This is a genomic window from Halomonas rhizosphaerae, from assembly GCF_030010555.1.
GTDB classification, from domain to species: Bacteria; Pseudomonadota; Gammaproteobacteria; order Pseudomonadales; family Halomonadaceae; genus Halomonas; species Halomonas rhizosphaerae.
On the sequence record NZ_JASCQP010000043.1, the window covers coordinates 1 to 57,671 of the forward strand.

50 protein-coding genes and 2 tRNA genes (1 of these 52 running past the window's edge) are annotated in these 57,671 nt (G+C 66.3%); 25 read left to right on the top strand and 27 right to left on the bottom strand.

The genetic code is table 11. From position 1 onward, the window contains the following. Positions 1–540: 540 nt before the first annotated feature. Positions 541–1,740, bottom strand: a complete 1,200-nt coding sequence (tyrS, locus tag QLQ83_RS17525; protein ID WP_282736803.1) for a tyrosine--tRNA ligase — start codon at positions 1,738–1,740, stop codon at positions 541–543. Between the two features lie 113 nt (positions 1,741–1,853). Here tyrS and QLQ83_RS17530 point away from each other — a divergent pair, with 113 nt between their 5' ends. Further along, positions 1,854–2,984 (top strand): anhydro-N-acetylmuramic acid kinase, encoded by a 1,131-nt coding sequence (locus tag QLQ83_RS17530; RefSeq protein WP_282736804.1) that lies wholly within the window; start codon positions 1,854–1,856, stop codon positions 2,982–2,984. A gap of 13 nt (positions 2,985–2,997) precedes the next feature. Here QLQ83_RS17530 and QLQ83_RS17535 read toward each other — a convergent pair whose 3' ends face one another. Continuing rightward, positions 2,998–4,140, bottom strand: a complete 1,143-nt coding sequence (locus QLQ83_RS17535) for a PilT/PilU family type 4a pilus ATPase (protein ID WP_282736805.1) — start codon at positions 4,138–4,140, stop codon at positions 2,998–3,000. Between the two features lie 31 nt (positions 4,141–4,171). After that, positions 4,172–5,206 (bottom strand): type IV pilus twitching motility protein PilT, encoded by a 1,035-nt coding sequence (locus QLQ83_RS17540; RefSeq protein ID WP_106232253.1) that lies wholly within the window; start codon positions 5,204–5,206, stop codon positions 4,172–4,174. A 63-nt stretch (positions 5,207–5,269) separates the two neighbouring features. Between QLQ83_RS17540 and QLQ83_RS17545 the strand changes: the two genes are divergently transcribed. The 6 genes from QLQ83_RS17545 (at position 5,270) to QLQ83_RS17570 (ending at position 9,812) form a co-directional block, all read left to right on the top strand. Continuing rightward, a complete protein-coding gene (locus tag QLQ83_RS17545) occupies positions 5,270–5,977 on the top strand; it encodes a YggS family pyridoxal phosphate-dependent enzyme (protein WP_282736806.1) in 708 nt (235 codons plus the stop codon). A 62-nt stretch (positions 5,978–6,039) separates the two neighbouring features. Beyond that, the gene (gene proC, locus QLQ83_RS17550; RefSeq protein ID WP_282736807.1) at positions 6,040–6,864 is read left to right on the top strand and encodes a pyrroline-5-carboxylate reductase; all 825 of its coding nucleotides are present in this window, start codon (positions 6,040–6,042) and stop codon (positions 6,862–6,864) included. Positions 6,865–6,927: 63 nt separating this feature from the next. Then, complete coding sequence (locus tag QLQ83_RS17555) at positions 6,928–7,521, top strand: YggT family protein (RefSeq protein WP_133637676.1); 594 nt, start codon at positions 6,928–6,930, stop codon at positions 7,519–7,521. 37 nt (positions 7,522–7,558) lie between these two features. Then, positions 7,559–8,716 (top strand): homoserine O-succinyltransferase MetX, encoded by a 1,158-nt coding sequence (gene metX, locus QLQ83_RS17560; RefSeq protein ID WP_282736808.1) that lies wholly within the window; start codon positions 7,559–7,561, stop codon positions 8,714–8,716. Continuing rightward, the gene (gene metW / locus QLQ83_RS17565; RefSeq protein ID WP_133637685.1) at positions 8,716–9,315 is read left to right on the top strand and encodes a methionine biosynthesis protein MetW; all 600 of its coding nucleotides are present in this window, start codon (positions 8,716–8,718) and stop codon (positions 9,313–9,315) included. Before metX ends, metW begins: the two co-directional genes overlap by 1 nt. A gap of 44 nt (positions 9,316–9,359) precedes the next feature. Then, entirely contained in the window at positions 9,360–9,812 is a 453-nt protein-coding gene (locus QLQ83_RS17570) for a DUF4426 domain-containing protein (RefSeq protein ID WP_282736809.1), read from the top strand. An 18-nt stretch (positions 9,813–9,830) separates the two neighbouring features. Here the strand turns inward: QLQ83_RS17570 and sfsA are convergent, their stop codons facing one another. Further along, positions 9,831–10,589: a DNA/RNA nuclease SfsA gene (gene sfsA / locus QLQ83_RS17575; RefSeq protein WP_282736810.1), complete on the bottom strand. Its 759-nt coding sequence runs from the start codon at positions 10,587–10,589 to the stop codon at positions 9,831–9,833. Further along, entirely contained in the window at positions 10,589–11,749 is a 1,161-nt protein-coding gene (locus QLQ83_RS17580; RefSeq protein ID WP_282736811.1) for an aminotransferase class I/II-fold pyridoxal phosphate-dependent enzyme, read from the bottom strand. Before QLQ83_RS17580 ends, sfsA begins: the two co-directional genes overlap by 1 nt. A gap of 219 nt (positions 11,750–11,968) precedes the next feature. Here QLQ83_RS17580 and dksA point away from each other — a divergent pair, with 219 nt between their 5' ends. The 11 genes from dksA to QLQ83_RS17635 all read left to right on the top strand — a co-directional run bounded on the left by dksA (position 11,969) and on the right by QLQ83_RS17635 (position 24,214). Continuing rightward, a complete protein-coding gene (dksA, locus tag QLQ83_RS17585; protein ID WP_106232261.1) occupies positions 11,969–12,406 on the top strand; it encodes an RNA polymerase-binding protein DksA in 438 nt (145 codons plus the stop codon). Positions 12,407–12,496: 90 nt separating this feature from the next. Next, a complete protein-coding gene (gluQRS, locus tag QLQ83_RS17590; protein WP_282736812.1) occupies positions 12,497–13,390 on the top strand; it encodes a tRNA glutamyl-Q(34) synthetase GluQRS in 894 nt (297 codons plus the stop codon). Between the two features lie 12 nt (positions 13,391–13,402). Beyond that, the gene (locus QLQ83_RS17595) at positions 13,403–13,579 is read left to right on the top strand and encodes a hypothetical protein (protein ID WP_282736813.1); all 177 of its coding nucleotides are present in this window, start codon (positions 13,403–13,405) and stop codon (positions 13,577–13,579) included. Beyond that, positions 13,569–16,529 carry an ATP-binding protein gene (locus tag QLQ83_RS17600; protein WP_282736814.1) on the top strand — a complete coding sequence of 987 codons (2,961 nt, stop codon included), beginning with the start codon at positions 13,569–13,571 and terminating at the stop codon, positions 16,527–16,529. Before QLQ83_RS17595 ends, QLQ83_RS17600 begins: the two co-directional genes overlap by 11 nt. After that, positions 16,507–17,895, top strand: coding sequence for a sigma-54-dependent transcriptional regulator (locus QLQ83_RS17605; protein WP_282736815.1), 1,389 nt, complete (start codon positions 16,507–16,509; stop codon positions 17,893–17,895). The genes QLQ83_RS17600 and QLQ83_RS17605 overlap by 23 nt, the downstream gene beginning before the upstream one ends. A gap of 839 nt (positions 17,896–18,734) precedes the next feature. Next, on the top strand, positions 18,735–20,132 hold the full coding sequence (gene pcnB / locus QLQ83_RS17610; protein WP_282736816.1) for a polynucleotide adenylyltransferase PcnB: 1,398 nt from the start codon (positions 18,735–18,737) through the stop codon (positions 20,130–20,132). Further along, positions 20,129–20,626 carry a 2-amino-4-hydroxy-6-hydroxymethyldihydropteridine diphosphokinase gene (gene folK, locus QLQ83_RS17615; RefSeq protein WP_282736817.1) on the top strand — a complete coding sequence of 166 codons (498 nt, stop codon included), beginning with the start codon at positions 20,129–20,131 and terminating at the stop codon, positions 20,624–20,626. The genes pcnB and folK overlap by 4 nt, the downstream gene beginning before the upstream one ends. Positions 20,627–20,741: 115 nt before the next feature. After that, a complete protein-coding gene (panB, locus tag QLQ83_RS17620; protein WP_282736818.1) occupies positions 20,742–21,533 on the top strand; it encodes a 3-methyl-2-oxobutanoate hydroxymethyltransferase in 792 nt (263 codons plus the stop codon). Between the two features lie 25 nt (positions 21,534–21,558). After that, on the top strand, positions 21,559–22,407 hold the full coding sequence (panC, locus tag QLQ83_RS17625) for a pantoate--beta-alanine ligase (protein WP_282736819.1): 849 nt from the start codon (positions 21,559–21,561) through the stop codon (positions 22,405–22,407). A gap of 36 nt (positions 22,408–22,443) precedes the next feature. After that, the gene (gene panD, locus QLQ83_RS17630; RefSeq protein WP_282736820.1) at positions 22,444–22,824 is read left to right on the top strand and encodes an aspartate 1-decarboxylase; all 381 of its coding nucleotides are present in this window, start codon (positions 22,444–22,446) and stop codon (positions 22,822–22,824) included. Positions 22,825–23,038: 214 nt separating this feature from the next. Further along, positions 23,039–24,214 carry an acetyl-CoA C-acetyltransferase gene (locus tag QLQ83_RS17635; RefSeq protein ID WP_282736821.1) on the top strand — a complete coding sequence of 392 codons (1,176 nt, stop codon included), beginning with the start codon at positions 23,039–23,041 and terminating at the stop codon, positions 24,212–24,214. A gap of 220 nt (positions 24,215–24,434) precedes the next feature. Here QLQ83_RS17635 and pnp read toward each other — a convergent pair whose 3' ends face one another. From pnp to rlmE, 15 genes are all read right to left on the bottom strand, one after another. After that, entirely contained in the window at positions 24,435–26,570 is a 2,136-nt protein-coding gene (gene pnp / locus QLQ83_RS17640) for a polyribonucleotide nucleotidyltransferase (RefSeq protein ID WP_282736822.1), read from the bottom strand. 433 nt (positions 26,571–27,003) lie between these two features. Further along, positions 27,004–27,273, bottom strand: coding sequence for a 30S ribosomal protein S15 (rpsO, locus tag QLQ83_RS17645; protein ID WP_250062010.1), 270 nt, complete (start codon positions 27,271–27,273; stop codon positions 27,004–27,006). 79 nt (positions 27,274–27,352) lie between these two features. Then, entirely contained in the window at positions 27,353–28,270 is a 918-nt protein-coding gene (truB, locus tag QLQ83_RS17650) for a tRNA pseudouridine(55) synthase TruB (protein WP_282736823.1), read from the bottom strand. After that, positions 28,270–28,719: a 30S ribosome-binding factor RbfA gene (gene rbfA, locus QLQ83_RS17655; protein WP_282736824.1), complete on the bottom strand. Its 450-nt coding sequence runs from the start codon at positions 28,717–28,719 to the stop codon at positions 28,270–28,272. Before rbfA ends, truB begins: the two co-directional genes overlap by 1 nt. An 18-nt stretch (positions 28,720–28,737) precedes the next feature. Beyond that, positions 28,738–31,266, bottom strand: a complete 2,529-nt coding sequence (gene infB / locus QLQ83_RS17660; RefSeq protein WP_282736825.1) for a translation initiation factor IF-2 — start codon at positions 31,264–31,266, stop codon at positions 28,738–28,740. A gap of 27 nt (positions 31,267–31,293) precedes the next feature. Next, positions 31,294–32,787 carry a transcription termination factor NusA gene (nusA, locus tag QLQ83_RS17665; protein WP_282736826.1) on the bottom strand — a complete coding sequence of 498 codons (1,494 nt, stop codon included), beginning with the start codon at positions 32,785–32,787 and terminating at the stop codon, positions 31,294–31,296. Positions 32,788–32,830: 43 nt separating this feature from the next. After that, the gene (gene rimP / locus QLQ83_RS17670; RefSeq protein WP_106232276.1) at positions 32,831–33,289 is read right to left on the bottom strand and encodes a ribosome maturation factor RimP; all 459 of its coding nucleotides are present in this window, start codon (positions 33,287–33,289) and stop codon (positions 32,831–32,833) included. Positions 33,290–33,505: 216 nt separating this feature from the next. After that, a tRNA-Met gene (locus QLQ83_RS17675) sits at positions 33,506–33,582 on the bottom strand. 111 nt (positions 33,583–33,693) lie between these two features. Further along, positions 33,694–33,780: transfer RNA gene (locus QLQ83_RS17680), tRNA-Leu, on the bottom strand. Positions 33,781–33,803: 23 nt separating this feature from the next. Then, positions 33,804–34,163 carry a preprotein translocase subunit SecG gene (gene secG / locus QLQ83_RS17685; RefSeq protein ID WP_282736827.1) on the bottom strand — a complete coding sequence of 120 codons (360 nt, stop codon included), beginning with the start codon at positions 34,161–34,163 and terminating at the stop codon, positions 33,804–33,806. Between the two features lie 4 nt (positions 34,164–34,167). After that, positions 34,168–34,917, bottom strand: coding sequence for a triose-phosphate isomerase (gene tpiA / locus QLQ83_RS17690; RefSeq protein WP_282736828.1), 750 nt, complete (start codon positions 34,915–34,917; stop codon positions 34,168–34,170). An 81-nt stretch (positions 34,918–34,998) separates the two neighbouring features. Then, positions 34,999–36,348: a phosphoglucosamine mutase gene (gene glmM / locus QLQ83_RS17695; RefSeq protein WP_282736829.1), complete on the bottom strand. Its 1,350-nt coding sequence runs from the start codon at positions 36,346–36,348 to the stop codon at positions 34,999–35,001. Next, positions 36,341–37,207: a dihydropteroate synthase gene (folP, locus tag QLQ83_RS17700; protein WP_407650047.1), complete on the bottom strand. Its 867-nt coding sequence runs from the start codon at positions 37,205–37,207 to the stop codon at positions 36,341–36,343. The genes glmM and folP overlap by 8 nt, the downstream gene beginning before the upstream one ends. A gap of 62 nt (positions 37,208–37,269) precedes the next feature. Then, positions 37,270–39,234, bottom strand: coding sequence for an ATP-dependent zinc metalloprotease FtsH (gene ftsH, locus QLQ83_RS17705; protein WP_282736831.1), 1,965 nt, complete (start codon positions 39,232–39,234; stop codon positions 37,270–37,272). Positions 39,235–39,434: 200 nt separating this feature from the next. Continuing rightward, a complete protein-coding gene (gene rlmE, locus QLQ83_RS17710) occupies positions 39,435–40,100 on the bottom strand; it encodes a 23S rRNA (uridine(2552)-2'-O)-methyltransferase RlmE (protein ID WP_282736832.1) in 666 nt (221 codons plus the stop codon). A 194-nt stretch (positions 40,101–40,294) separates the two neighbouring features. Between rlmE and yhbY the strand changes: the two genes are divergently transcribed. Further along, entirely contained in the window at positions 40,295–40,621 is a 327-nt protein-coding gene (yhbY, locus tag QLQ83_RS17715) for a ribosome assembly RNA-binding protein YhbY (protein WP_282736833.1), read from the top strand. Positions 40,622–40,758: 137 nt separating this feature from the next. Here yhbY and greA read toward each other — a convergent pair whose 3' ends face one another. From greA to dapB, 4 genes are all read right to left on the bottom strand, one after another. Next, positions 40,759–41,235 carry a transcription elongation factor GreA gene (greA, locus tag QLQ83_RS17720; RefSeq protein ID WP_282736834.1) on the bottom strand — a complete coding sequence of 159 codons (477 nt, stop codon included), beginning with the start codon at positions 41,233–41,235 and terminating at the stop codon, positions 40,759–40,761. Further along, positions 41,232–44,477, bottom strand: a complete 3,246-nt coding sequence (gene carB / locus QLQ83_RS17725; protein ID WP_282736835.1) for a carbamoyl-phosphate synthase large subunit — start codon at positions 44,475–44,477, stop codon at positions 41,232–41,234. The genes greA and carB overlap by 4 nt, the downstream gene beginning before the upstream one ends. A 53-nt stretch (positions 44,478–44,530) precedes the next feature. Then, on the bottom strand, positions 44,531–45,676 hold the full coding sequence (gene carA, locus QLQ83_RS17730; protein WP_282736836.1) for a glutamine-hydrolyzing carbamoyl-phosphate synthase small subunit: 1,146 nt from the start codon (positions 45,674–45,676) through the stop codon (positions 44,531–44,533). A 423-nt stretch (positions 45,677–46,099) separates the two neighbouring features. Then, the gene (gene dapB, locus QLQ83_RS17735; protein WP_282736837.1) at positions 46,100–46,903 is read right to left on the bottom strand and encodes a 4-hydroxy-tetrahydrodipicolinate reductase; all 804 of its coding nucleotides are present in this window, start codon (positions 46,901–46,903) and stop codon (positions 46,100–46,102) included. Between the two features lie 123 nt (positions 46,904–47,026). Here dapB and QLQ83_RS17740 point away from each other — a divergent pair, with 123 nt between their 5' ends. Further along, positions 47,027–48,988, top strand: coding sequence for an MBL fold metallo-hydrolase (locus tag QLQ83_RS17740; RefSeq protein ID WP_282736838.1), 1,962 nt, complete (start codon positions 47,027–47,029; stop codon positions 48,986–48,988). Here QLQ83_RS17740 and QLQ83_RS17745 read toward each other — a convergent pair. After that, positions 48,985–49,890 carry a DMT family transporter gene (locus QLQ83_RS17745; protein WP_282736839.1) on the bottom strand — a complete coding sequence of 302 codons (906 nt, stop codon included), beginning with the start codon at positions 49,888–49,890 and terminating at the stop codon, positions 48,985–48,987. The genes QLQ83_RS17740 and QLQ83_RS17745 overlap by 4 nt on opposite strands. Continuing rightward, on the bottom strand, positions 49,887–50,165 hold the full coding sequence (locus QLQ83_RS17750) for a DUF2218 domain-containing protein (RefSeq protein WP_282736840.1): 279 nt from the start codon (positions 50,163–50,165) through the stop codon (positions 49,887–49,889). The genes QLQ83_RS17745 and QLQ83_RS17750 overlap by 4 nt, the downstream gene beginning before the upstream one ends. Before the next feature lie 180 nt (positions 50,166–50,345). Between QLQ83_RS17750 and corA the strand changes: the two genes are divergently transcribed. The 5 genes from corA (at position 50,346) to QLQ83_RS17775 (ending at position 56,618) form a co-directional block, all read left to right on the top strand. Then, the gene (gene corA, locus QLQ83_RS17755) at positions 50,346–51,311 is read left to right on the top strand and encodes a magnesium/cobalt transporter CorA (protein WP_282736841.1); all 966 of its coding nucleotides are present in this window, start codon (positions 50,346–50,348) and stop codon (positions 51,309–51,311) included. 322 nt (positions 51,312–51,633) lie between these two features. Beyond that, entirely contained in the window at positions 51,634–52,743 is a 1,110-nt protein-coding gene (gene dndB / locus QLQ83_RS17760) for a DNA sulfur modification protein DndB (protein WP_282736842.1), read from the top strand. After that, positions 52,740–54,347, top strand: coding sequence for a DNA phosphorothioation system sulfurtransferase DndC (gene dndC / locus QLQ83_RS17765; RefSeq protein WP_282736843.1), 1,608 nt, complete (start codon positions 52,740–52,742; stop codon positions 54,345–54,347). Before dndB ends, dndC begins: the two co-directional genes overlap by 4 nt. Beyond that, complete coding sequence (gene dndD / locus QLQ83_RS17770; protein WP_282736844.1) at positions 54,344–56,332, top strand: DNA sulfur modification protein DndD; 1,989 nt, start codon at positions 54,344–54,346, stop codon at positions 56,330–56,332. Before dndC ends, dndD begins: the two co-directional genes overlap by 4 nt. Beyond that, on the top strand, positions 56,319–56,618 hold the full coding sequence (locus QLQ83_RS17775) for a DndE family protein (protein WP_282736845.1): 300 nt from the start codon (positions 56,319–56,321) through the stop codon (positions 56,616–56,618). The genes dndD and QLQ83_RS17775 overlap by 14 nt, the downstream gene beginning before the upstream one ends. 73 nt (positions 56,619–56,691) lie before the next feature. Here the strand turns inward: QLQ83_RS17775 and dptH are convergent, their stop codons facing one another. Continuing rightward, on the bottom strand, positions 56,692–57,671 hold the final stretch of the coding sequence (gene dptH, locus QLQ83_RS17780; RefSeq protein WP_326521422.1) for a DNA phosphorothioation-dependent restriction protein DptH. It continues 4,159 nt past the right edge of the window; the window shows 980 of its 5,139 coding nt (coding positions 4,160–5,139); its start codon lies beyond the right edge, outside the window — the gene reads right to left on this strand; it ends in the stop codon at positions 56,692–56,694.

Below are 57,671 nucleotides of genomic sequence, written 5' to 3' on the forward strand. Positions count from 1 at the left end.
TGCCGTCGTGCCCGGCTGCTTCCGATGGAAGCGGCGGTCTCGCCGGCGCCCTGCGAGGAAGGCGTATTCTACGTGATCGGCTGTCGCTGTCAACCCTGCGCGGCGTTCCGAAGAAGGCGTCCGGGGTGATCGACAGGCCATCGAGATGGCGGCCGATAGAGCCCTCAGCGAGCTCTGCAAAGGCCTGGCGGGCCTTCGTCACGAGTGGCGCATATTCTACCGAAGCCGGCGTCTCCGTCAAGCGGGAATTTCGCGAACTAACCCGAAAAACCCAAACAGAAACAACCACTTCTGCCACTCATCACCGCCTGCAACGTGTGCCCGTCGCCGGCAGCGGATGCGTACTTTACGGATTATCCCGAGAGCGTGCAAGGCCCCCGGGAAGAAAAATGTCACGGCAATGAACAGCGCGTGAACAAGCGATGACGGCCAGGCCGTCCACAGCCCCATCGCACCGACCGCCTGTGGATGAAATGATCCACTGGCAGAGACGACAACGCCCGCGCGGGGCGGGCGTCGTGAACAGGCTTGCGAAAGGGGTCAGGCGATGGTCACTCGGGCATAGCGCTTCTTGCCCGCCTGGATGACATAGCTTCGACCGCATTCCAGCATGTGGTCGCGCTGGACCACGTCGCCATCCACCTTGACCCGGCCATTGCCGAGCATGTCCTTGGCCTGGGCGCTGTTGTTGGCCAGCCCCGAGCGGTTCAGCACCGCGGCGATGGGCGCCTGGGCGCTGCCCTCGAAGTCGACCTCGACCTCGGGAAGGTCCTCGGGCAACTCCCCCTCGGCGAGCTGGTTGCCGGCAGAGCGGTGAGCGTTGGCCGCTGCCTCCTCGCCGTGATAGCGAGCGATCAGCTCCCGGGCGAGGATCATCTTGATGTCACGGGGATTGGCACCGGCCTCGGCATCGCGCTTGAGCGCCTCGATCTCCTCGTTGGGCTTGAGCGAGAGCAGCTCGAAGTAGCGCCACATCAGGCTGTCGGGCATGGAGACCAGCTTGTTGAACATCGCCCCCGGCGCCTCATCGACCCCGACATAGTTGCCCAGTGACTTGGACATCTTCTGCACGCCGTCCAGCCCCTCGAGCAGCGGCATGGTGATCACGACCTGGGGCGCCTGGCCGAAATGCTTCTGGACCTCGCGACCCATCAGCAGGTTGAACTTCTGGTCGGTACCGCCAAGCTCCACGTCGGCCTTGAGCGCCACGGAGTCGTAACCCTGCACCAGCGGATAGAGGAACTCGTGGATGGAGATCGGCTGCCCCGCACTGTAGCGCTTGTCGAAGTCGTCGCGCTCGAGCATGCGCGCCACGGTGCTCTGCCCGGCCAGCTCGATCATGTCGGCCGCGCTCATGGCGGAGAACCACTCGGCATTGAAGCGCACCTCGGTCTTCTCGGGGTCGAGGATCTTGAACACCTGCTCCTTGTAGGTCTGGGCGTTGGCCTTGACCTCTTCCTCGGTGAGCGGCTTGCGCGTCACGTTCTTGCCGGTGGGGTCCCCAATGCGGCCGGTAAAGTCGCCGATCAGGAAGATGACCTCGTGGCCCAGGTCCTGGAACTGACGCATCTTGGTCAGCAGGACGCTGTGCCCCAGGTGCAGGTCCGGCGCGGTGGGGTCGAAGCCCGCCTTGATGCGCAACGTGCGCCCGGACTCCAGCTTCTTGACCAGCTCCTCCTCGAGCAGAATCTCGTGGGTGCCGCGCTTCAGCAGCGCCAGGGCGCCAGCAACATCGGTCATTGTCTCCTCTCCACTCAGCAGGCGGCCCGCGACCCCGCGGGCACTCGATAGTCGAATGGTCGGGGATGTTACCATGTACGGCCATCCACGGTTGAGCCCGCCCGGGAGTCCCCATGAGCCTCTTCATCGGCCTGATGTCAGGCACCAGCCTCGACGGCATCGACGCCGCCCTCGTCGAGATCCGGGAGGGTGACGCGCCCCGCCTGGTCGCCACCCATGACACGCCGATGCCCGAGACACTGCGCGACCAGCTGTGGGGGCTCTGCCATGCGGATCGGCTGGCCTTCCGCGAACTGGCGGCCGCCGAGGACGCCTTCTGCCGCCTGCAGGCCGCGGCCGTCGAGGCACTGATCGCCTCGAGTGGAGTGGAGAGAGAAGCCATCTCGGCCATCGGCAGCCATGGCCAGACCATCGAGCACGCCCCAAGGGGCCATGACGGCGGCCCGGCCTATACGCTGCAGCTCGACAACCCGAGCCTGCTGGCCGAGCTCACCGGTCGCTCGGTGGTGGCCGACTTCCGACGTCGCGACCTGGCCGCCGGCGGCCAGGCCGCGCCCCTGGCCCCGGCCTTCCATGAGGCGCTGTTCCGGACACCCGGCGAATGGCGGCTGGTGCTCAACCTCGGCGGCTTCGCCAACCTGACCCTGCTGCCGCCCGCCGAGGACGAACGAGCGCCGCTGGGCTTCGACACCGGCCCGGCCAATGCCCTGCTGGATGCCTGGCATGCCCGGCACCGCGGGGGGCGCTTCGATGCCGGCGGCGCCTGGGCGGCCTCGGGACGGGTCGACGAGGCGCTGCTGGAGCGCCTGCTGGCGGAGCCTTTTTTCCACCTGCCACCGCCACGCAGCACGGGCCGGGAGCTCTTCCACCTGGACTGGCTGCAGGGACACCTGCAGGGCGGAGAGGCACCGCAGGACGTCCAGGCCACCCTGGCCGAGCTGACCGCGGCCAGCGTGGCCCTCGGCGTGGAGATGGGCCGGGAGCGTCTCGACGCCCCGCCGGCCGCGGTGCTGGTGCCCTGCGGCGGCGGCGCCCGCAACCCTGACCTGCTCTCCCGCCTGGCCCGCCGGCTGCCCGAGACGCCGCTGCTTCCCGGGGAGGACTGGGGCTGGCCCGCCGAGTGGCTCGAGGCCGGCGCCTTCGCCTGGCTGGCGTGGCGGCGGCTCGCCGGGCTGCCCGGCAACCTGCCCTCGGTGACCGGCGCCGCCGGTCCCCGGGTACTGGGCGGGGTCTACGCCTCCTGATCCGCCGGGCGCCCTAGAAGTCGTCCTCGCCGCGCAGCGACAGGTGGCTGGCCGCCTCCCTGGCCCCGGCCACGCCCTCACTGCTCTCGTCGCCGTACTTGATCATCATGCGCAGGTCATTGGCCGAATCGGCGTGCACCAGCGCCACCTCCTCGGTGATCTTGCCGGCCTTGAAGAGATCGAAGAGCGCCTGGTCGAAGGTCTGCATGCCGAGGTCCCGCGAGCGGGCCATGACGTTCTTGATCTCGGAGACCTCCCCCTTGCGCACCAGGTCACCGATCAGCGGCGACTTGAGCATGATCTCGATGGCCGGGCAGCGCCCGCCGTCCACCGTGGGCAGCAGCTGCTGGGCGACAATGGCGCGAAGGTTGAGCGAGAGGTCGAGCCACACCTGGGAGTGTCGCTCGATGGGAAAGAAGTTGATGATCCGGTCCAGGGCCTGGTTGGCGTTGTTGGCGTGCAGGGTGGCCAGGCAGAGGTGGCCGGTCTCGGCGAAGGTCAGGGCATGCTCCATGGTCTCCCGGGTACGCACCTCGCCGATCAGGATCACGTCCGGTGCCTGGCGCAGGGTGTTCTTCAGCGCCACCTCGAAGGATTCGGTGTCGATGCCGACCTCGCGCTGGTTGATGATCGCCTTGCGGTGCGGATGCACGTACTCGATGGGATCCTCGACGCTGATGATGTGCCCGCCGAGGGTCTCGTTGCGCTGCTGGATCATCGACGCCAGGGTGGTCGACTTGCCGGTTCCCGTCCCCCCGACCACGAACACCAGGCCGCGCTTGTTGTTGGCCAGCTCGCCGAGCGTGGAGGGTAGCGACAGCTCCTCCAGGTGGGGAATCTCGAAACCGATGCGCCGGATCACCATGGCCATCTGGTTGCGCTGCTGGAAGGCACTGACGCGAAAGCGCCCCTTGTCCTTGAGGCTCAGCGCGAAGTTGGCCTCGTGCTCGACGCGGAAGCGTTCCAGCACCGCATCGGGGATCGAGGCACCGACCAGTTCGGTGACCTGCGACACGCTGAGCCCCTGGTCGCCCAGGGGGGTAAGCTGGCCGGCCATCTTCAGGGTCGGCGGCGCGTTCACCGAGATCAGCAGATCCGACGCCTCCTTCTGCACCATGATGTCCAGCAGCTGGTAGAGCCACTCTTTTGCCGTCATGTCCCTGCTCCTTGTTATCGTTGTCGCGTCCTCAGCTCGCCAGCACGCCCTTGGCCTTCGCCTGGGCCTCCTCGCGCGCCACCATGTTGTCCGCCACCAGGCGCGCCAGCGAGGCGTCCAGGGTCTGCATGCCCAGGTTGCCGCCGGTCTGGATCGCCGAGTAGATCTGCGCCACCTTGTCCTCGCGGATCAGGTTACGCACCGCCGCGGTGGCCACGAGGATCTCGTGGGCCGCCACCCGGCCGCCGCCCTGGCGCTTGAGCAGGGCCTGGGAGATCACCGCCTGCAATGACTCGGAGAGCATCGAGCGCACCATGGACTTCTCCTCGCCGGGAAAGACGTCGATGATCCGGTCGATGGTCTTGGCCGCGGAGGTGGTATGCAGGGTACCGAACACCAGGTGGCCGGTCTCGGCCGCGGTGAGGGCCAGCCGGATCGTCTCTAGGTCACGCAGCTCGCCGACCAGGATGATGTCCGGGTCCTCGCGCAGGGCACTGCGCAGTGCCGGGGCGAAGCCATGGGTATCGCGGTGCACCTCGCGCTGGTTGACCAGGCAGCGCTTGCTGCGGTGCACGAACTCCACCGGGTCCTCGATGGTGAGGATGTGCTCGAAGCGATTGTCGTTGATGTAGTCGATCATCGCCGCCAGCGTGGTGCTCTTGCCCGAGCCGGTGGGGCCGGTGACCAGCACCAGGCCGCGGGGCAGCATGGAGAGCTGACGGAAGACCGGGCCCATGCCCAGGTCCTCCAGGGTCAGCACCTCGGTGGGGATGGTACGGAACACCGCCCCGGCGCCGCGGGCCTGGTTGAAGACGTTGACACGGAAGCGCGAGACGCCCGGCACCTCGAAGGAAAAGTCGGTCTCGAAGAACTCCTCGTAGTCGCGGCGCTGACGGTCCGCCATGATGTCGTAGATCAGCTTGCGGACCTCGCGGTCCTCCATGGCCGGCACGTTGAGCCGGCGGATGTCGCCATCGACGCGGATCATCGGCGGCAGGCCCGCCGAGAGGTGGAGGTCCGAGGCGTTCTGTTTTGCCGAGAATGCCAGCAGTTCGGTAATATCCATGCGTTTCCCCTGCTCCCGGGATAAGGTTCCCTTCAGTATGACCAGTATGACAGACACTCAGACATGACGGACCTGGTACTTTCCGAGTCCCTGGCCGCCGCCCGCACCCGGCTTGCCGACGCGCTGGATGCCGCCGGCCGACCCGCCGATGCCGCCCGGCTGCTGGCCGTCAGCAAGACCAAGCCCGCCGCCATGATCCGCGAGGCCTGGCACCTGGGCCAGCGCGAGTTCGGCGAGAACTATGTCCAGGAAGCCCTGGACAAGCAGGCCGAGCTGGCGGACCTGGACCCCATCGTCTGGCATTTCATCGGTCCGCTGCAATCCAACAAGACCCGCGACGTGGCCGAGCACTTTGCCTGGGTGCATAGCGTAGACCGTGAGAAGATCGCCCGGCGTCTGAATGATCAACGCCCCGAGGCGCTCGGCCCGCTGGACGTCTGCCTGCAGGTCAACATCAGCGACGAGGCGAGCAAGTCCGGCGTCTCGCTCGAGGCACTGCCGGCCCTGGCCGAGGCAGTCCAGGCGATGCCGCACCTGCGCCTGCGCGGGCTGATGGCGATTCCCGCGCCGGCCGAGGGGCTGAATGCCCAGCGAGCGCCCTTCGCCCGCCTGCGTGAGGCCCTCGAGGACCTGCACGAGCGCCTTCCCGAGGCGCCCCTGGACACCCTCTCGATGGGCATGTCCGCCGACCTGGAAGCCGCCGTTCTCGAGGGGGCCACCCTGGTCCGCCTGGGCACCGCGATCTTCGGGGAGCGAACCGCACGAGATTGACAACCACCAGACGCCGGAGAACCACGCCGGCCACATTCGTCGACCGACACAGGACAGATCCCATGGCCAGCAGAGTCACCTTCATCGGCGCCGGCAACATGGCCGGCGCCATCATCGGCGGGATGATCGAGAGCGGCTTCTCGCCCGACGACATCACGGCCACCTCCCCCAGCGACGATATCCTCGCCCCGCTGCGCCAACGGCTGGGCATCCAGACCGCGACCGACAATGCCGCGGCGGTCGCCGAGTCCGACGTGGTGGTGCTGGCGGTAAAGCCGCAGATCATGCGCGAGGTCTGCGAGAAGATGCGCGACGCCGTCCAGACGCGCCGGCCGCTGATCGTCTCGGTGGCGGCGGGCCTGCCCGCCGAGACCCTGGAACACTGGCTGGGCGGCGACCTGCCGGTGGTGCGCTGCATGCCCAACACCCCCGCGCTGGTCGGTGCCGGGGCCGCCGGGCTCTTCGCCAATGCCCACGTCGACGATGCCCAGCGCCGGCTCGCCACCGAGCTGATGGAGGCCGTGGGTCTGGTGGAGTGGGTCGACGACGAGGCCCTGCTCGATGCGGTCACCGCCGTCTCGGGCAGCGCCCCAGCCTATTTCTTCCTGATGTTCGAGGCCATGGAGGAAGCCGGCGTGACGCTGGGCCTGCCCGCCGACACCGCCCGGCGGCTGGCCATGCAGACCGCCCTGGGCGCGGCGAAGATGGCGCTCGCGAGCGACAAGCCCCCCGCCGAACTCAAGCGCAACGTGATGTCGCCCGGCGGCACCACCGAGCGGGCCATCGAGCACCTCGAGGATGCCGGCCTGCGCCGCATCATGGCCGAGGCGATGACCGCCTGTGCCGACCGCGCCCGCGAGATGGCCGACGAGCTCGGCAAGCGCTGACCCGGCAGCCCGGCAGGCACGCGGGCTGACACGACGACGTTTCAAGGACATGGAGGAGCCCCGATGGGCAGTCAACTGGGAAGCGCCGGCCTGCTGCTGGTGAACACCCTGATCAACATCTACATCTTCCTGCTGATGCTGCGCTTCCTGCTGCAGGCATCCCGGGCCGACTACTACAACCCCATCAGCCAGTCGGTGGTGAAGGTCACCCAGCCGGCGGTACGCCCCTTCCAGGGCTTCCTGGGGCCGGTGATGGGGCGTTTCGACCTGGCCACCCTGGCCACGGCCTTCGTCATCAAGGCGGTCGCCATCATCGTGATCCTGCAGATCGCCGGCTTCGGCATGGCACCCATCGCCGGCGTGGCGATCGGCTCCGTGGCCGCCATCGCCAACGCCATTCTCAAGATCTACTTCTTCGCCCTGATCGTGATGATCATCCTCAGCTGGGTGGCCCCCCAGGCCAGTCACCCTGGCGCCCTGCTGGTGATGCAGCTGGTGGAGCCGATCATGGCGCCGGTGCGCAAGGTGATCCCGCCGCTGGGCATGATCGACCTCTCGCCCATCGTGGTGTTCATCGCCATCAGCCTGATCGATGGTATCGTGGTGGGCTCGCTGACCCGTGCCGCCGGCATCGCCGGTGCCCTGGTCGGCCTGTGAGGCCGGCCGACACCCACGACTGGACACGACACGACTGATGCCCGAGTTCCCCCGCGATTCGGTCGGCCTGGTGACGCCCGAGACGGCGCACTTCGACGACCCCCTGGCCCTGGCCTGCGGCAGGACGCTGCCGGCCTATGACCTGGTGTACGAGACCTACGGCACCCTCAATGCCGAGCGCTCCAATGCCATCCTGATCTGCCATGCCCTCTCCGGCCACCACCATGCGGCCGGCTACCACGCGACGGACGAGCGCAAGCCGGGCTGGTGGGATGCGCATATCGGCCCCGGCAAGTCGATCGACACCGAGCGCTTCTTCGTGGTCTCGCTGAACAACCTCGGCGGCTGCCACGGCAGCACCGGCCCCACCAGCGAGAATCCGGCGACAGGGCAACAGTGGGGGCCCGACTTCCCGATCATGACCGTGGAAGACTGGGTAAACAGTCAGACGCGGCTGGCCGACCGGCTGGGCATCGAGCGCTTCGCCGCGGTGATCGGCGGCAGCCTGGGAGGCATGCAGGTACTGCAGTGGACCCTCGCCTACCCCGAGCGCATCGCCAATGCGGTGGTCATCGCGGCGACGCCGAAGCTGTCGGCACAGAACATCGCCTTCAACGAGGTGGCCCGCCAGGCGATCCGCTCCGACCGTGACTTCCACGACGGCCGGTACGCCAACCATGACACGGCGCCGCGACGCGGCCTCAAGCTCGCCCGCATGGTGGGCCACATCACCTACCTCTCCGAAGATGCCATGGGCAGCAAGTTCGGCCGCGACCTGCGAAGCAACGACCTGAACTTCGGCTACGACGTGGAGTTCCAGGTGGAGTCCTACCTGCGCTACCAGGGCGACACCTTCTCCACCTCCTTCGATGCCAACACCTACCTGCTGATGACCAAGGCGCTGGACTACTTCGACCCGGCCGCGGCCCACGGCGGCGACCTGGCCCGGGCCCTGGCACCCGCCGCCTGTCCCTTCCTGGTGGTCAGCTTCACCACCGACTGGCGCTTCCCGCCATCACGCTCCAAGGAGCTGGTCAACGCCCTGATCCGCGCCGACAAGTCCGTCAGCTACGCCAACATCGATTCGCCGCACGGCCACGACGCCTTCCTGATGCCCGAGCCGCGTTACCAGGCGGTGTTCGCCGCGTTCATGAACCGCGTCGCCCGCGACCAGGGCCTGGAGGACCGCCCATGATGCGCGCCGATCTCAAGCTGATTCACGACTGGGTCCCGCGGGGTGCGAGGGTGCTCGACCTGGGCTGCGGCGAGGGCACGCTGCTGGCGGCGCTGGCCCGCGACAAGCAGGTCACGGGCTATGGCCTGGAGATCGACCCCGACGGCATCACCGCCTGCCTGGCCAAGGGCGTCAACGTCATCGAGCAGAACCTCGACGAGGGGCTCGCCAACTTCGAGGATGACGCCTGCGACCTGGTCGTGATGACCCAGGCGCTTCAGGCCCTGCGCCGCCCGGACCTGATGCTCGACGAGATGCTGCGCGTCGCCGGAGAGTGCATCATCACCTTTCCCAACTTCGCCTACTGGCGCCACCGCGCCTACCTGGGCTTCAAGGGCTACATGCCGGTGTCCCGGTCGCTGCCCCATGCCTGGTACGACACCCCCAACATCCACCTCTCGACCTTCAACGACTTTGAACGCCTGTGCCGCGACAAGGGTCTGAGCATTGTTGACCGGGCGGTGGGCATCGGCGACCACGAGGGCCACTGGACCTCGCGGTGGTGGCCCAACCTGTTCGGCGAGATCGCCATCTTCCGGGTCGCCCGCCGCAGGGCGTGACGCCGGGTGGCGCAGGCAAGATACCGGAGGAGGGAGAACCGACGATGATCCGAAACAGCCTGGCGGCCCTGGCCATGGGCCTGGCGCTGCTGCTGGCCCTGCCGGCCCTGGCCCAGCAGTACGAACAGGTGGGGGACTACCAGATCCACTACAGCGCCGTGAACACCAGCTTCCTCCCCGAAGAGGTAGCGCGAGAGCATGGCATCCAGCGCAGCCAGGTGATGGCCCTGCTCAACGTCAGCGTGATGGAAGAGCTCGAGGATGGCTCGACCCGTCCGGTCATGGCCTCGGTCGACGGTCGCATCGGTGGGCTCGAGGGGAGCGACGCCACGCCGCTGGCGTTTCGCAGCCTGCGCATCGGCGACACGCCGTCCCAGGTGGCGGTCTTCCGCATCCACGCGGACGAGCCGATGCGCTTCGACCTGCGCGTGCGCTACGACCGCAATGCCGCGCCCGCCGAGGTCAGCTTCATCCAGCGCTTCTATATCGACCGCTGAACCCGACTGCCTCGCGGCTCAATCGACGACCATGGCCGGGTCGAGCTCGCGAGAGAGTGAGACCGGCAGCCGGCGCCCCAGGCGGATCGCCACCGGCACGCCTGCCTCACGGATCACCTCGCAGCGCCGCGCCATCACCTCCACGCCAAGGCCCGCCACCTCGCGCAGGCTCGCGGCATAGGCCGGGTCCAGGTGGGACGCGGGGGCCACGTCCTCGATGCTCTCGTGGGCCACGCAGAAGAGCAGCACGGCGCGGTGACCCTGTGCCGCGAGGGCGGCCAGCGCCGCGAGGTGCTTTCGGCCCCGCACGCTCACCGCGTCGGGGAAGTAGCCATGGCCATCGGCCTCCCTGAGGGTCACCTGCTTGACCTCGACGAAGGTGCTGCCGCGCTCGGGGTCGTCGAGGCGAAAATCGAGTCTCGACCCCGCCACCGTGGCCTCGCGCTGGATCGCCGCATGGCCGGCCAGCTCCTCTATCCGTCCCGAACGCAACGCCTCCTCGACGACGCGGTTGGCCCGCCCGGTATGCACCGAGGCCGCCGCCGAGGTGCCGTCGGGCTGCGGCAGCTCGATCAGCTCCCAGGTCCAGGCCAGCTTGCGGGCCGGTTTGTCGCTGGGCGATAGCCAGACCCGGCACCCCGGCACGTTCACCGCCCGCATCGAGCCGGTATTGGGGCAGTGGGCCACCACCTCGCGGCCGTCATCGAGTCGCACGTCGGCCAGGAAGCGCTTGTAGCGACGCAGCAGGGTCCCGGGGACCAGGGCCGGATACTCCATCAGCGACGCGCCAGGAAGCGCTCGAGGCGGCACACGGCCTCCTCCAGTCGCGCCTCGCCGGTGGTGAAGGCGATCCGCACATGGTGCTCACCGCCGCGCAGGGCGAAGTCGGTGCCCGGGGTAATGGCGACGTTCTCCTCCTCGAGCAGCGCCCGGCAGAAGGCCTCGCTGTCGCGGCTTACGCGCGAGATGTCGAGCCACAGGTAGAAGGCCCCCTGGGGCGGCAGCGACGGCGCCAGCCCCAGGCGGGCGAGCCCCGCCAGCAGGGCATCGCGGCGACGCCCGAGTTCGCTGCGCCGGGCCTCGAGAATGCCGCGGCACTCGGGCGTGAAAGCGGCCAGGGCCGCATGCTGGGCCGGGGTGGAGGCGGCCAGGAAGACGTTCTGGGCCAGCCGGGCGAGCGGCTCCACCGCCGCCTCGGGCGCCAGCAGCCAGCCCAGGCGCCAGCCGGTCATGCCGAAGTACTTGGAGAAGCTGTTGACCACGAAGGCGTCCGCGGTGATCGCGGCCACCGAGAGCGGTTCGAGATCAAAGCAGAGCCCCTGGTAGATCTCGTCCACCAGCAGGTGGCCGCCACGCGCCGCCACGGTCTCGGCCACGGCCGCGAGCTGTCCGGCAGCGAGCATATGGCCGGTGGGATTCGAGGGCGTGGCAAGCATCGCCAGGCGGGTATCGTCGCGCCAGTGGGTCTCGACGAGCCCGGCATCCAGCTGCCAGCCGCTGGCCGACCCCACCGGCACGGCGTCCACCTCGGCGCCCGCCAGGGCCATGAAGTGGCGATTGCAGGGGTAGTTGGGATCGGCCATCAGCACCCGGTCACCCGGGCCGGCCAGCAGCTGGCTGGCCAGCAGCAGCGCGCCGGAGGCGCCCGGCGTGACCAGGATGCGCCTCGGGTCGACGGCGGCGCCGAAGTGCTCGGCATAGTGGCCGGCGATCGCCTCGCGCAGTGCCGGCAGCCCCGCCGCCGGCGTGTAGCGGGTATGGCCCGCCGACAGCGCGGCACGGCCGGCCTCGACCACCGGCGCGGGGGTCGGGAAATCAGGCTCGCCGACCTCCAGGTGGATGACATCGTGCCCGGCGGCTTCGCGGGCCTGGGCCGTCTCCAGCAGGCTCATCACGCGGAAGGGGGCGATGCGCTCGACGCGCGGATTCCAGGACATGCACGGCTCCTCTCGACACGTCACGGCACGACGGGCATCTTTACCGCGGCCGGGGGTCAAAACCGGCATCTTACGACTTTTGGCGTGCCGGCGCAGTCCCGGCGGCGGAAGAGGTTGCACGGGCGCTCTTTTTACGCTAAACAAGCACCCCTTTGGCGTGAGATACCATGCATCACGGCGGGTATTGATCAGTAGTCACTCAAGTAACGAGGCAGTCCCATGCCAGTAGCAGAAAAGAAGATGGATGCTCCCAAGAAATTCACCCCGTACGAGCCGGCGCCGGGTGAAGAGTACATGAACGACAAGCAGCTGGAGCACTTCCGACAGATCCTGCTGGGCTGGAAACAGGAGCTCATGGAAGAGGTCGACCGCACCGTGCGCCATCTGCAGGAGGAGGCGAACAACTACGCCGACCCCGCCGATCGCGCCACCCAGGAAGAGGGCTTCAACCTGGAGCTGCGCACCCGCGACCGCGAGCGCAAGCTGCTCAAGAAGATCAACGAGACCCTCGAGAAGATCGACGAGGACGACTACGGCTTCTGCGAGGCCTGCGGCGTCGAGATCGGTATCCGCCGGCTCGAGGCGCGGCCCACCGCCACCCTGTGCGTGGACTGCAAGACCCTGGCCGAGCTCAAGGAAAAGCAGCTGGGCGGCTGAGCCAGCCATGCCGGTCTCCGCGATCCCACCCCACGACGGGCACCCCAGGGTGCCCGTTTGCATGTCGGCCCGGCGCAACAGGGGGCACCGGTGAGCGCCTACCGGGGACGCTTCGCGCCGACCCCCTCGGGGCCCCTGCACTTCGGCTCCCTGGTGGCGGCCCTGGCCAGCTTCCTGGATGCCCGCCGGACGGGGGGCGAGTGGCGGCTGCGCATCGAGGACATCGACCCACCGCGCTGCCCCGCGGGGGCCGCCGACACCATCCTGCGCCAGCTCGAGGCCTTCGGCCTGCACTGGGATGGCCCGGTCAGCTGGCAGCATGACCGCAACGACGCCTATGCCGCCGCGCTGGAGCGGCTCAAGGGCATGGGGCTCGCCTACCCCTGCAGTTGCTCGCGCCGGCAGTGGCGCGACCATCCCATCTACCCCGGCTGGTGCCGAGACGGGGTGCGCGAACCCGGCAAGCCGGTGGCCTGGCGACTGCGCAGCGACCTGGGCCTGCGCCCGGTGGTCTGGCAGGACCGGCTGTTCGGCGAGCAGCGCTTCGACCCGGCCGAGCTCGGCGACGTGGTGCTCCAGCGCAAGGACGGCCTCTGGGCCTACCAGCTCGCCGTGGTGGTCGACGACGCCGACCAGGGCATCAGCGACGTGGTGCGCGGCTTCGACCTGCTCGACAATACCCCCTGGCAGCGCCAGCTGCAGCACGCCCTGGGCGTCCCCGAACCGCGCTACCTGCACCTGCCGCTGATCATCGGCGAGGACGGCCAGAAGCTCTCCAAGCAGAACCTGGCGCCGGCCCTCCCGGAGCAGGACGATGCGGTGCGCCCGCTGCTGCATGCGGCCCTGGTCGCACTGGACCAGGCCCCGCCGCGTACGCTTGCCACGGCGCCGGCGGAGGAGCAGCTGCGCTGGGCCGTCGCTCACTGGGAGGTCGCCCGGCTGCGTGCCGAGGCCCTCCGACAGGCCGGCACCGTCACACCTTGAGAGGAGCCCGCCATGTACGTCTATCGCATCATGCTCTTCCTGGTCTTCGGCGGGTATCTGCTCTCGCCGCTGCTGATGAGCGGCTGGGCCAGCCCCGAGGTGGCCTGGTACCGCCCCTTCGTCATCTGGGGGGTGCTGATCGCCCTGACCCTGTGGCTGGAGCAGAAGAGGAAGCTCGATGAATGCTAGCCTCGGCGGCCTGCTGGCCCTCGGCAGCGGCTACCTGCTGCTGCTGTTCCTCGCTGCCCTGGCGGTGGAGCGGCACTGGATTCCCACGCGCATCGCCCGCCACCCGGCGGTCTACACCCTGGCGCTGGGCGTCTACGCCAGCGCCTGGGCGATCTACGGCAGCCTGGAGCTGGCCGGCAATGCCGGCTACGGCTACCTCGCCTACTACCTGGGGGTGGCGGGCGCCTTCCTGCTCGCCCCGGTCCTGCTGGTGCCGATCCAGCGCATGACCCGGACCTACCAGCTGGCCTCGCTGGCCGACCTCTTCGCCTTCCGCTTCCGTTCGCGCTGGGTCGGCACCCTGATCACCCTGGTCAGCCTGCTGGCCGTGCTGCCGCTGCTGGCCCTCCAGGTGCAGACCCTGGGCGACACCATCTACCTGATGACCGGTAGCGCCTCGCCGGCCCTGCTGGCCCTGCTGTTCTGCGCGCTGATCGCGCTGTTCGCCATCCTCTTCGGCGCCCGCCACACCCGGCTGCACGCCCGCCACGACACCCTGCTCGCGGTGATCGCCCTGGAGTCGCTGGTCAAGCTCACCGCCATGCTGGCACTGGGGGCCTTCGCCCTGTTCGTGGTCTTCGATGGTCCCGCGGACCTCCAGGCCTGGCTGGACGGCCCGGGGCGTGCGGCCCAGGCACGCGTCGCCCACCTCGACCCGGCCCAGTGGCGCACCCTGCTGCTGCTGTTCTTCGCCGCGGCCTTCCTCATGCCGCACATGTTCCACATCACCTTCGCCGAGACCCTCTCGCGGCGCACCCTCCTCCAGGCCGCCTGGACGCTGCCGCTGTTCCTGCTGCTGATGGCGCTGCCGGTGCCGCTGATCCTGTGGGCCGCCCAGCGCCTGGGAGTCGACGCAGGCGGGCTCGGCACCGCCTACCTGGCCTACGGGCTCTCCGAGTCGCTGTGGCTTCAGGGGCTGGTGTTCATCGCCGGGCTGGCGGCCACCAGCGGCACCATGATCATCATCTCCCTGGCGCTGTCGGGGATGATCCTCAACCACCTGGTGCTGGTCGCCCACCCCCCGGTGGATCAGCCCGACCTCTATCGCTGGCTGCGCTGGCTGCGTCGTGCCCTGATCGTGGCGGTGATCCTCGGCGGCTGGCTCTTCTACCGCCTGGTGGGGGTGAACCACGACCTCACCACCCTGGGGCTGGCCGCCTTCATCGGCATGGCCCAGTGCCTGCCGGGCATGCTCGCACTGCTCTACTGGCCGGGCGCCAACCGCAAGGGCATGGTCAGCGGGCTGACGTTGGGCGTGCTGGTGTGGCTCGCCGGTACCTGGGTGCCACTGCTGAGCGACGTTCCGGCCCTGGTGCTGCTGCCCCCGGGCCTCGAGGCGCTGGCCGGCGAGCCGGTCTGGTACGTGGTGACGCTGGTCTCGCTGGCGGTCAACATCCTGACCCTCATCCTGGTCTCGCTGATCACGCCGACCTCCGCCGGCGAGCGGGCCGCGGCCGAGGCCTGCTCGGTGGATGCGGTGATCCGTCCCAAGCGCCTGCCGCTGGTGGCCGGCAACGGCGAGGAGTTCAAGCACCACCTGGCCCGCGCCCTGGGCGAGGAGGTCGCCGGTCGCGAGGTCGACCGCGCCCTGACCGACCTGGGCCTGTCGCCGCTGGATGGCCGTCCCTATGCCCTGCGTCGTCTGCGCGACCGCATCCAGGCCAACCTCTCGGGGCTGATGGGTCCCTCGGTGGCCCAGGACATCGTCGACCGCCACCTGCCCTATCGCCGTGGCGGCCTGGAGCCCAATGACGACATCCACTTCGTCGAGAGCCGCCTGGAGGCCTATCGCACCCGGCTGACCGGCCTGGCCCGGGAGCTCGACGGCCTGCGCCGCTACCACCGCCGCATGCTCACCCGGCTGCCGGTGGGCCTGTGTGCCTTCGGCGTCGATGACGAGCTGCTGATGTGGAACGACGCCCTCGCCGAGCTTTCCGGAATCGATGGCAGCAGCGTGGTCGGCTCGCGCCGCGATGGCCTGCCGCCACCCTGGGGGGCCCTGCTGGGACGCGTGCTTCTCGAGCATCATGACCACCTCTACAAGCAACCGGTGACGCTCGACGGCACCACCCGCTACCTGAGCCTGCACAAGGCCGAGCTGGAGGCCGATGAGGAGATGCGTGGCGGCACCGTGGTCCTGGTGGAGGACCACAGCGAGATGAAGTGGCTGGAGGACGAGCTGGTGCATGCCGCCCGGCTGGCCTCCATCGGCCAGCTGGCGGCGGGCGTGGCCCACGAGATCGGCAACCCCGTCACCGGGATCTCCTCGCTGGCCCAGAACCTGCGCTACGACACCGACGACCCGGAGGTGCTGGAGACCGCCACCCAGATCCAGCAGCTCACCGACCGCATCTCGCGCATCGTCGAGTCGCTGGTGGGCTTCGCCCATGGCGGTCGCCACGTGACCGGCCGGCCCTTCGCCCCGGTGTCGCTCGACACGCTGACCGACGAAGCCCTGCACTTGATCCACCTTGCCCGCTCGGGGGAGGATATCCACTATCACAACCGTTGTCCGGCCGGGCTCGAGGTCACCGGAGATGCCCAGCGGCTGCTGCAGGTGATGGTCAACCTGCTCGGCAACGCCCGCGACGCCAGCACCCCGGGCGGCGAGGTGATCATCGATGCCGCCCCAGAGGGCAAGTGGCTTCACGTCACCGTCACCGACCAGGGCCACGGCATCGACGAGCGGGTGCGCGACCACCTGTTCGAGCCCTTCACCACCACCAAGCCCCCCGGCGAGGGCACGGGCCTCGGCCTGCCGCTGGTCTACAGCATCATTGCCGAGCACGGCGGCCAGATCGATATCGACTCCCCGCCCCCCGGGCAGGCCAACGGCACCCGCATCCACCTGTGGCTGCCCCTCAACCCAGAGCATGGTGACAGCACCGATGAGCCGGATCCTGATCGTTGAAGACGAAGCCATCATCCGCAGCGCCCTGAAGCGGCTGCTGGAGCGCCACGACCACCGGGTCAGCGAGGCCGGCTCGGTGGCCGAGGCCCTGGCGCTCGAGCCCCAGGGCTTCGACCTGGTGATCAGCGACCTGCGGCTGCCCGGCGAGCCCGGCACCGAGCTGATCGCCCGCGCCGCCCCCGTGCCGGTGCTGATCATGACCAGCTACGCCAGCATGCGCTCCGCGGTGGAGGCGCTGAAACTCGGGGCCGTGGACTATGTGGCCAAGCCCTTCGACCACGACGAACTGCTCGAGACCGTGGCCCGGGTGCTGCACCGGCAGGCCTCGCAGCAGGGCGAGCCGCCCGACATCACCGAACCCGGCGGCACCCGCCAGCCGATGATCGGCAACTGCCCCGCCATGCAGGTGGTCTACACGCGCATCCGCAAGGCGGCACCGGCCGATGTCACCGTACTGATCCAGGGCGAGTCGGGCACCGGCAAGGAGTTGGTCGCCCGCGCCCTGCACCAGCAGAGCCGCCGCGCCCATGCCCCGCTGGTCTGCGTCAACTGCGCCGCCATCCCGGAGACGCTGATCGAGTCCGAGCTGTTCGGGCACGAGAAGGGCGCCTTCACGGGGGCCAGTGCCGCGCGTACCGGCCTGGTCGAGGCCGCCGATGGCGGCACCCTCTTCCTCGACGAGATCGGCGAACTGCCGCTCGACGCCCAGGCTCGCCTGCTGCGGGTGCTGCAGGAGGGCGAGATCCGCAAGATCGGCTCGGTGGAAACCCGCCATGTCGACGTGCGCCTGATCGCCGCCACCCACCGCGACCTGCAGAGCCTGTCGAAGACCGGCGAGTTCCGCCTCGACCTCTACTACCGTCTCAACGTGATGCAGATCGACCTGCCCGCCCTGCGCGAGCGCGAGGACGACATCCTCGAGATCGCCGATGTCCTGCTGGAGAAGGCCTGCCGGCGCCACGAGCGCGACGGGCTGCGACTCTCGCGGGCCGCCCGGCGCACCATCCGCGACTATCCCTGGCCAGGCAACGTGCGCGAGCTGGAGAATGCGCTGGAGCGCGGCGTGATCCTCGCCGAGGGCCACCTCATCCATCCCGACGACCTGGGGCTCGCGCCGACGCCCCAGCCGCCGGGCAGGTCCCCGGCACCCGCGCCAGCCATCGCCGGCCAGGAGGAGCAGGAGGCCGGCGACGAGGAGGACCTCTCCCTGGAGGACTACTTCCAGCACTTCGTGCTGGAGCACCAGGACCAGATGAGCGAGACCGAACTCGCCCAGAAGCTCGGCATCAGCCGCAAATGCCTGTGGGAGCGCCGCCAGCGCCTGGGCATCCCCCGCAAGAAGAGCCCACGCCGCAACACGGGCTGAGGCGGCTGACCATGCGACCATGGTGCAAGACCCCGCGGCATCGTCCGCAAGCGCGTCTTGCCCCCTTCCCGCCATCCCGCTTGCACCATTTGTTACCTTCCCACACAGCCAGTGCCCCGTAACGGGGCCGAACGGGTAACACTCCACCCGCACGCCGGGACGTGAACTTTTCCACCTCATCACAACCATTTGTTTTTTCGGTTTTTATCCGTCGGTGGCACGCGGCCTGCTATACCTAGGGCAAGAAAAACAAATCCGGACGTCACCCGCTGCCAACAACAACAAGAGGGCAGCCAGGCTGTGACAGGGCCCGACCCGACAACAACAACAAGACACCCGGGCCCCTACGACTTCGGCGCTTGCCGACAACAAGAACAGCATCGGCACGGCGCGAGGCCTTCGGGCCCCAACAAGAACAAACTGCTCGAAGCACCGGAGCCATCAGGACGCGACGCACCCGGGTACGGCCGACCAACAATGATAACGGGCCGTCGAGGTGCACTCTCGGCAACAACATCAACAAGCCGGGAGGAGGCATGCTTCCATGCCGTCGTGGTTGGACTATTGTTTTGAATACGAGACGGTCGCCGTCAGGAGCACCAACAAACACAACAACACCGCTTGCCTGAACACTCCTTGGTGACTGTGGTGCGTATTCAGGGCGATGCGCCATCACGAAGAAGAATCAGCAGCAGGGATGCTGCATCCTGCTTACAGGGGAGGCCAATGGCCTCCCCTTTCTGCTTTCTGGACGACCTCGGCACCGTACCGCGCTTTGCAAGGTGTCAGTGGTCGGCTACACTCAACGCTTTCCGCGTCCCGCGAGTCGATATCGCCGCATGATCAAAGGTTTTACCCGCTTTCTGCAGAGTCCGGGCGAGCGCATCAAATCGCTGTTCGGCCCTCAGGATGCGCCGGCCGGCAGCACCGGGCCGCGCATCATTCCCCGCCAGGAACACCCTGTCTCGCGTCAGCACTTCAGCGACGCCGCCCTCAAGGTGCTCTACCGGCTTCACAACGCCGGCTTCCAGGCCTTCCTGGTGGGCGGGTGCATCCGCGATGCGCTGCTCGGCCACATGCCCAAGGACTTCGATGTCGCCACGGATGCCACCCCGGAGCAGGTCAAGGACCTGTTTCGCAACTCGCGCATCATCGGCCGGCGCTTTCGCATCGTGCATGTCCGCTTCGGGCGCGAGGTGATCGAGGTCACCACCTTCCGCGGCAAGCCCAACGATGATCACGCCGACCATATCTCCCAGCAGTCGGACGATGGGCTGCTGCTGCGCGACAATGTCTGGGGCAACATCGAGGAAGACGCCCTGCGCCGCGACTTCACCGTCAATGCCCTCTACTACAACATCGCCGACTTCTCGATCCACGACTTCGCCGACGGCGTGCACGACATCGAGGCCCGCACCCTGCGGCTGATCGGCGACCCGGCGACCCGCTATCGCGAGGACCCGGTGAGGATGCTCAGGGCGGTGCGCTTCGCCGCCAAGCTCGACTTCCACCTCGACCCGGCCACCGAGGCCCCCATCCACGACGCCGCACCGCTGCTGCTGCAGATCCCCCCGGCGCGGCTGTTCGATGAGATCCTCAAGCTGTTCATGGCCGGCCAGGGCGTCGCTACCTTCCACCTGCTGCGCGACTACGGGCTCTTCGCGATGCTCTTCCCGGAGGCCGACGAGGCCATGGAGGAGCTGCCCTGGGCCGAGCGCCTGGTCGAGCTGGCGCTGGAGAGCACCGACCGGCGCATCGCCGAGGACCGCCCGGTGACCCCGGCCTTCCTGTTTGCCGCCCTGCTCTGGGCCCCCGTCCAGCAGCGCCAGGCGATCCTCGAGGCCGATGGCATGCCGTCCATCCCCGCGCTCCAGACGGCGTCCCAGCAGGTGGTCTCGCGCCAGCTCCAGCACATCTCCATCCCCAAGCGCTTCAGCCTGCCGATGCGCGACATCTGGGACCTGCAGCAGCGGCTGCCGCTGCGCCGCGGCAAGCGCGTCTTCCAGACCCGCGAGCACCCGCGCTTCCGGGCCGCCTACGACTTCCTGCTGCTGCGCGAAGGCGCCGGTGAGATCACACCCGGCCTGGGTGACTGGTGGACCGCCTTCCAGCAGGCCGACGAGCACGAGCAGCGCCGCCTGCTGGGCAAGGTCGGTGCCGACCCGGCCGGCAGCGGCCAGCCGCGCAAGCGCCGCCGTCGCCGCCGCAAGCCGCGGGGCCCCGCGAGCGACACATGAGCCCTTGGTGGCACCATGCCTGGATCGGCCTGGGCAGCAACCTCGACGGCCCGCGAGCACATGTCGAGCGCGCCCTTGGCGAGCTCGACCGCCTTCCCCTGACCCGTCGCATTGCCGCCTCACGACTCTATGCCAGCGCGCCGGTGGGGCCCGCCGACCAGCCCGACTACATCAATGCCGTGGCGCACCTGGAGACGCGGCTCTCGCCGCTCGCCCTGCTCGACCAGTTGCAGGCCCTGGAACAGCGCCACGACCGCGTGCGCGGCCGGCGCTGGGGGCCCCGGACCCTGGACCTGGACCTGCTACTCTTCGATGACCAGCGGGTCACGTTGCCACGGCTGACACTGCCCCACCCGGAGATGGTAAAGCGCGCCTTCGTGCTGGTCCCGCTGGCCGAGCTGGCCCCGACCCTGGTGCTCGGCGGTCGCCCCCTGGCGCAACTGGCCGCCGGGCTCGACACCGGGGAGCTGCGGCCGGTGTTACCGCAAGGCTGAGGAACACCCCACATTGTTACCTATCGACACTTCGGCATGATTCGGGTAACAATCTCAGGTTACACCGAGGCAGGCCCGCCGGAGGCCTCCCACGACCAGACGATGAGAGCACGCCATGAAAACCGTCACCCTGAGCACGCTGCAGGCCTTCAAGCGCGCCGGTGAGCCGTTCAGCTGCCTGACCGCCTACGACGCCTCCTTCGCCCGGGCGGCCGGAGAGGCGGGCATCGAGGTGCTGCTGGTGGGCGATTCGCTGGGCATGGTCCTGCAGGGTCACGCCAGCACCCTGCCGGTGACCCTCGACGAGGTCTGCTACCACACCCACTGCGTGGCCCGCGGCAAGGGCGCCAGCCTGCTGATGGTCGACCTGCCCTTCATGAGCAACTCGAGCACCGAACGCCTGCTCCAGGATGCCGGCGAGCTGATGCGCGCCGGGGCCGAGCTGATCAAGGTCGAGGGCGAGGCCTGGATGGCCGACGGCATTCGCGAACTGACCCGGCGTGGCGTGCCGGTCTGCGCCCACCTGGGCCTGACGCCCCAGTCGGTCTACCAGTTGGGCGGCTACAAGGTACAGGGACGCGAGGCCGAGCAGGCGACCCGGATCCTCGAGGATGCCCGCACGCTGGTCGAGGCCGGCGCCTCGGTGATCCTGCTCGAGTGTGTGCCGGCAAGCCTGGGCCGGGCGGTGAGCGAGGCGCTGGAGGTGCCGGTGATCGGCATCGGCGCCGGCCCCGACACCGATGGCCAGATCCTGGTGATGCACGACGTGCTGGGCGTGACCCACGGCCGCACGCCGCGCTTCGTGAAGAACTTCATGGTTGAGGCCGACGATATCCAGGGCGCCTTCCGCCGCTACCACGAGGACGTCAAGGCCCGCCGCTTCCCCGCCCTAGAGCACTGTTTCTAAGCCGCGTTTCGAGGAGCTCGCCGCGATGCGTACCCTGCGAGAGATTCCGCCCCTGCGCGAGGCCCTGGACGAGTTCCGTCGCCGAGGCCAGCGCGTCGCCCTGGTGCCGACCATGGGCAACCTGCACGACGGCCACCTGGCGCTGGTGGCGGAGGCACGTCGCCGGGGCGACGTGGTCGTGGCGACCATCTTCGTCAACCCGCTGCAGTTCGGTGCCGGCGAGGACCTGGACGCCTACCCGCGGACCCTCGTCGAGGACCAGGCGATGCTCGAGGAGGCCGGCTGCGACCTGCTGTTCGCGCCCGAGACGACGACCCTCTACCCGCGCGGCCTCGCGGCCCAGACCCGGGTCTGCGTGCCCGAAGTCAGCGAGGGGCTCTGCGGTGGCGACCGGCCCGGGCACTTCGATGGCGTCGCCACCATCGTCACCATGCTCTTCCACCTGGTGCAGCCCGATGTGGCCTGCTTCGGCGAGAAGGACTACCAGCAGCTGGCGGTGATCCGCCGCCTGGTGGCCGACCTGCATGTCCCCGTGGAGGTCGTCGGCGTGCCCATCGTGCGCGCTGCGGACGGCCTGGCCCTCTCCTCGCGCAACGGCTACCTGGATGCCGACCAGCGCGCCACCGCCCCGGCGCTCTACCGCACCCTGTGCGCGCTGCGCGATGCCCTGGAGGCCGGCGCCGACAGCGACGAGACCCTGGCCGATGGCCTCGCCCGGCTGAAGGAGGCCGGCTTCACGCCGGACTACCTGGAGCTTCGCGACGCCGACCTGGGGCAGGTGACGACGACCACCCGCGAGGCCGTCCTGCTTGCCGCGGCGCGCCTGGGCCCGACCCGACTGATCGATAACCTGAGCCTGACCCTGCCACGCTGAAGGCGTGGCGACGTCAAACAGAGGAACCTAAGCTCCATGCAAACCATCATGCTCAAGGCCAAGCTGCACATGGCCCGTGTCACCCATGCCGTGCTCAACTACGAGGGCTCCTGCGCCATCGACGGCGAGCTGCTCGACATGGCCGGCATCCGCGAGAACGAGCAGATCCAGATCTACAACGTCGAGAATGGCCAGCGCTTCACTACCTACGCCATCCGCGCGGAAGAGGGCTCGAGGATCATCTCGGTGAATGGCGCCGCGGCTCACCTGGCGAGTGAAGGGCAGCGCGTGATCATCTGCAGCTATTCCCATTACAGCGACGCGGAACTCGAGGCCCACGCACCGGCCCTGGTCTACCTCCAGGAGGGCAATGTGATCAGCCACACCAGCAACGCCATCCCCGTCCAGATGGCCTGACACCGGCCTCCCACGGCACCCTGCGGGGTGCCGCACCTCCCGAGCTGCGCTCTCCCCCCGGTACCTCCCCGTGCATTCGGCCATGGAAGCATTGCCGCGACGCACAAGCGTCCCCTATGCTGGAAGACCCGGCTCTGTCTGAGACGTCTTCGATCTCAGGTTGTCCTCCAGACACGGCCGCAAGCCCGCTAGTCATTCTTCAGGAGTATCTCCCATGCAAGACGTGGTGATTGTTGCCGCTCGCCGCACTGCCGTCGGCACCTTCGGTGGCTCCCTGGCCGGCATTCCCGCCAGCGACCTGGGTGCCCATGTCATCAAGGACATCCTGGCCTCTACCGGTGTGGCCGGTGATCAGGTCGACGAGGTACTGCTCGGCCAGGTGCTCACCGCCGGGGTCGGCCAGAACCCCGCCCGCCAGGCCTCCATCAAGGCCGGCCTGCCGGATGCCGTGCCGGCCATGACCATCAACAAGGTCTGCGGGTCGGGCCTCAAGGCTCTGCATCTGGGCGCTCAGGCCATCATGCTCGGCGACGCCGAGCTGATCCTCGCCGGCGGCCAGGAGAACATGTCCGCCTCGCCCCACGTGCTGCCCAACTCCCGGACCGGCCAGCGCATGGGTGACTGGAAGGCCATCGACACCATGGTCCACGACGGCCTGTGGGATGCCTTCAACAACTACCACATGGGCATCACGGCCGAGAACCTGGCGGAGAAATACGGCATCACCCGCGAGGAGATGGACGAATTCGCCGCCGGCTCCCAGCAGAAGGCCGCGGCCGCCATCAGGGAAGGCAAGTTCAAGAGCCAGATCGTGCCGGTGGAGATCCCCCAGCGCAAGGGCGACCCGGTGGTCTTCGACACCGACGAGGGCCCGCGTGACGTGACCGCCGAGAAGCTTGGCGGCATGCGTCCGGCCTTCAAGAAGGACGGTACCGTCACCGCCGGCAATGCCTCCTCCATCAACGACGGGGCCGCCGTGGTGATGCTCTGCTCCGCCGACAAGGCCAAGGCCCTGGGTCTCGAGCCGCTGGCCCGCATCAAGGCCTACAGCAATGCCGGTGTCGACCCCTCCATCATGGGCATCGGTCCGGCCCCGGCCACCCGTCGCTGCCTCGAGAAGGCCGGCTGGAGCCTGGAGGACCTGGACCTGGTCGAGGCCAACGAGGCCTTCGCCGCCCAGGCCCTCTCCGTCAACAAGGAACTGGGCTGGGATGTCAGCAAGATCAACGTCAACGGTGGCGCCATCGCCATCGGCCACCCCATCGGTGCCTCCGGCTGTCGCATCCTGGTGACCCTGGTCCACGAGATGATCGCCCGTGATGCCAAGAAGGGCCTGGCGACGCTGTGCATCGGCGGTGGGCAGGGCGTGGCGTTGGCCATCGAGCGCTAAAGCGCCAAGCGCCAAGCGCCAAGCGCCAAGCGCCAAGCGCCAAGCGCCAAGCGCCAAGCGCCAAGCGCCAAGCGCCAAGCGCCAAGCAGGCAGCATGCCCCGGGATTCTTCCCGGGGCATGTTCTTTTCGGCCTACACAAGAAACCGCCGCCGGGGGTAGCCCCGGCGGCGGTTTTCCTTGCGTCTTGCTCCTTGGCGCTTGCGGCTCGCCGAAGGCAGCCTACAGCTGGGGCTCGGCGGCCTCCTCGGCCTCGAACGCCGCCTTCTCTTCCGGGGTGATCTCCTTGATGGTGAGCTTCACCCGGTTGCGATTGTCGATATCGAGCACCTTGACGATGGGCTCATCGCCCTCGTTGAGGAAGTCGCGGACGTCGTTGACCCGCTCCGGCACGATCTGGGAGATGTGCACCAGGCCGTCGGTGCCGGGCATGATGTTGACGAAGGCGCCGAAGTCGGCGATGCGCACCACCTTACCGCGGTAGAGCTTGCCGATCTCGGGCTCGGCAGTGATCGCCAGCACGGTGTCGATGGCCGCCTTGGCCGCCGACTTGTCCTCGGCATAGATGCGCACGGTGCCGTCGTCGTCGAGGTCGATGGAAGCGCCGGTGTCCTCGCAGATCTTGCGGATGGTGGCACCACCCTTGCCGATGACGTCGCGGATCTTCTCCGGGTCGATCTTGATGGTGGCCATGGAGGGGGCGTTCTCGGAGACCTCGGCACGGCTCTGGGCGATCACCGTGTTCATCTGCTCGAGGATCTGCTGGCGGGCGTCATAGGCCTGCTGCAGGGCCGCCTCCATGATCTCCTCGTTGATGCCCTCGATCTTGATGTCCATCTGCAGGGCGGTGACGCCCTCGGCGCTGCCGGCCACCTTGAAGTCCATGTCGCCGAGGTGGTCCTCGTCACCCAGGATGTCGGTGAGCACGGCGAAGCCGTCCTCATCCTTGACCAGGCCCATGGCGATGCCGGCCACCGGGGCCTTCATCGGCACGCCGGCATCCATCAGGGCCAGCGACGAGCCGCACACGGAGGCCATGGAGCTCGAGCCGTTGGACTCGGTGATCTCGGAGACCACGCGGATGGTGTAGGGGAACTCCGCCTCGTCGGGCAGCATCGCCTGCACGCCGCGACGCGCCAGGCGGCCATGGCCGATCTCGCGGCGCTTGGGACCGCCCATGAAGCCGGCCTCACCCACGCTGTAGGGGGGGAAGTTGTAGTGCAGCAGGAAGCGGTCCTTGCGCTCGCCCTCCAGCGACTCGATCAGCTGGGAGTCACGCAGGGTGCCCAGCGTCGCCACCACGATGGCCTGGGTCTCGCCGCGGGTGAAGATCGCCGAGCCATGGGTCTTGGGCAGGGTGCCGACCTCAATGGAGAGCGGACGCACGGTCTTGTGGTCGCGGCCGTCGATGCGCGGTTCGCCCTTGACCACGCGCGAACGCACCACGCGCTTCTCCAGGCCGGCGAAGGCGCCCTTGACCTCGTCGGCGTCGTACTTGCCCTCTTCCTCGCCGGCGAACTGCTCCACCGCCTGATCCTTGAGAGCGGAAAGAGCGTCCTGGCGGGCCATCTTGTCGGTGATGCGATAGGCCTCGCCGACCTTCTGCTCGAAGGCATCGGCCATGGCGCCCTTGAGGGCGGTGTTCTCGGCGGGCGGCTGCCAGTCCCACTTCGGCTTGCCCGCCTCGGCGACCAGCTCGTTGATGGCCTGGATGGCCACCTGCATCTCCTGATGGGCATAGAGCACGGCGCCGAGCATCTCGTCCTCGAGCAGCTCGTTGGCCTCGGACTCGACCATCAGCACCGCCTTCTCGGTCCCGGCGACCACCATGTTGAGCTCGGAGCCGGTCAGCTCCTCGACGGTGGGGTTGAGGAAGTAGCCGTTGTCCTCGGTGAAGCCCACCCGCGCGGCGCCGATCGGGCCGTTGAAGGGCACGCCGGAGATGGCCAGGGCGGCGGAGGTACCGAGCATCGCGGCGATGTCCGGGTCATGGTTGCGGTCGGTGGAGAGCACCGAGCAGACCACCTGCACCTCGTTCATGAAGCCCTTGGGGAAGAGCGGACGGATCGGGCGGTCGATCAGCCGCGAGGTGAGAGTCTCCTTCTCGGTGGGACGCCCTTCGCGCTTGAAGAAACCGCCGGGGATCTTGCCGACCGCATAGGTCTTCTCCTGATAGAACACCCCCAGCGGGAAGAAGGGCTGAGCAGGATTTGCCTCCTTCTTGGCCACCACGGTGCACAGCACCACGGTGTCGTCCATGGTGACCATCACGGCACCGGTAGCCTGGCGGGCGATGCGCCCGGTTTCCAGGGTGACGGTGCTGCGACCGTACTGAAACGTTTTCTTGACCGGGTTCACGGCGACTTCCTTCAACTTTTCTGTGTTTGGGTCGTTTTGACTCGGCGACCATTTTAGGGGTTGACGCCCGCGGCGGCCACCGGCTAGTGACATTTCCTGGGTATCGCCTCAGCATGCATCGCTCGGGCCTGATTTGGCGGCAAGCCCCGAAGTGTCGGACCATCGAGGATGGCGCTGTGAATACCTCCCTGTACGCTACCGACGCCATGCTTCGCTCTCGCATCCTGCTCCGCCTGCAGGACCGGTGCTGGCCATCCATGGCCAGCCCGTTCGGAGCAGTACTCCTCACCCCTGGCGTAGGACCTCCTCTTCGGCTTCCCCCCAGCGCCCCTCGCTCTTCCAGAGCCCGATAACTACTTGAAATCAAATAATTACCAATACAAAACGGGCAGCCCGTAGGCTGCCCGTTCCATTACCGCGTGGGATGCGTCGCTTAGCGGCGCAGGCCCAGACGCTGGATCAGCGACTGATAGCGCTCGAAATCCTTGCGCTTCAGGTAGTCCAGCAGCTTGCGGCGCTGGTTGACCATGCGGATCAGGCCACGACGGGAGTGGTGATCCTGCTTGTTGGTCTTGAAGTGGTCCTGCAGGCCATCGATGTTGGCGCTCAGCAGGGCCACCTGCACTTCGGGGGAACCGGTGTCGTTCTCGCCACGACCGTACTCGTTGACGATTGCGGACTTCTGCTCGGCTGTCAGTGCCATCTGTCTCTCCAGTAAGCAATATGCCTGAATGATGAGTGTGTGAGACCACGCATATTTGCAGTCTCGGGCGTCTCTCCCTTCAATCGGCTGCGGTGCTCAGCAGCCGTTTCGGCGCCACCTCCTGTGGCCCCGCCACCACGCCGAGGCCCAGGAAGGCCCCGTCGCAGTAGAGTCTTGCCGTCTCGTCCCCGGCCAGCTCGCCGGTCTCGACCCGGGCCGCCTGGCCATGGGTCAGCCGGCAGGCCGCCACGGCATCGACCTCGAGCCGCGGCAGGTGGTCGACCAGCACGTCGACGGGCCACAGCACCGCCTCGCGCTCGGCCTGGCCGGGCAGGGCCTCCAGCGCGTCGAGGGTCAGCATGCCCTCGCTCGTGAAGGGGCCCGTCTCCAGGCGGCGCAGCGCGCTGATGTGCGCCCCGCAGCCCAGAGCCTGGCCGATGTCCTCGGCCAGGGTACGGATATAGGTACCCTTGCTCACACGCACTTCGAGTTCGAAGGCGGTATCGGCAAGGGCAAGAAGGCGCGCATCATACACCGTCACGCGCCTGGCTGCACGCTCGATCGACTTGCCTTCGCGGGCCAGCTCGTAGAGCTTGCGCCCCTGATGCTTGAGCGCCGAGTACATCGGCGGCACCTGATCGATCTCCCCGCGGAAGCGCGCCAGCACGCCCTCGACGTCGGCCTCGGTCAGCCGAGGCACCGCGCGGCGCTCGACCACCTCGCCCTCGGCATCACCGGTGTCGGTGATCGCGCCGAGCTCCACCCGGGTGCGGTAGACCTTGTCAGCGTCCAGCAGGTGGGCGGAGAACTTGGTCGCCTCGCCGAAGCACACCGGCAGCAGGCCGGTGGCCATGGGGTCCAGCGTTCCCGTATGACCGGCCTTCTGGGCCTGGAACAGGCGCCGGGCCCGCTGCAGCGCATGGTTGCTGGACAGGCCCGGGGGCTTGTCCAGCAGCAGCACGCCGTTCACCGGCAATCCGCGACGCCGCCGTGCCATCAGTCGCGCTCGTCCCTGTCTGCCGAACCATTGCCTGTCGAACCCTCGTCTGCCGGCCCGCGGTCGTCATCCGCCGCCTCGTCCTGCTGGGCCTGGTCGCTGGCGACGGCCTCGTCGATCAGCGAGGAGAGTCGCTGGCCACGCACCACGCTCTCGTCATAGTGGAAGCGCAGTTCCGGCACATGGCGCAGCTTGATGCGACGGGCGATCTGGCTGCGCAGGAAACCGGCGGCCCGCTTGAGCACCGCCAGGTTCTCCTTGATGCGTTCGGGTGTCTGCTCGCCCAGCAGGGTCACGTGGACATCGGCATAGCCGAGATCGCGACTGACCTCGACGCCGCTGACGGTGACCATGCCCAGCCGCGGATCCTTGACCTCGCGCTGGATGAGCACCGCCAGCTCCTTCTGGAGCTGGTCGGCCACCCGGTCGGTACGCTTGAACTCGCGCATGTACGACTCCTCGAGCCCTTAGAGGGTCCGCTCGACCTTGACCTGATCGAAGACCTCGATCTTGTCGCCGACCTGGACATCGTTGTAGTTCTTCACGCCGATGCCGCACTCCATGCCGTTGCGCACTTCCTGGACGTCGTCCTTGAAGCGGCGCAGGGACTCGAGCTCGCCCTCGTAGATCACCACGTTGTCGCGCAGCACGCGGATCTTCTTGTTACGGAAGACGCTGCCCTCGACCACCATGCAGCCGGCCACCGCGCCGATCTTGGGTGCACGGAAGACATCACGAACCTCGGCCACGCCGACGATCTCTTCCTTCCACTCCGGTGCCAGCATGCCGCTCATGGCCTGCTTGACCTCGTCGATCAGCTGGTAGATGACGCTGTAGTAGCGCAGGTCCAGGCCTTCACGCTCGATGATCTCGCGGGCCGCGGCATCGGCACGCACATTGAAGCCGACCACGATGGCGTCACTGGCCAGTGCCAGGTTGGCATCGGTGCCGGTGATGCCACCCACGCCGGAGGAGACCACGGCCACTTCCACCTCGTCGGTGGAGAGCTCTTCCAGGGCGCCCTTGATCGCTTCCAGGGAACCCTGGACGTCGGCCTTGAGCACGATGTTGAGCTTGGCGGCCACGTCCTGGCCCATCTGGCTGAACATGTTCTCCAGCTTGGCCTTCTGCTGGCGCGCCAGGCGCACCTCGCGGTACTTGCCCTGACGGAAGTTGGCGACCTCGCGGGCCTTCTTCTCGTCGGCCAGCACCATGAAGTCGTCACCCGCCTCGGGCGTGCCGTCCAGGCCCTGAATCTCCACCGGGGTGGACGGGCCGGCCTCGTCGACCTGCTTGCCCAGCTCGTTGGTCAGCGCGCGGACACGGCCGTAGTGCAGGCCTGCCAGCACGATGTCGCCCTTCTTCAGGGTACCGTTCTGGACCAGCACCGTGGCCACCGGGCCGCGGCCCTTGTCCAGGCGAGACTCGACCACCACGCCCTTGCCGGGCGCCTCGGGGACGGCCTTGAGCTCGAGCACCTCGGAGACCAGCTGGATGGCTTCCAGCAGTTCCTCGATGCCCTCGCCGGTGTGCGCGGAGACATGAACGAACTGGGTATCACCGCCCCACTCCTCGGAGATCACGCCGTGCTGCGAGAGCTCGTTCTTGATCCGGTCCAGGTCGATGCCCGGCTTGTCGATCTTGTTGACCGCGACCACCATCGGCACCTCGGCGGCACGCGAGTGCTCGATCGCCTCGATGGTCTGGGGCATGACGCCGTCATCGGCGGCCACCACCAGCACGACCACGTCGGTGGCCTTGGCACCGCGGGCACGCATGGCGGTGAACGCCGCGTGGCCCGGGGTATCCAGGAAGGTCACGCCACCGTGGTCGTCCTCCACGTGGTAGGCACCGATGTGCTGGGTGATGCCGCCGGCTTCGCCGGTGGCCACCTTGGCCTTGCGGATGTAGTCGAGCAGCGAGGTCTTGCCGTGGTCGACGTGACCCATCACGGTGACCACCGGCGAGCGGGTGATCTCCTCGCCCTCGTAGGAGATGCCCTCGAGGACCTCGGTCTCCAGCGCATCGTCCTTGACCAGCTTGGGCTTGTGCCCCATCTCCTCGACCACGATGGCCGCGGTGTCCTGGTCGATGGTCTGGTTGATGGTCACCGCCGCCCCCATGGTGAACATGGCCTTGATGACCTCGTTCGCCTTGATCGACATCTTGTCGGCCAGGTCGGCGACGCTGATCGACTCGGGGATGGAGACCTCGCGGACGATCGGCTGGGTCGGCTTCTGGAAGCCATGCTTGCCGCCACCGCCCTGGCTGCCGCCACCGCGGCGGCCACCACGACGCTCGGCGCGCTTGGCCTTCTTGCCGCCACGGCGACGCTCCTCGCGGTCACCGCGATCGTCGTCGTCGCGCTCGCCACGGCCCTTCTTGCCGGCACCGGCCTTGGTGGTCGCCTTCTTGACGGCGGCGCGGCGCGGCTCGGGACGTCCCTCCTTGGGCGGGGCCGGGGGCTCCTCCGCGGGCGGGGCGGTGTCGAGCTCCGGCACCGGGATCTCAGGCTCGGCGGCGGCCTTCTCGGCCTCGAGCTTGGCCGCGGCCTCGCGGGCGGACTCCTCGGCGGCACGCGCCTTGGCTTCCTCGGCCTCGCGGGCATCCTTGGCGGCCTGGGCCTGCTGGGAATCGGCCATGTCGCCCACCAGCTGGCGCGGCCCGGCGTCTTCCGTCGGCTCCGGCTTGGTCTCTTCCTCGGCACGCTTGACGTAGGTGCGCTTCTTGCGCACCTGAACCTCGATGCTCTTGCCGCGCTCGCCGGTCTTGATGCGGCTGCGCGTCTTGCGCGTCAGGGTGATGCGGTTCTTCGCCCCCGCGCCGCTGCCGCCATGGCTCTTGGTGAGATAGTCGAGCAGCTGACGCTTGTCCTCCTCGGACACGGCATCGCTCTCGGACTTCTGACCGAGCCCGGCTTCCTTCATCTGCTCCAGCAGGCGGGGCACATCGCGCCCCACCTTCGCTGCAAAATCCTTAACGGTCATTTCTGACATTACGACCCTCCTCAGCCCGTGACCCGTTTACTGTTCGTTCTCGAACCATGGCGCACGGGCAGTCATGATCAGTGCCGCGGCGCGCTCCTCGTCGATTCCCTCGATGTCCAGCAGGTCATCGACGGACTGCTCGGCCAGGTCCTCCATGGTGACAATGCCCCGGCTGGCCAGGATGAAGGCCAGGTGGCGCTCCATACCGTCCATCTCCAGCAGGTCGTCGGCCGGCTGGGCGCCATCGAGTTCCTCCTCGGAGGCGATGGCCAGGTTCAGCAGTTCATCCTTGGCGCGAGCGCGCAGCTCCTCGATGAGCTCCTCGTCGAATTCCTCGATCTCCAGCATCTCCTCGACCGGCACGTAGGCAACCTCCTCCAGGGAGGTGAAGCCCTCTTCCACCAGCAGGCGCGCCACGTCCTCGTCGATGTCCAGGTGCTGGATAAAATGCTCGACCAGGCTGTCGATCTCCTGATCGCGCTTGTCCTCGGCCTCCTCCTCAGTCATGACGTTGAGACGCCATCCGGTGAGCTCGGAGGCCAGGCGCACGTTCTGGCCACTGCGGCCGATGGCCTGGGCCAGGTTGTCCTCGGCGACGGCCACATCCATAGCATGGGCCTCCTCGTCGACGAGGATCGAGGCGACATCCGCGGGCGCCATGGCGTTGATCACCAGCTGCGCCGGATTGTCGTCCCACAGCACGATGTCCACGCGCTCGTTCTGCAGCTCCGAGGAGACCGCCTGCACCCGCGAGCCGCGCATGCCCACGCAGGCCCCCACGGGATCGATGCGCCGGTCGTTGGTCTTGACCGCGATCTTGGCCCGCGAGCCCGGGTCGCGCGCCGCGCCCTTGATCTCGATGAGCTGCTCGGCGATCTCCGGCACCTCGATGCTGAACAGCTCGATGATCAGCTCCGGGCAGGTGCGCGACAGGATCAGCTGGGCACCGCGGGCCTCGGGATCGACCTTGACCAGCAGCGCACGGACCCGCTCGTTCATGCGGTAGCGCTCGCCGGGGATCATCTCGCTGCGCGGCAGGAAGGCCTCGGCATTCTCGCCCAGGTCGATGATCAGGCCGTCGCGTGTCGTCTTCTTGACGATGCCGGCGACCAGTTCGCCCTCGCGCTCGGCATACTGGCGCACCACCTCGGCCCGCTCGGCCTCGCGCACCTTCTGCACGATGACCTGCTTGGCGGTCTGGGCGGCGATCCGGCCGAAGGAGGCGTTCTCGATGCGCTCCTCGACCACGTCACCCAGCCCCAGGGGCGGGTCGCGGCGCTCGGCAAAGGAGAGCTTGATCTGGGCATCGGGCCCGTCGAAGTCATCGTCCTCGACCACCTCCCAGCGGCGGAACGTCTCGTAATCGCCGGTCTCGCGGTCGATGTGCACGCGCACGCTGGCTTCCACGTCCTCGAAGCGCTTGCGCGATGCACTGGCCAGGGCCGCCTCGACGGCCTCGAAGATCACCTCGCGGGGGACCCCCTTCTCGTTGGAGATCGTGTCGACGACCGCCAGAATTTCTTTACTCATGCCTTAGCCTCGCCAGTGAACCTGTCCTTATGCACCGAGCACATCACGTGAACTGCGGGACGACCCGCGCCTGATCGATGCCCTCGATGGGAAAGCAATATTCCTCGCCGTCGATCTGCAGCAGCACCTCATCACTCTCGACGCCGGCCAGCAGCCCCTGGAACTTGCGCCGCCCATCGAAGGGCAGGCGCAGCTTCACGGCCACCACATGACCGGCGTAGCGCTCGAACTGTTCGAGGGTGAACAGCGGCCGGTCCATGCCCGGCGAGGAGACTTCCAGCCGATACTCGCCGGGCACCGGATCCTCGACATCGAGCACCGCACTGACCTGGCGGCTGACATCGGCGCAATCGTCCACGCTGACCCCGTCCTCGTGATCGATATAGATCACCAGGCGGGAATGTTTGCCCTGGGACAGATGATCGATGCCCCATAGCTCGAACCCCATGGCGGAGACCACCGGTTCGATCAGCGCATGCAGCGCAGCATCCTTGATTGCCACGGAAGAAAGCTCCTACAGCCGTTGCATCAGGCACCTGGCCGGGAGTGAAGAGAAGAGTCAGGTGGCTGATTGGCGTTGCCCGGAACAGCGCCGCCGTCTCCGGCTGGCAAGCTGCTAACAAAAAGCCCCTTCACAGGAAGGGGCTTTCACAAGAAACCTGTATACCACTTCGGCTCTCTGGCATGCCCCTCAACATCTGCATGCCTGCCAGGAAGATGGTAGCGGGGACCGGATTTGAACCGATGACCTTCGGGTTATGAGCCCGACGAGCTACCAGACTGCTCCACCCCGCATCAATCTAGGCCGGTGATTGTAAGCCCACATGACGACTTCGTCAAGCGGCAACACCGCATACTGCCAATCCTGCTTCGAAGTCCCGACGTTCATGTCGACCACTTCGCATATGGTGCCGAAGGCGGGACTTGAACCCGCACGGCCATAAGGCCACTACCCCCTCAAGATAGCGTGTCTACCAATTCCACCACTTCGGCATCGGGGAGGCTGGATGACGACGTCAGTCGCCGCTTTCCTCCAGCGCTGGCGCAGCATTATCCACATCGCTGCCGGCATCGTCAAGGGTCGGCACGGCATTCTGCTGCTCGATCAGCTCCGCGTCGGGAATACCGGCCTCGGGCGCATCGCCGGCCTCGGAAGCGAACCAGGCCAGGGTCAGGGAGGTGGCGAAGAAGGCCACGGCCAGCAGCCCGGTGAACTTCGCCAGGAAGCTGCCGCTGCCCCGCGAGCCGAACACGGTCTGGGAGGCACCGCCACCGAAGGCGGCACCGGCTTCGGCGCCCTTGCCCTGCTGCAGCAGGATCAGGACGACCAGGGCGATGGCGATCGCCACATGGGTCATGAGAATGGCAACTTGCATGGATTCAACCTGCTGACTGACAAATGGCTAGGAAATCGTCGACCTTGAGCGAGGCACCGCCCACCAGGCCGCCGTCGATATCGGACTGGGCGAGCAGCTCGGCGGCATTATCCGCCTTCATGCTGCCGCCGTACAGCAGACGCATGCCGTCGGCCAGCGTCTGGTCATAGCGCGCCAGGCACCCGCGGATGGCCGCGTGCACCGCCTGGGCCTGCTCGGGGCTCGCCGTGCGCCCGGTCCCGATGGCCCACACGGGCTCGTAGGCGACCACCAGGCGGGCGCGCTCGGCCTCGTCGAGGGCATCGAACACCGCCTCGACCTGGCCCAGCACCACCGCCTCGGTGCGCTCGGCCTCGCGCTCCTCGAGGGTCTCGCCGACGCACAGCACCGGCGTGAGCTCCTCGGCCAGGGCCGCCCTGACGCGTGCCAGAACCGCGGCATCGTCTTCCCCGAACAGGGTACGGCGCTCGGAGTGGCCGACCAGCACCAGCCGTGCCCCGCACTCGCGCAACATCGCCGCGCTGACCTCGCCGGTGAAGGCCCCCGAGGGACGGTCGCTGAGCGTCTGGGCGCCGACCGTCACCGATGTCTCGCCGAGCGCCCGGCCTGCCGCCTCCAGGAAGGGGAAAGGCACCATCAGCGCCACCTCCACGTTCACGGGCAGGGAGATATCGGCGAAGGCCCGGCCGAACTCCTCGACCAGGGCCAGGGAGCCGTTCATCTTCCAGTTTCCGGCGATCAGCGGCATGCGCATGGGGGTTCCTCTTTCAAGGTGGTGCGAAATGGTATAGGAGGGGCCCATTCAAGACAACCGGCCCCGGGCCGCCTGTCCCGATCAACCGAGCAGCGCCTCGACGTCGCCGGCCAGGCGACGTGCCAGGGCGTCGACATCCAGGTGGGGGCGCCCCTCGACCATCACGCGGATCAGCGGCTCGGTGCCCGAGGCCCGCAGCAGCACGCGCCCCTGGTCGCCCAGCTCCGTCTCCAGGGTGCTCACCGCCTGCTTGAGGGAGGCCTGCTCCAGCAGTGCCTTGGCATCGCTGCCCGGCGTCAGGCGCACATTGACCAGCGCCTGGGGCGCCTTCTGCAGGCCGGCGAGCAGGCGCCCCAGCGACTGCTGCTCGCGAACCATGATCGCCAGCACCTGCAGCGCCGAGACGATGCCGTCGCCGGTGGTCTGCACATGGCCGCAGACGATATGGCCGGAGGACTCGCCGCCCAGTTGCCAGCCGTTGGCGGCCAGCCGCTCCATCACGTAACGGTCCCCGACCCGGGCGCGCTCGAAGGGGATGTCGAGCTCGCCCATGGCGGCCGCCAGGCCGAAGTTGGACATCAGGGTCCCCACCACGCCACCGCCCAGCTCGCCCCGGGCGTGGCGATCCCTGGCGATCAGGTAGAGGATGTCGTCACCGTCGATCTCGCGGCCGTCGGCATCCACCAGCAGCACCCGATCGCCGTCGCCGTCGAAGGCCACCCCGAGGTCGGCCGACTGCTGGATCACCGCCGCCCGCAGCGCGGCGGGGTGGGTCGAGCCCACCTCCTGGTTAATGTTCAGGCCGTCCGGAGTGGCGCCGATCAGGCTGACCTCCGCGCCCAGCTCGCGGAAGACGCTGGGGGCGATGTGGTAGGTGGCGCCATGGGCACAGTCGATGACCATCTTCAACCCGTGCAGGCTGACCCGGTCGGGGATGGTCGACTTGCAGAACTCGATGTAGCGCCCGGGGGCATCATCGACCCGCATCGCCTTGCCCAGACGATCCGGCGCCACGGTGGTCAGCGACTCCTCGAGCATGGCCTCGATGCGCGCCTCGACCTCGTCGTCCAGCTTGGTACCGGCGGCGGAGAAGAACTTGATGCCGTTGTCCTGGAAGGGGTTATGGGAGGCCGAGATGACGATGCCGGCATCGGCGCGGAAGGTGCGCGTCAGGTAGGCAATCGCCGGGGTCGGCATGGGCCCCAGTAGCATCACGTCGACGCCGGCGGCGGAGAGGCCCGCCTCCAGGGCCGACTCGAACATGTAGCCCGAGATCCGGGTGTCCTTGCCGATCATCACCCGGGCGCGTCCCTTGTCCCGGGTCAGCACCCGGCCGGTGGCCCAACCCAGCTTGAGCATGAAGTCGGCCGTGATGGGCGGCTCGCCCACGGTGCCGCGGATGCCATCGGTGCCGAAGTAGCGTCTAGTCATGCGTACTGCCTTCCTCGAGTACGGCCCAGGTCATGTTCACCGCGTCCACGTGGGGCCCCACGTCGTGGACGCGCAGGAGTCGGGCGCCGCGCTCCACCGCCAGGGCGGAGAGCGCCAGGCCACCGGAGAGGCGCTCTTCCACCGGCCGCTCCAGCACCTTGCCGATCATGCTCTTGCGCGACATGCCCACCAGCAGCGGCAGCCCGAGTTCCCCCAGGCGGTCCATGTGCTTGAGCAGCCGCAGGTTGTGCTCCACCGACTTGGCGAAGCCGAAGCCCGGGTCGAGCAGCATGCGCTCGCGACGCAGCCCGCCAGCCTCGCAGGCCGCCACCCGCTCCGCCAGGAAGGCGGCCACGGCCTCCTCTACCGGTCGGTCGTAACGCGGGTCGTCCTGCATGTCGCCGGGCTCGCCGAGCATGTGCATCAGGCAGACCGGCAGTCCGCTGGCGACCGCCGCCGAGAGGGCCCCCTCGCGGCGCAGGTTGCGCACGTCGTTGATCATGCCGGCACCGGCCTGCGCCGTCGCCTCGATCACCTCGGGCGTGCTGGTATCCACCGAGACCAGGGCATCGAACTCGCGCACCAGGGCCTCCACCACCGGCACCACCCGGTCCAGCTCCTGCTGGACCGAGACCGGCTCGGCACCGGGTCGCGTGGACTCGCCGCCCACGTCGATGATCGCGGCCCCCTCGGCCAGCATCTGCTCGGCATGGCGCAGGGCGTCATCCGGCACCGCATGGCGGCCGCCGTCGGAGAAGGAGTCGGGGGTGACGTTGAGGATCCCCATTATGCGGGGAAAGGAGAGGTCGAGCCGGTGCCGGCCACACGGCAGGTGCGTCGGTGTACGGGTATCCATCATCTTCCTGTTGGTCGAACGGCAAAGGCGCCCCGCAGGGCGCCTGTGGTTGCTGGCGGACGGCCTCAGCTGCCGGCCGGGCCTCCGAGCGGGTCGGAGGGCCGACGCGAGGGCGTCTCGTCATCCTCGGCATCGTCGCTCGACTCCGGGGTGGCCTCGGCGCGCGGCTCGCCGCCCGAGGGCGCTCCGCTGCTGGGGTCGTCCCAGCCCTCGGGGGGCCGCGGATCACGCCCTTCCATGATGTCCTTGAGCTGATGGGAGTCGATGGTCTCGTACTTCATCAGCGCCTCGGCCATGGCGTCGAGCTTGTCGCGGTTCTCCTCGAGGATCTTCTTGGCCTGGGCATAGCAGCCGTCGATGATCTTGCGCACCTCCTTGTCCAGCTTGGAAGTGGTCTCGCCGGACTTGAGCTTACCGCCCTGACCAGGCCCGCCGAGGAACTGGTGGGACTCGTCCTCGTCGTACATGATCGGCCCCATCTCCTCGGAGAGGCCCCACTTGGCGACCATGTTGTGCGCCAGCTCGGTGGCCCGCTTGATGTCGTTGGACGCCCCGGTGGTGACACCGTTCGGTCCCAGGGTCATCTCCTCGGCGATGCGGCCGCCGAACAGCGAGCAGATCTGGCTGATGATCTGCTGGCGGGAGAGGCTGTAGCGATCCTCCTCCGGCAGGAACATGGTCACGCCCAGGGCCCGGCCGCGGGGGATGATGGTCACCTTGTAGACCGGGTCGTGCTCCGGCATCACCAGGCCGATGATGGCGTGGCCCGACTCGTGGTAGGCAGTATTGAGCTTCTCCTTGTCGGTCATGACCATGGACTTGCGCTCGGCGCCCATCATGATCTTGTCCTTGGCCATGTCGAGCTCTTCCATGCTCACCAGGCGCTTGTTGCGCCGTGCGGCGAACAGCGCGGCCTCGTTGACCAGGTTGGCCAGGTCGGCGCCGGAGAAGCCCGGTGTCCCGCGGGCGATCAGCGACGGCTTGACGTCGTCGGCCAGCGGCACCTTGCGCAGGTGCACGTTGAGGATGTGCTCGCGGCCACGGATGTCCGGCAGCGGCACCACCACCTGGCGGTCGAAGCGGCCCGGACGCAGCAGCGCCGGGTCGAGCACGTCGGGACGGTTGGTGGCGGCGATGACGATGATGCCCTCGTTGGCCTCGAAGCCGTCCATCTCCACCAGCAGCTGGTTCAGGGTCTGTTCACGCTCGTCGTTGCCACCGCCCATGCCGGCGCCGCGCGAGCGGCCCACGGCATCGATCTCGTCGATGAAGATGATGCAGGGCGCCTGCTTCTTGGCCTGCTCGAACATGTCACGCACGCGTGAGGCACCGACACCCACGAACATCTCGACGAAGTCGGAGCCGGAGATCGAGAAGAACGGCACCTTGGCTTCGCCGGCGATGGACTTGGCGAGCAGCGTCTTGCCGGTGCCCGGCGGGCCCACCATCAGCACGCCGCGGGGAATGGTGCCGCCCAGGCGCTGGAACTTGGTCGGGTCGCGCAGGAAGTCGACCAGCTCCTCGACCTCCTCCTTGGCCTCGTCGCAGCCGGCGACGTCGGCGAAGGTGGTCTTGATCTGGTCCTGGGAGAGCAGCTTGGCCTTGGACTTGCCGAAGCTCATCGGGCCGCCCTTGCCGGCTCCACCGCCCTGCATCTGGCGCATGAAGAACATGAAGATCGCGAGGATCAGCAGGATCGGGAAACTGGCGATCAGCAGGCGCATCCACAGGCTCTGCTGTTCGGGCTCCTTGCCCACCACGGTGACGTTGTTGGAGAGCAGGTCGTCCATCAGCTTGGGATCTTCCGCCGCCGGGCGGATGGTCCGGAACTGGGAACCGTCCGTGCGCTCACCGGAGATGGTGTAACCATCGATGGTCACGCTGCGGACCTGCTCGTTCTGCACCTGCTGGACGAACTGGGAATAGTTCATCGCCTGCGGTGAGCTGTCGACGCTGAAGTTGTTGAACACCGTCAGCAGCACTGCCGCGATGACCAACCACAGAATCAGGTTCTTCGCCATGTCGTTCAAGGGACTACCCTCATTGCAAGAATCTGTCGGCCGAAAATGCCTGGTCCTTCGACACTACATGAGCGGCACATGTTCAGCCAGCCTACGGCCGGAGCGGAAAACTACCGCCACTGTGACACAGTCGCGGCGCCGTGTCCGGCAATCGGCCCGTTAGGCGCGGCCTATCGTGGCAGCGCGTTCTGTGCGGTCGAGGACATGCCTCAGCCGCGAAACCCTTCCGCCAGCAGGTAGACCTCGCGGGAGCGTGCCCGGGAGGCTTCCGGCTTGCGGGTCACCACCCGCGTGAAGCTGCCGCGCAGCTCCTTGAGAAAGGCATCGAATCCCTCTCCCTGGAACACCTTGGCCAGGAAGGTACCGCCGGGCGAGAGCGTCTGGCGTGCCAGGTCCAGCGCCAGCTCGACAAGGACCATCGCCTGGGGCTGGTCGATGGCCGCCATCCCGCTCATATTGGGGGCCATGTCGGACATCACAAGGTCCACCCGCCGATCGCCGAGGGTGGCGAGGATCGCCTCGAGCACGCGCTCCTCGGTGAAGTCGCCCTGGATGAAGTCGACATCCGCCAGGGCATCCATCTCCAGGAGGTCGGAGGCGATCACCACCCCCTCGGAGCCGACTTTCTCGGCGGCCACCTGGCTCCAGCCGCCGGGGGCGGCGCCCAGGTCGATCACCGTCATCCCGCGGCGCAGCAGGCGGTCCTTCTCGTCCAGCGCCAGCAGCTTGTAGCTGGCGCGGCTGCGATAGCCGTCCTGCCAGCTCTGCTGCACGAAGCGGTCGTCGAAGTGCTCCTTCAGCCAGCCCTTGCTGGTCTTGCTGGCCGGCGCCTTGCCGGCAGCGGCCTTGGAGCGGGAAGCGTTGGAACGTGCCACGGCATCACCTGTGAATGGCCATGAATGACAGGCAGTCGAGCGGATTCCGGGAAGACCTGGTGGAGGTGCGACGGGGTGCTGACCTGCGGGCCCGGCCGTAGGAAACATGACGGGGACACGGCGGCGAGCTTTCGCCGCGCGGCGTTTCGCCGTACCATGTGCGCTGCGCGCCAACCGGGAAGAAGCAAGATACCATGAGCTTGTCACAGGCACAAAAGAAAGCATTCCGCAGCATCGGCCACCACCTCGACCCCGTGGTCACCGTCTCCGAGAACGGGGCGTCCGAGGGTGTCCTGGCCGAGCTCGACCGCGCCCTGGGCGACCATGAGCTGGTCAAGGTCAAGCTCGCCCTGCCCGACCGCGACGACCGCGCCGCCATGCTCGACGAGCTGGTCGCGGCGAGCCGTGCCGAGCTGGTACAGAAGATCGGCAAGATGGCCCTGCTCTACCGCCACAACCCCCGGGTCAACCCGAAGCTCTCCAACATCACGCGCTTCGAGAACCATCACGGGCGGCGCTGACCGCGCTTCGCGCGAGCTGGAAGCCGCTCAGAGCTGTAAGCGTTAAGCCGTAAGCTGTAAGTCAAACCGACACACCCCCGAGGTTCCGCCTCGGGGGTGTTTTCTTACAGCTTAAAGCTTATGGCTTACCGCTAGGGTCACAGGTGCTCCACGCTGGAGATCTCGTACTCGACCTCGCCGCCGGGAGTCCGCACCAACACCACGTCGCCCTCCTCCTTGCCGATCAGGGCACGGGCGATGGGCGAGGTCACCGAGATGCGACCGGCCTTGATGTCGGCCTCGTCCTCGCCGACGATGCGGTAGGTCACCTCGTCGTCGGTCTCCAGATTGATCAGACCCACGGTCACGCCGAAGATCACCTTGCCGGTCTGAGGCAGCTTGGTGACGTCGATCACCTGGGCGTTGGAGAGCTTGCCCTCGATCTCCTGGATACGCCCCTCGATGAAGCCCTGCTGCTCGCGGGCCGCATGGTACTCGGCGTTCTCCTTGAGGTCGCCGTGCTCGCGAGCCTCGGCGATGGCGGCAATCACCCTCGGCCGCGCCTCGCCCTTGAGCTCCTCGAGCTCCTTGCGAAGCCGTTTCTCACCGGCGACGGTCATCGGGACCTTGTTCATTGTGTAGCTCCTGCATGCAGTTCCTGTAGCCGCCGCACGGTAATGGCATTGCCGTACTCGAGCGCCATGCAAACGGCATTGGCCCCTGCCAGGGTGGTGGCATAGGGAACCTTGCGGGCGAGTGCAGTGCGGCGGATCACCGAGGAGTCATTGATGGCCTGGCGGCCCTCGGTGGTGTTGACGATATAGGCGACCTCGTCGTTCTTGAGCAGATCGACGATATGCGGACGGCCCTCATAGACCTTGTTGACGATCTCCACCGGCAGGTCGGCGGCCTCGAGGGCCTCCGCCGTGCCACGGGTCGCGCACAGAGTGAATCCCAAGGTTACCAGAGAACGCGCCACCTCGATAACTCCCGCCTTGTCCGGGTCACGCACCGAGAGGAAGGCCTTGCGGTCGCCCTCGAGCGGCGGGATCGCCTCGCCGGCGCCGAGCTGCGCCTTGTAGAAGGCCTCGGCGAAGGTATCGCCACTGCCCATCACCTCACCGGTGGACTTCATCTCCGGCGAGAGGATCGGATCGACGCCCGGGAACTTGTTGAACGGGAAGACCGCCTCCTTGACGCTGAAGAAGTGCGGCACGATCTCGCGGGTGAAGCCCTGCTCGGCCAGGGTCGTGCCGGCCATGCAGCGCGCGGCGATCTGGGCCAGCGAGGTGCCGATGCACTTGGAGACAAAGGGCACGGTGCGCGAGGCACGCGGGTTGACCTCGATGACGTAGATCTCGCCGTCCTGCCAGGCCAGCTGCACGTTCATCAGGCCCTTGACGCCGAGCTCCACCGCCATCTGCTTGACCTGCTCGCGCATCGCGTCCTGCACCTCGGCGGGCAGCGAATAGGGCGGCAGCGAGCAGGCGGAGTCGCCGGAGTGCACGCCGGCCTGCTCGATGTGCTGCATGATGCCGCCGATCACCACTTCCTTGCCGTCGCTCACCGCATCGATGTCGATCTCGATGGCCGCATTGAGGAAGTGGTCGAGCAGCACCGGGGAGTCGTTGGAGACCTTGACCGCGTGGGTCATGTAGTTCTCGAGTTCGGAAGCGTCGTAGACGATCTCCATGGCCCGCCCGCCGAGCACGTAGCTGGGGCGCACCACCAGCGGGTAGCCGATCGCCTCGGCCTTGGCGAAGGCCTCCTCGAAGCTGCGCGCGGTGGCGTTGGGCGGCTGCTTGAGGCCCAGCTTGTCGATCATCTGCTGGAAGCGCTCGCGGTCCTCGGCGCGGTCGATGGCGTCCGGGGTGGTGCCGATGATCGGCACGCCGGCGGCCTCGAGCTCGCGGGCCAGCTTCAGCGGGGTCTGGCCGCCGAACTGCACGATCACGCCGACCGGCTGCTCCTTGTCGGCGATCTCCAGCACATCCTCCAGGGTCACCGGCTCGAAGTAGAGGCGGTCACTGGTGTCGTAGTCGGTGGAGACGGTCTCCGGGTTGCAGTTGACCATGATGGTCTCGTAGCCGTCATCGTGCATGGCGAAGGCGGCGTGGACGCAGCAGTAGTCGAACTCGATGCCCTGACCGATGCGGTTGGGCCCGCCACCCAGCACCATGATCTTCTGGCGGTCCGAGACCTCGGCCTCACACTCCTCCTCGTAGGTGGAGTACATGTAGGCGGTATCCGAGGCGAACTCCGCGGCGCAGGTGTCGACCCGCTTGTAGACCGGACGGATACCGGCCTGCTGGCGGGTCCGGCGGAACTCCTTCTCGGCGACCCCCAGCAGGCTCGCCAGGCGGGCATCCGAGAAGCCCTTGCGCTTGAGGGCGAACAGCTCGCGGGGGGTGAACTCGGAGAGCGAACGCTTCGCCACCGCCTGCTCGGTCTTCACCAGGTCCTCGATCTGCACCAGGTACCAGCGGTCGATATTGGTCAGCGCGAAGACCTCGTCCACGCTCAATCCTGCGCGCATGGCATCGGCGACGAAGAAGATGCGCTCGGCCCCGGCGGCCTGCAGCTCGCCCTTGATATGCGCCATGGCCTCGTCGGTGAACGCGCCCGGCTTGAACTCGGGAAACTTGGGGTCGAGGCCATCGTTGCCGGTTTCCAGGCCGCGCAGCGCCTTCTGCAGCGACTCCTGAAAGGTGCGGCCGATGGCCATCACCTCGCCCACCGACTTCATCTGGGTGGTCAGGCGGTCGTTGGCCTGGGGGAACTTCTCGAAGGTGAAGCGCGGGATCTTGGTGACCACGTAGTCGATGGACGGCTCGAAGGAGGCCGGGGTACGCCCGCCGGTGATGTCGTTCTGCAGCTCGTCCAAGGTATAGCCCACCGCCAGCTTGGCGGCGATCTTGGCGATCGGGAAGCCGGTGGCCTTGGAGGCCAGCGCCGAGGAGCGCGACACCCGTGGGTTCATCTCGATGACCACCACGCGCCCGGTGTCGGGGTCGACGCCGAACTGCACGTTGGAACCACCGGTCTCGACGCCGATCTCGCGCAGCACCGCCAGCGAGGCGTCGCGCATGATCTGGTATTCCTTGTCGGTCAGCGTCTGGGCCGGGGCCACGGTGATGGAGTCGCCGGTGTGCACGCCCATGGGGTCGAAGTTCTCGATGGCGCAGACGATGATGCAGTTGTCGTTCCGATCACGGACGACCTCCATCTCGTACTCCTTCCAGCCCAGCAGCGACTCGTCGATCAGCAGCTCGTGGTTGTTGGAGAGCTCGAAGCCGCGGGTGCAGATCTCCTCGAACTCCTCCTTGTTGTAGGCCACGCCACCGCCGGAGCCGCCCATGGTGTAAGAGGGGCGGATGATCACCGGGAAGCCCAGCGACGCCTGGATGCGCCAGGCCTCCTCCATGCTGTGCGCCACCTCGGCCTTGGGGCACTCCAGGCCGATGCGCTTCATGGCCTGGTCGAAGAGGTCGCGGTCCTCGGCCTTGTTGATGGCGTCGGCGTTGGCGCCGATCATCTCCACGCCGTACTTCGCCAACACGCCGTGCTTGTCCAGGTCCAGGGCGCAGTTGAGGGCGGTCTGGCCGCCCATGGTCGGCAGCACGGCATCCGGGCGCTCGACCTCGATGATCTTCTCCACCGCCTGCCAGGTGATCGGCTCGATGTAGGTGGCATCGGCCATCACCGGGTCGGTCATGATGGTGGCCGGGTTGGAGTTGACCAGGATGACCCGGTAGCCCTCCTCGCGCAGCGCCTTGCAGGCCTGGGCGCCGGAGTAGTCGAATTCGCAGGCCTGGCCGATGACGATGGGGCCAGCACCAATGATCAGGATGCTCTGGATGTCGGTACGCTTGGGCATGACGGTTCCCGCGGCTAATCGATGAATGACGGTCTGATGGAGGGCGATGCAGCCTAGCGGCGCTCCTTCATCATGGTGACGAAGCGGTCGAACAGCGGCGACACGTCGCGCGGCCCCGGGCTGGCCTCGGGGTGGCCCTGGAAGCTGAAGGCCGGGCGGTCGGTGCGCTCGACGCCCTGCAGGGTGCCGTCGAACAGCGAGCGGTGGGTGGCCCGCAGGTTGGCCGGCAGGCTCGCCTCGTCGGCGGCGAAGCCGTGGTTCTGGCTGGTGATCATCACCTTGCCGGTATCGAGGTCCTGCACCGGGTGGTTGGCGCCGTGGTGGCCGTGATTCATCTTCACCGTCTTCGCCCCGCTGGCCAGCGCCAGCAGCTGGTGGCCCAGGCAGATGCCGAATACCGGGATCTCGGTCTCGAGGAGCTCCTGGATCGCCTTGATGGCGTAGTCGCAGGGCTCGGGGTCGCCGGGCCCGTTGGCCAGGAAGACGCCGTCGGGGGCCATGGCCAGCACCTCGGCGGCCGGGGTCTGGGCCGGCACCACGGTGAGGCGGCAGCCGCGGGAGGCGAGCATGCGCAGGATGTTGCGCTTGACGCCGTAGTCGTAGGCGACCACGTGGTAGGGACGTTCACCCTGGGTGGTATCGGCGTACCCCTTGCCCAGGGCCCACTCGCCCTCGCTCCACTCGTAGGGGGTCTGGCAGGAGACCACCTTTGCCAGGTCCATGCCCTTCAGGCCCGGGAAGGCGCGGGCCGCGGCCAGGGCCCGGTCGACGGCGTCGTCGCCCTCGGCCTCGGAACCGGCCAGGATCGCCCCATTCTGGGCGCCCTTGTCGCGCAGGATGCGGGTCAGGCGGCGGGTATCGATGTCGGCGATGCCCAGCACGTTCTGGCCCTTGAGGTAGTCGGAGAGCGTCTGTTCGCAGCGGAAGCTGCTGGCCAGCAGGGGGAGGTCACGGATCACCAGGCCGGCGGCGGCGATGGCGCCGGACTCGACGTCCTCGGCGTTGACGCCGGTGTTGCCGATGTGCGGATAGGTGAGGGTGACGATCTGACGGGTGTAGGAGGGGTCGGTCAGGATTTCCTGGTAACCGGTCATGGCCGTATTGAACACCACCTCACCGCTGGTTTGTCCATCGGCACCGATGGCCGTGCCGTGGAATACACTGCCGTCTTCCAGGGCCAGTATCGCGGGTCTGTTCAATGCAACGTCCTCCCAGGTTTTTTAGAGAGCTATCGAGACAGCTCGTCAGGAATACTGCGGGGCCATGGCCGGGCCCCGGGTGGCCGGCCCGCAAAAAAGCGGGACGAAACCCGATGTGAAGACCGGTTTCATCCCGCTTGTTGTCATTCGCTCGGAATGCCTGGGCCGAAGCAACAAGCGCTCGAGAGGGCTGTTTGCCCGCGCGCCCGGCCAAAATTTTGGGGATATTACAGGAAATGGCGCCCGGCGGCTACCCCCGAGCACTGAGCTGCCAGTCTTGCTCGGGGCTCATTCGGCGACAGGCCTACGGGGAGGCGCTGTGAACCCTTCCCTGGGCGCTACCGATGCCATCCCTGGCATAGGACCTCCCCTTCGGCCTGTCCCCGACGCCCCTCACAGCATGCAACTCTGCTCACCTCGGAATCAAAGCCCAAGCACATCCTGCATCGAGTAGCGGCCGTTGGCCTGGCCGGTCACCCAGCGCGCGGCGCGCACTGCACCCTTGGCGAAGGTCATGCGGCTCGAGGCCTTGTGGGTGATCTCGATGCGCTCGCCCTCGGTGGCGAACATCACGGTGTGCTCGCCCACGATGTCCCCGGCGCGCACGGTGGCAAAGCCGATCTCCTTGTCACTGCGCGGCCCACACTGACCCTCACGGGCGAAGACGCCATGCTCCTTCAGGGTACGGCCCAGGCTCTCGGCCACGACCTCGCCCATCTTCAATGCCGTGCCGGAGGGCGCATCCACCTTGTGGCGATGGTGGGCCTCGATCACCTCTATGTCGTAGCCCTCGTCGCCCAGCGCCTTCGCCGCCGTCTCGAGCAGCTTCAGCGTCAGGTTCACCCCCACGCTCATGTTCGGCGCGAAGACCATCGGCACCCGGTCGCGGAAGGCGTCCAGCTCAGCGAGCTCCTCATCGTTCAGGCCGGTGGTACCGATGACGATGCGCTTGCCGTGCTCGGCACAGACGGCCAGGTTGGCCAACGTCACCTGCGGCGCCGTGAAGTCGATCAGCACGTCGACGTCGTCGACGATGGCCTCGAGGGAGTCCACGGCGGCCACGCCCAGCTTGCCGACCCCCGCCAGCTCGCCGATGTCGGTGCCCACCAGCGAGCTGCCCGGTTCGACGATGCCGCCGGCAAGGGTGGCCCCGGCATCCTGCTGCACGGCGTTGACCAGGGTGCGGCCCATGCGGCCGGCGACACCGACGATGGCGATACGGGTCATGCGGACTCCTGCGAATTCGATGGCTGCGTAATGAGCGGCAGTATACCAGAGGCCACTCGCCCGGGGTGGTCGCCCCTCGGCAATCCCCCCACACTGGGCATATCGATGCCGAGGGCCGCCACCATGCCTGCACCGACCGAGCACCTCCCCGCGGACCACCCCCTGCTGACCCTGCTGCAGCGCCATGGGCGCGTGCTGGTGGCCGGCGCGCCGGGCAGCGGCAAGAGCACCCTGGTGCGCGCCGCCGCGGCGACCCTGGCCGCCCGGGGCCAGGCGTGCCACTGCCTGAGCGCCGACCCGGGGCTGCCCGGCATCGGGCCGCCCGGCATCGGGCCGCCCGGTGCGGCCTGCCTGGGCCGCTGGGAAGGGGGGGAGTGGCGGCTGGAAGCGATCGCCGCCCTGGCCACCCTGGATGCCGCCCGCTTCCGCTTGCCGCTGGTGCAGGCGGTGCGTCGCCTGGCCGAGCAGGCCCCCGCCGGGGCGCTGCTGCTGGACGCCCCGGGGGTGGTCCGCGGCGCCGCCGGGGCCGAGCTGCTGCCGGCACTGGTGCAGGCCGCGGGCATCGGTGCCCTGCTGGTGCTGGCGACAGACGCCGCCTCCTTCCCGCTGCACGAGGAGTGTCGCGCCCTGGGCCTGGAGACCGTCACCCTGGCGCCAGACCCGCATGCCCGCCATCCCGGAAAGCGTCGGCGCCGCGCGCGTCGCAGCGACGACTGGGACGCCTGGCTGGCACAAGCCCGGGAGACCGTGCTCGAGCTGCCCGCACTGGCCCTGACCGGCGCCGCCCCGCCGCGCAGCGCCCCCGAGGCCTGGGCGGGGCGCCAGGTCGGGCTGCTCGACGCACGGGGCGACACCCTGGGGCTGGGCGAGATCCTGGCGCTGGAGGGTGACCGGCTGCGGATTCGCGCCCCGGCGTCGACCGGCACGCCCCGCACCCTCGTGGTTCGCGATGCCCGTCGCGGCCGCGATGGCCAGCTGGGCACCGCACGTCCCCAAGCCCCCATCCTTGATACGCCGGAGCCGGACGATACCCCCGCGCCCCTGGAGAGTCGCGACGGCCCGCGCCCCCGGGCGGATCTCGGCACCTTCACCGCGACCCTGGTCAACGGCGTCTTCGGCGACCCGCTGCTGCACCTTCGCCTGCGTCACCAGTCGCGCAGCCTGCTGTTCGACCTGGGCGACCCCGGCCGCCTGCCGGCGCGCCTCGCCCATCAGGTCAGCGACGTCTTCATCAGCCACGCCCACTTCGACCACATCGGCGGCTTCCTGTGGCTGCTGCGCTCGCGCATCGGCGAGTACCCGCCCTGCCGGCTCTATGGCCCACCGGGGCTGGCGGAGCACCTGCAGGGGCTGGTGAGCGGCATTCTCTGGGACCGGGTCGCCGAGAAGGCGCCCCGCTTCGAGGTCGGCGAGCTGCATGGCGAACGCCTCGAGCGCTGGGGGATCGTCGCCGGCGACGCGCGACCATCCCCCCTGCCCTCGCGCCCGGCCCCCGGCGGCCTGCTGCACGAGGAGCTCGGCTTTCGCGTGCGGGCCACCACCCTCGACCATGGCACGCCGGTGCTGGCCTTTGCCCTGGAGCCCGAGCGGCAGGTCGCGGTGCGCAAGGAGCGGCTGGAGGCCCATGGCTGGCCGCCGGGTCCCTGGCTCGGCACGCTCAAGCATCATGTCCTGGCGGGCGAGGGAGAGGCCCGGGTACGGCTGCCGGACGGCACCACCCGGACCGCGGCCAGCCTGGCACAGGCCCTGCTGCTGACCCGGCCGGGGGAGCGGCTGGTCTATGCCACCGACCTCGGCGACACCGCGGAGAACCGCCGACGCCTGGTCTCCCTGGCGCGGGGCGCCCGGGTGCTCTTCTGCGAGGCCCCCTTCCTGGCGGTCGAGGCGGAACAGGCCCGGCGCACCGGCCACCTGACCGCCCGGGCCTGCGGCGAGATCGCCACGGCGGCCGGGGTGGCACGCCTGGTGCCCTTCCACTTCTCGCGCCGCCACATCACCGATACCCGCCGCCTGCACGACGAGATCCGCCTCGCCTTTCCCGGCGAGGCAGCCGGCGAGCCCGCGGGGAAGGGCGAGACCGACTAGCCGGCCGCCCGGCCGTTGCGCAGCAGCAGCGCGATCGCCACGATCACCAGCAGGCTGCCCGGCAGCCAGACCCAGCCGATCCGTTCGGGCTCACGGACGAACAGCAGCAGCATGGAGACGAAGGGCACCAGGTAGCTGTAGGCGGTAACCGCCCCCGGCGTGAGCGCCGAGGTGGCGCGCTGCAGGAGCCAGAAGGTCAGGGCACTGGAGAAGAGGCCCAGGTAGACCAGCAGCAGCAGGTCGCGGCCGGTCATGGTCGCCAGGCGCTCTACCGGCTCGACGGCGAGCCCCAGCAGCCCGATCAGCACGGCGCCCAGGCCCAGGCTCCAGAAGGTGCGCACCGCCGCCGACTCCGGCAGGCGTCCGGTCGACAGCCCCCACTTGCTGAGCACCGGATAGAGCGCCGTGGAGAGGCAGCCCAGGAAGAACACCGCCTCGCCGATGCCGAACTGCAGGCGCTCGCCCTTGGCCAGGGATTCCGCGAATGCCAGGCCCAGCGCCCCCGCCGCCCCCAGCGCCAGGATCGCCGGCAGGCGCCAGGCCAGGCGTTCCACGCCGAAGCCCAGCCCCAGCAGGAAGGCCAGCAGCGGCACCGTGACGAAGAGGGTGGCCATGGAGAGCGCCGTGGCATGGTGCGCCGCCCAGAACATGGCGCCGAAGAAGCCGGCCAGGCAGAGCCCCATCAGCGCATAGAGCGGCAGCCGCCGCCAGGCAGGCAGGAAGTCCGGCGAGCGCCGGGCCAGCCACCACAGGCCGCAGCAGGCGATGACGAAGCGCAGCGCGGTGAGCGAGAACGGCGGCAGCTCGCTCATTGCCCCCACCGCGGGAAACGACAGCCCCACCAGCGCCGCCCACAGCAGCATGCCGAGGTGGGCGGCGCGGGGCGAGACGCCGTCGCTCAATTTTCCCAGACGATCTCCAGGGTCACGCCCGTCAGCCCCTCGAGCGCGGCGTTCACCTTGCCCTCGAGCCGGTCCAGGGTCTCGTCATCCAGCGTCTCGACGGCCACCACCAGCCGATCCGGCTCGGCCTTGAGCAGGCAGCTGCCCTCGTCGAAGACGACCCGCGCCTGGGTCTCCTCGCGGTCGATCGGCCGTGCGTCCGCCCACTCCCGGCAGAGGCGCTCCACCAGCTCCTTGGCATCCTCGGCGGGAATCTCGGCTCGTGAAATCGGCATGGCGGCCTCCGCGTCTCGTTGAGTGAAATCCCAGACTAGGACGACGCCCCGATGAACGCCACCCCCTTTCCCGGTGCCCCTCGTCATGGCATCCCGTTCGCGCGGGGAGGGCGACAGGTGCCCGCCTCCAGGCACTATGCTGTGGCACAGGGCACCACCACCGATCGGGAGAGCTCGGCAATGATCATCAACTGCGTGGCCTACGAAAAGGGACATCGCCTGCAAGACATCCAGTCCGACGAGATCGGCGACTACCTGGGGCAACCTGACCGTTTCGTGTGGGTGGCACTGCACGAGCCCGACGCGCAGGAAATGGCCCGGTTCCAGGCGGTGTTCGGCCTGCACGAGCTGGCCGTGGAGGACGCCCTGAACGGGCACCAGCGCCCCAAGTTCGAGGAGTATGGGGAGTCGCTGTTCGTGATCATGCACATGGTCACGATGCGCGACGACCAGCTGGAGACCGGACAGGTGGCGGTGTTCGCCGGCCCGGGGTACGTGCTCTCGGTGCGCCTGCACCCGGGCCGGGGCTTCACCGAGGTCCGCCAGCGCTGCGAGCACGAGCCGAAGCTGCTCAGGCACGGCCCCGCCTTCGTGATCTATGCCCTGATGGATACCATCGTCGACCGCTACTTCCCGGTGGTCGAGGCCCTGCAGGCCGAGCTCGAGAGCATCGAGGACCAGATCTTCATCCGGGGGTCGGCCCGCCGGAGCCTGGAGCGCCTCTACCAGCTCAAGCGCCAGACCATGCGGCTCAAGCATGCCGCCATGCCCCTGGGCGAGGCGGCGAGCCACCTGTTCGGCGGCCGGGTCCCGGCGCTGTGCCGCAAGACCCGGGAATACTTCCGCGACGTGTACGACCACCTGAATCGCATCGAATCGGCGGTGGATACCATCCGCGAGATGACCATCACCGCGATCCAGGTGAACCTCTCGATGGTGGCGATCGACGAGGGCGAGGTGCACAAGCGGCTGGCGGCCTGGGCGGCCATCTTCGCGGTAGCCACCATCCTCGCCGGCATCTGGGGCATGAACTTCGCCCACATGCCCGAGCTCGACTGGCGCCTGGGCTATCCGCTGGCGCTGCTGATGATGGGCAGTGCCTGCGGGTGGCTCTACTGGCGCTTCCGGCGCGCCGGCTGGCTGTAGCCAGGACCTGCTAAAGCCAGCACAAAATGCTTCTCACTGCTGGGGCTAGGGCGCCGCATTTTTCAAACAGCCCACAAATCGCCATACACCCTTGCCGCCTGCACCACCGGCGCTTTCGCCGGATGGCAGGCGAGTCAGCAGGCTGCAAGCATGGCAACCGGTGGCGTCCAAAGGCAGTGAGCCACTACACTGTACAAAAGAACAGCACCTGCGCGGACTCGTTCCGGCCTCTAACGGAGGCGTTAATGCAACAACGCACTACTGCATTGAGGCGCCCCTTACGTTAAAATAAACGTACCCTTACGTCTAAGAACACGTACCAATGGCCCAAGCGACGCAACAGGCAGCCCACAGCACCCATGACTTCCCCGCGCTGCGAGGGATGCAGGGTGGACGCGCATGCTACACGATCATGTGCCCGCTGCGCCTGATCCCCAGGCTGTTTCACTACGACGACACAGAGCTCCCGCCTGAGGAGCGCGCCCAGCGCGCCATCAACCCTGGCCGCATCCCCGAGATCGCGGACTACCTGACACAGAACCCTGATAGCTACATCCTGCCGGCCATCACGGCGTCTCTCGACCAGGAGGCCGAGTTTGTCCCGACAGGTGAAGAGCTCGTCCCACTGGTGGGCATGCTGCGCATCCCCCGTGAGGCGCGATTGCTGATCAACGACGGGCAGCACCGGCGTGCCGCCATTGAGCGCGCTGTCACCAGAAAGCGCGAGCTGGGCCATGACAGCATTCCCGTCCTGCTGTTTATCGATGAAGGCCTGAAACGCAGCCAGCAGATGTTTGCCGACTTGAACCGGCATGCGATACGCCCCAGCACCTCGCTCAACACCTATTTCGATAAGCGCGATGCCGCCTCCACCCTGGCCCGCTGCATCATGGAGGAAGTCCCTTGCTTTCAGGAGCTTACCGAGGTCGAGAAGAGCTCGTTACCGCTGAAATCCAGGAAGTTGTTCACCCTCAGCGCGATCAAGAACGCCAGCTGGCGGTTCCTGGAGAAGCGCAAGCGCGACGACGCCAGCATCGATGACCATGTGGAATGCATCACCTTTTGGGCGGCCGCCTGCAAAGTCATGCCGGATTGGTTGGAATCGCTTCGCGACCCCAGCCTGCCCATGCAGCTTCGCCAAGGCTCTATTCATGCCCATGGTGTCTTTCTCCAGGCCCTGGCAGTGAGCTGCAGTTCGCTGCGCCGGGAAGCACACGAGCGTGACATCGACTGGTACATCGGCCGGCTGACCCCCCTCATGGAGATCGACTGGCAGCGCTCCAATCCCGAATGGGAGGGACGCTGCCTGCGCGATGGCCGAATTTCCAAATCACATACATCTGTCGAACTGCTGGCTTGCTACCTCAAACAACAGTTGGGGATACCACTAAGCGAGAAGCAGCTCGAGCTCGAGGGAGCCCTGACACCATGAGTGAAGCCATGCTTGATATCTCTCGTGATGAGATGTTTGCCGGGCAGAACTTTGCTGGTAGACCTCTTCCCGACTTGATCGGTGAATTACAACGCCTTTACCTGGAGGATGAGCGCCCTTGGGTGATTGGCTTCAGCGGCGGAAAGGACTCTACTGCTGTACTGTCTCTTATCTATACCGCCATTGAGAGAATTCAGCCTGAGGAGCGGCACAAACATGTGTATGTTGTGTGCTCAGATACACTGGTGGAGACGCCTGTCGTTGTCGATCTTATTACGACAACTTTGGAGCAGATCAACGCTAGAGCGAAGGATCAAGGCTTGCCTTTCTCTGCCCACCAAGTAGTGCCGAAGTCCAATGATACTTTCTGGGTGAACCTGCTGGGGAAAGGGTATCCGGCCCCAACCCAGAGCTTCCGCTGGTGCACTGAGAGGATGAAGATTGATCCTGTCAGCAGCTTTATTCTCGATAAGGTTACCCGCCATGGCGAGGTAATTGTTGTACTTGGTGCCCGCAGCCAAGAGAGCGCATCCCGCGCTCAAGTCATCGCTAAGCACAAGGTAGATGGTTCCCTTCTTTCTAAGCATTCGTCTCTCCCAGGTGCCTACACCTATATGCCTATCGAGGATTGGACCTCCGATGATGTGTGGCTATATCTCCTTAGCGCCCCAGCTCCTTGGGGAGGAAGTCACCGCAAACTATTTGATCTCTATAAAGACTCCAACGCCGGTGAGTGTCCTGTCGTTATCGACACCAAAACCCCGTCCTGTGGAAACTCTCGCTTCGGCTGCTGGACTTGCACTGTGGTGACAAAAGACCGCGCCATGGAAGGACTCATTGAATCCGGTGAGCACTGGATGCTGGAGCTAAAGTCTTTCCGAGATAAGCTATATGAAACGACCTTACCCCACAACAAGACTACTTACCGCAACCACAAGCGGCGCACTGGCAAAGTGCAGTACGCCCGTGGGCAAATTGACGATGACAGCACAATCGAAAAGAAGCATATCCCGGGTCCCTACTGGATGGCTTATCGGCAAGCCTGGCTGAAAAAGCTTCTGGAAATTCAGAAGAATCTCAACGACGGCGGAAACCCGATTGTTCTCATCCATGAAGACGAATTGAAGCACATTCGTCTAGAGTGGTTGAGTGACCCCAATGAGCCAGACGCCCTGGATGCGCTTCCTGCCATCTACACCAGTGTATATGGCCACAAGCTGGAGTGGATGCAGGACTCCGCGGGAGTCTTGAGCCAACAGGACGCAGCTGCCCTGAACAGCGCCTGCCTGGAGCACGGCACACCCATCGACCTGGCCGTCAAACTCCTCCAGCTTGAGCAGTCGCTTGATGGCTTGAGCAAGCGGCATGGCGTTTTCAAGCGGATCGACTCCCTCTTGAACCAGGACTGGGGGGATCTCGATACCCTTCACACCAAGAAACAGGATGCCAGCATGGCACTCGAGGGGATGCAGGCGGCCAAAGGAAAGATGCAGGATATCTTCCAGAAAAATATTGGTTACCAAGGAAAAACCCGCAACGCAAAAAGCGTCTATGACGAGCTGCTGGCAGGGCTAGAAATTCAGTACGAGGAGCTAAGCAAATGATCCTGAATACGCTGAAGATGGGCAATTTCAGGGTCTATAGAGGCGATCATGAGATCGACCTTAGGCCGGGATCAAGTGGGGCAAAACCCATTATCCTGTTTGGTGGCCTGAATGGCGCCGGCAAGACGTCGATCCTCACGGCCGTGCGTCTGACCCTCTATGGCCGCCGTATCCTGGGTGCTAAGGTGCCGAGTGAAGAGTATAACCGCTATCTGAGTGACTGTATTCACAAGCCCAGTGGTTCGGATCGCATCCCGAATAGCGCCTATGTACGGCTTAACTTTAGCGATAGTCGTGGTGGCCGACAGCACGAATACGATGTGGTGCGCAGCTGGTTCCGCGATACCAGTGGTGCTGTCACGGAAAATCTGCAGATCACGCGTGACGACGAGGTTCTCTCTCACCTCTCGCATGATCAGGCCCAAAGCTTTCTGAACGACCTGATTCCCCTGGGTATCGCTGACCTTTTCTTCTTCGATGGAGAGAAGATCGCTGAGCTGGCGGAGTCAAAAGGCAATGCAGCACTTGCCGATGCAATCCAGCGGCTGCTGGGCCTGGACCTAGTCAACAGGTTGCGGGCTGACCTGGGTGTCTATATTCGCAATCACTCGAAGGGCAGGTTACCGGAGGCGATTCGCCAAGAAGCCGAAACATTAGAAGCTGACTATGAGCGCTACTACTCGAGTTACCAGCATGAGCTCGAGGGAAAGGAGGCACTGGAGGACCAGCTGCACAACCTGAGAGCGGATATTGCCCAACTGGAACACAAGATAGAAGCGCATGGCGGTGCCTGGTACGAAAACCAAGCAGCTGAAAAGGAGAGAATGGAACACCTGCTGGCTGATCAGGAAGCTATCAGAGGGCGGATGCGTACATTAAAAGGCTCCCTCTACCCATTAGCGCTGGCTCCGACAGCGCTAGGTGCCTTGCTGTCTCAGCTCGATGCCGAGAGGCACTATCGCAAGCAACGGATAACCCACCAGGCCGCCAAACGCCAAGCGAAGGCACTGCGCAAGGAGTTGGAAGGTGCTCTACAGGGCCAGGAAGCACTGCTTATTAATGCTATCGAAAAAGCATTTGGCAAGAGCCTGAAGCCGCCCAAAAGGGTGGAATTGGTGCACGACCTGTCTGATAGCGAGATAGAGAAGTTACGCCATCAGATAAAAGTAGAAGCACCAAAACAAAAGCAGGAAGTTGATGAGCTAGAAAAGAAACTCGAAGGCCTGCGACACGAAATCAGCGAGTGTGCAGCAAACCTGGAGCGAGCACCGGACGAACAGCGCATCAAGCCGCTCTACGAACAGTTGCACGAAGCACAACTCAAACAAGGCCGTCTAAAGAGCAGAATTGAAGAAAAGCGTGAAAATGCTAAGCGCAAACTGCGCTCCGCCATGGACTGTGTCCGAAAGCTTAGAAAGCTTGAGAACGAGCATCAGCATCAATCGGACAGTGTCCATGCAATGGATATGGCCAAATCAGTCAGAAAAATGCTAACGAGCTACTCAGATAGCGCTAGGATTAGCAAAATCAAAGAGCTTCAGCATCACTTTGGCAAGTCTTTCCAGCGCCTAGCACGGAAAAAACATGACGGGCTTAGACCACGTATTGATCCTGACACCTTTAGTGTTGATCTTTCTTACCGCGACGGAAAGGTTATAGACCGTGAACAATTATCAGCGGGAGAGAAACAAATTTACGCAACAGCCATGCTGGAAGCATTAGGTAAAACCTCAGGCAAACGACTACCTATCATTATTGACACACCTCTTGGGCGATTGGACTCTAGCCACAGAGACAACATAATTGGTAGCTATTTCCCAAATGCTAGCCATCAAGTCATTTTATTATCTACCGATACTGAAATAAATTTTGGAAGCACACCAGCATTGTTTAACACTTCGGTATCAAAAACCTATACAATCGAATGTGATGGGTTTGAAGGTTCCACAAGCATAAAAAAGGGGTACTTTAATGCTGCCGAATAGAATAGCAATTACCGCCACATCCGAGGAAAAGCTAAAAAGAGAGCAAGCACGCACGGGGAAACAACCAAACATAGCAGCAAGAGAGGCTTTCTACAAAGCTTTAGAAAGCGGATTTGTGGTGAAAGACACAAATAAATTTACTCAAGGCACTATGTCAATGGACAAAAAGACCTGGCTTGGTGAAACTGAAAAAATCACAGAAGCAATTATCGACCAACTTTATTTTGGACTGAGCCTTGAAGAGAAAGCACGAGCTTGGGCTCTCACAGTTGAAAGGGGGCTATGAAATTGAAGGCCGGGCATCATAATAATAAATAACCGGCCACTAATAATATTTAAAAAAGCACATCCATATTATTTTAAACGATCTTATAAAAAGGCATATCTTGTATTTTCGATACCCGCTTAGCACCATCCACCAACAAGCTTACATGCTTCCCAAGAGACCTAACTTCTGCACTCAGTCGGTCTTCTGTTGCTTTATCCTCGGGATTGAACACTGCTTTTAAGTCTTGCGACTTAATCTGGGACACACGATGCACAACCCAAGTAAGAATATAAGATGAATAATCGACCTCCGCGGACTTGAAATGGGTCATTTCCTGAGTCGACAGGATCGTTCCAACACCAAATTCTCGTCCCTCTTTGAGGATCTTCTTAATCGAATCAAAGCCCTGCGACATAAAATTATCAGCCTCGTCGACGAGAACCATTTTTGTAATCTGCCGATAATCGCCTTCCTGAGCCGAACTGCCACTTTGGTGCATCTGCGAATAGAAAATATCGAGGGTAATGGCAACCACAAGGTTCTGTATCAGCGAATCATAGCCAGAAAGATTGATAACATTGACGCCGTCGATCAAGTCATATAGAGAGCGAGTTTTTTCTGTCTCAGGCTCGAATATCTGGAAGGTCACCAAATCATCGAGCACAGCATAGAGTGAGTCCTGCTCGACATTGTCCTGCTCTTGGTAGAGCTCCCATACATCCTGCAAAGTCGGTGCTGGACGATCCCAGGTACTCGCGTCGCTTGGGTGGATACCAGCACGACTGTAGGCCTCAAGAACCAGTGTGCGTATCTTATTCTGCTGGCGATTTCCAAGGTTATAGGCTTTGCCTATTGTACTGCGGAATAGGTTCGCGGTGTGCACTGGCAACATAGGCTTGTCGCCATGCAGCGCAAACGGGTTAAACGGCAGCCGATGTAGATCGAACACCCGCGCTCCCGTTGCCGCGACAAAGTCCTCTTTAATGTAGTCGGCCTTGTAATCGAAGACCAAAACGCCAATACTTTTCCCGCCGACGTTATGGGAAAAATTCTGCACTAACTGCGTGACGA

Coding starts and splice junctions, on each gene's coding strand:
- rpsO (WP_250062010.1), bottom strand. CDS start 27,273: ATGGCACTGACAGCCGAGCAGAAGTCCGCAATCGTCAACGAGTACGGT.
- QLQ83_RS17595 (WP_282736813.1), top strand. CDS start 13,403: ATGTACGTCTATCGCATCATGCTCTTCCTGGTCTTCGGCGGGTATCTG.
- tyrS (WP_282736803.1), bottom strand. CDS start 1,740: ATGACCGATGTTGCTGGCGCCCTGGCGCTGCTGAAGCGCGGCACCCAC.
- truB (WP_282736823.1), bottom strand. CDS start 28,270: ATGGCACGGCGGCGTCGCGGATTGCCGGTGAACGGCGTGCTGCTGCTG.
- dndD (WP_282736844.1), top strand. CDS start 54,344: ATGATCCTGAATACGCTGAAGATGGGCAATTTCAGGGTCTATAGAGGC.
- tpiA (WP_282736828.1), bottom strand. CDS start 34,917: ATGCGCATGCCGCTGATCGCCGGAAACTGGAAGATGAACGGCTCCCTG.
- QLQ83_RS17535 (WP_282736805.1), bottom strand. CDS start 4,140: ATGACGGCAAAAGAGTGGCTCTACCAGCTGCTGGACATCATGGTGCAG.
- QLQ83_RS17530 (WP_282736804.1), top strand. CDS start 1,854: ATGAGCCTCTTCATCGGCCTGATGTCAGGCACCAGCCTCGACGGCATC.
- sfsA (WP_282736810.1), bottom strand. CDS start 10,589: ATGGAGTATCCGGCCCTGGTCCCCGGGACCCTGCTGCGTCGCTACAAG.
- QLQ83_RS17540 (WP_106232253.1), bottom strand. CDS start 5,206: ATGGATATTACCGAACTGCTGGCATTCTCGGCAAAACAGAACGCCTCG.
- infB (WP_282736825.1), bottom strand. CDS start 31,266: ATGTCAGAAATGACCGTTAAGGATTTTGCAGCGAAGGTGGGGCGCGAT.
- rbfA (WP_282736824.1), bottom strand. CDS start 28,719: ATGCGCGAGTTCAAGCGTACCGACCGGGTGGCCGACCAGCTCCAGAAG.
- folP (WP_407650047.1), bottom strand. CDS start 37,207: ATGATGGATACCCGTACACCGACGCACCTGCCGTGTGGCCGGCACCGG.
- QLQ83_RS17740 (WP_282736838.1), top strand. CDS start 47,027: ATGCCTGCACCGACCGAGCACCTCCCCGCGGACCACCCCCTGCTGACC.
- QLQ83_RS17555 (WP_133637676.1), top strand. CDS start 6,928: ATGGGCAGTCAACTGGGAAGCGCCGGCCTGCTGCTGGTGAACACCCTG.
- QLQ83_RS17570 (WP_282736809.1), top strand. CDS start 9,360: ATGATCCGAAACAGCCTGGCGGCCCTGGCCATGGGCCTGGCGCTGCTG.
- dndC (WP_282736843.1), top strand. CDS start 52,740: ATGAGTGAAGCCATGCTTGATATCTCTCGTGATGAGATGTTTGCCGGG.
- proC (WP_282736807.1), top strand. CDS start 6,040: ATGGCCAGCAGAGTCACCTTCATCGGCGCCGGCAACATGGCCGGCGCC.
- metW (WP_133637685.1), top strand. CDS start 8,716: ATGCGCGCCGATCTCAAGCTGATTCACGACTGGGTCCCGCGGGGTGCG.
- glmM (WP_282736829.1), bottom strand. CDS start 36,348: ATGACTAGACGCTACTTCGGCACCGATGGCATCCGCGGCACCGTGGGC.
- dndB (WP_282736842.1), top strand. CDS start 51,634: ATGGCCCAAGCGACGCAACAGGCAGCCCACAGCACCCATGACTTCCCC.
- QLQ83_RS17750 (WP_282736840.1), bottom strand. CDS start 50,165: ATGCCGATTTCACGAGCCGAGATTCCCGCCGAGGATGCCAAGGAGCTG.
- QLQ83_RS17545 (WP_282736806.1), top strand. CDS start 5,270: ATGACGGACCTGGTACTTTCCGAGTCCCTGGCCGCCGCCCGCACCCGG.
- pcnB (WP_282736816.1), top strand. CDS start 18,735: ATGATCAAAGGTTTTACCCGCTTTCTGCAGAGTCCGGGCGAGCGCATC.
- nusA (WP_282736826.1), bottom strand. CDS start 32,787: ATGAGTAAAGAAATTCTGGCGGTCGTCGACACGATCTCCAACGAGAAG.
- QLQ83_RS17775 (WP_282736845.1), top strand. CDS start 56,319: ATGCTGCCGAATAGAATAGCAATTACCGCCACATCCGAGGAAAAGCTA.
- yhbY (WP_282736833.1), top strand. CDS start 40,295: ATGAGCTTGTCACAGGCACAAAAGAAAGCATTCCGCAGCATCGGCCAC.
- QLQ83_RS17580 (WP_282736811.1), bottom strand. CDS start 11,749: ATGTCCTGGAATCCGCGCGTCGAGCGCATCGCCCCCTTCCGCGTGATG.
- dksA (WP_106232261.1), top strand. CDS start 11,969: ATGCCAGTAGCAGAAAAGAAGATGGATGCTCCCAAGAAATTCACCCCG.
- QLQ83_RS17600 (WP_282736814.1), top strand. CDS start 13,569: ATGAATGCTAGCCTCGGCGGCCTGCTGGCCCTCGGCAGCGGCTACCTG.
- metX (WP_282736808.1), top strand. CDS start 7,559: ATGCCCGAGTTCCCCCGCGATTCGGTCGGCCTGGTGACGCCCGAGACG.
- panC (WP_282736819.1), top strand. CDS start 21,559: ATGCGTACCCTGCGAGAGATTCCGCCCCTGCGCGAGGCCCTGGACGAG.
- panB (WP_282736818.1), top strand. CDS start 20,742: ATGAAAACCGTCACCCTGAGCACGCTGCAGGCCTTCAAGCGCGCCGGT.
- dapB (WP_282736837.1), bottom strand. CDS start 46,903: ATGACCCGTATCGCCATCGTCGGTGTCGCCGGCCGCATGGGCCGCACC.
- secG (WP_282736827.1), bottom strand. CDS start 34,163: ATGCAAGTTGCCATTCTCATGACCCATGTGGCGATCGCCATCGCCCTG.
- panD (WP_282736820.1), top strand. CDS start 22,444: ATGCAAACCATCATGCTCAAGGCCAAGCTGCACATGGCCCGTGTCACC.
- greA (WP_282736834.1), bottom strand. CDS start 41,235: ATGAACAAGGTCCCGATGACCGTCGCCGGTGAGAAACGGCTTCGCAAG.
- QLQ83_RS17605 (WP_282736815.1), top strand. CDS start 16,507: ATGAGCCGGATCCTGATCGTTGAAGACGAAGCCATCATCCGCAGCGCC.
- folK (WP_282736817.1), top strand. CDS start 20,129: ATGAGCCCTTGGTGGCACCATGCCTGGATCGGCCTGGGCAGCAACCTC.
- carB (WP_282736835.1), bottom strand. CDS start 44,477: ATGCCCAAGCGTACCGACATCCAGAGCATCCTGATCATTGGTGCTGGC.
- QLQ83_RS17635 (WP_282736821.1), top strand. CDS start 23,039: ATGCAAGACGTGGTGATTGTTGCCGCTCGCCGCACTGCCGTCGGCACC.
- corA (WP_282736841.1), top strand. CDS start 50,346: ATGATCATCAACTGCGTGGCCTACGAAAAGGGACATCGCCTGCAAGAC.